54 protein-coding genes (2 of these 54 only partly in view) are annotated in these 57671 nt (G+C 39.2%); 40 read left to right on the top strand and 14 right to left on the bottom strand.

Features of this window, described 5'->3' with window-relative positions:
- A protein-coding gene (locus CLV32_RS00835) for an outer membrane beta-barrel protein (protein ID WP_166641850.1) crosses the window boundary here: on the top strand, positions 1-1656 show its 3' portion. 1101 nt of this gene lie to the left of the window's left edge; only the last 1656 of its 2757 coding nucleotides appear in the window; the start codon falls outside the window, past its left edge; it ends in the stop codon at positions 1654-1656.
- On the opposite strand, the gene CLV32_RS00830 is transcribed toward CLV32_RS00835, so the two are convergent.
- Positions 1639-2475, bottom strand: coding sequence for a glutaminyl-peptide cyclotransferase (locus CLV32_RS00830; RefSeq protein WP_166641849.1), 837 nt, complete (start codon positions 2473-2475; stop codon positions 1639-1641). The genes CLV32_RS00835 and CLV32_RS00830 overlap by 18 nt on opposite strands.
- A 302-nt stretch (positions 2476-2777) precedes the next feature.
- On the opposite strand from CLV32_RS00830, the gene CLV32_RS00825 reads away from it, so the two are divergent.
- From CLV32_RS00825 to CLV32_RS00785, 9 genes are all read left to right on the top strand, one after another.
- Complete coding sequence (locus CLV32_RS00825; protein ID WP_133551438.1) at positions 2778-4136, top strand: sugar MFS transporter; 1359 nt, start codon at positions 2778-2780, stop codon at positions 4134-4136.
- 226 nt (positions 4137-4362) lie between these two features.
- Positions 4363-7503: a SusC/RagA family TonB-linked outer membrane protein gene (locus CLV32_RS00820; RefSeq protein ID WP_208110930.1), complete on the top strand. Its 3141-nt coding sequence runs from the start codon at positions 4363-4365 to the stop codon at positions 7501-7503.
- A gap of 18 nt (positions 7504-7521) precedes the next feature.
- Positions 7522-9096 (top strand): RagB/SusD family nutrient uptake outer membrane protein, encoded by a 1575-nt coding sequence (locus CLV32_RS00815; RefSeq protein WP_133551436.1) that lies wholly within the window; start codon positions 7522-7524, stop codon positions 9094-9096.
- Between the two features lie 54 nt (positions 9097-9150).
- Complete coding sequence (locus CLV32_RS00810) at positions 9151-9837, top strand: carbohydrate-binding family 9-like protein (RefSeq protein ID WP_133551434.1); 687 nt, start codon at positions 9151-9153, stop codon at positions 9835-9837.
- 29 nt (positions 9838-9866) lie between these two features.
- Positions 9867-11063, top strand: a complete 1197-nt coding sequence (gene nagA / locus CLV32_RS00805) for an N-acetylglucosamine-6-phosphate deacetylase (protein ID WP_133551432.1) — start codon at positions 9867-9869, stop codon at positions 11061-11063.
- Positions 11064-11074: 11 nt separating this feature from the next.
- Complete coding sequence (locus CLV32_RS00800) at positions 11075-11836, top strand: 6-phosphogluconolactonase (protein WP_133551431.1); 762 nt, start codon at positions 11075-11077, stop codon at positions 11834-11836.
- A 31-nt stretch (positions 11837-11867) separates the two neighbouring features.
- Complete coding sequence (locus tag CLV32_RS00795; RefSeq protein WP_133551429.1) at positions 11868-14738, top strand: glycosyl hydrolase; 2871 nt, start codon at positions 11868-11870, stop codon at positions 14736-14738.
- A gap of 36 nt (positions 14739-14774) precedes the next feature.
- Entirely contained in the window at positions 14775-16220 is a 1446-nt protein-coding gene (locus tag CLV32_RS00790) for a glycoside hydrolase family 28 protein (RefSeq protein WP_243732202.1), read from the top strand.
- A 1-nt stretch (position 16221) separates the two neighbouring features.
- A complete protein-coding gene (locus tag CLV32_RS00785) occupies positions 16222-18351 on the top strand; it encodes a polysaccharide lyase family 8 super-sandwich domain-containing protein (RefSeq protein ID WP_133551427.1) in 2130 nt (709 codons plus the stop codon).
- A 52-nt stretch (positions 18352-18403) separates the two neighbouring features.
- Here CLV32_RS00785 and CLV32_RS00780 read toward each other — a convergent pair whose 3' ends face one another.
- On the bottom strand, positions 18404-19465 hold the full coding sequence (locus tag CLV32_RS00780) for a LacI family DNA-binding transcriptional regulator (RefSeq protein ID WP_133551426.1): 1062 nt from the start codon (positions 19463-19465) through the stop codon (positions 18404-18406).
- 118 nt (positions 19466-19583) lie between these two features.
- Positions 19584-21779: a glycoside hydrolase family 52 protein gene (locus tag CLV32_RS00775; RefSeq protein WP_133551425.1), complete on the bottom strand. Its 2196-nt coding sequence runs from the start codon at positions 21777-21779 to the stop codon at positions 19584-19586.
- A gap of 218 nt (positions 21780-21997) precedes the next feature.
- Between CLV32_RS00775 and CLV32_RS00770 the strand changes: the two genes are divergently transcribed.
- The 6 genes from CLV32_RS00770 (at position 21998) to CLV32_RS00745 (ending at position 26639) form a co-directional block, all read left to right on the top strand.
- Positions 21998-22987 (top strand): hypothetical protein, encoded by a 990-nt coding sequence (locus CLV32_RS00770; protein ID WP_133551424.1) that lies wholly within the window; start codon positions 21998-22000, stop codon positions 22985-22987.
- A 56-nt stretch (positions 22988-23043) separates the two neighbouring features.
- Positions 23044-23544, top strand: coding sequence for a hypothetical protein (locus CLV32_RS00765; RefSeq protein ID WP_166641848.1), 501 nt, complete (start codon positions 23044-23046; stop codon positions 23542-23544).
- A gap of 447 nt (positions 23545-23991) precedes the next feature.
- Positions 23992-24588 (top strand): hypothetical protein, encoded by a 597-nt coding sequence (locus CLV32_RS00760; protein WP_133551422.1) that lies wholly within the window; start codon positions 23992-23994, stop codon positions 24586-24588.
- A 2-nt stretch (positions 24589-24590) separates the two neighbouring features.
- Positions 24591-25229: a hypothetical protein gene (locus CLV32_RS00755; RefSeq protein WP_133551421.1), complete on the top strand. Its 639-nt coding sequence runs from the start codon at positions 24591-24593 to the stop codon at positions 25227-25229.
- A complete protein-coding gene (locus CLV32_RS00750; RefSeq protein ID WP_133551420.1) occupies positions 25211-25999 on the top strand; it encodes a sensor histidine kinase in 789 nt (262 codons plus the stop codon). The genes CLV32_RS00755 and CLV32_RS00750 overlap by 19 nt, the downstream gene beginning before the upstream one ends.
- Positions 25986-26639, top strand: a complete 654-nt coding sequence (locus tag CLV32_RS00745; RefSeq protein WP_133551419.1) for a response regulator transcription factor — start codon at positions 25986-25988, stop codon at positions 26637-26639. Before CLV32_RS00750 ends, CLV32_RS00745 begins: the two co-directional genes overlap by 14 nt.
- Before the next feature lie 24 nt (positions 26640-26663).
- Here CLV32_RS00745 and CLV32_RS00740 read toward each other — a convergent pair whose 3' ends face one another.
- Together CLV32_RS00740 and CLV32_RS00735 are read right to left on the bottom strand one after the other, a co-directional pair.
- Positions 26664-27056, bottom strand: a complete 393-nt coding sequence (locus CLV32_RS00740; protein WP_133551418.1) for a VOC family protein — start codon at positions 27054-27056, stop codon at positions 26664-26666.
- 72 nt (positions 27057-27128) lie between these two features.
- On the bottom strand, positions 27129-27860 hold the full coding sequence (locus CLV32_RS00735; RefSeq protein WP_133551417.1) for a helix-turn-helix domain-containing protein: 732 nt from the start codon (positions 27858-27860) through the stop codon (positions 27129-27131).
- A gap of 4 nt (positions 27861-27864) precedes the next feature.
- Here CLV32_RS00735 and CLV32_RS00730 point away from each other — a divergent pair, with 4 nt between their 5' ends.
- The 3 genes from CLV32_RS00730 (at position 27865) to CLV32_RS00720 (ending at position 29582) form a co-directional block, all read left to right on the top strand.
- Complete coding sequence (locus CLV32_RS00730; RefSeq protein ID WP_243732201.1) at positions 27865-28284, top strand: nuclear transport factor 2 family protein; 420 nt, start codon at positions 27865-27867, stop codon at positions 28282-28284.
- A gap of 69 nt (positions 28285-28353) precedes the next feature.
- Positions 28354-28722, top strand: coding sequence for a VOC family protein (locus CLV32_RS00725; RefSeq protein WP_133551416.1), 369 nt, complete (start codon positions 28354-28356; stop codon positions 28720-28722).
- Between the two features lie 8 nt (positions 28723-28730).
- Positions 28731-29582: a L,D-transpeptidase family protein gene (locus CLV32_RS00720; protein ID WP_133551415.1), complete on the top strand. Its 852-nt coding sequence runs from the start codon at positions 28731-28733 to the stop codon at positions 29580-29582.
- A 1-nt stretch (position 29583) separates the two neighbouring features.
- On the opposite strand, the gene CLV32_RS00715 is transcribed toward CLV32_RS00720, so the two are convergent.
- From CLV32_RS00715 to CLV32_RS00705, 3 genes are all read right to left on the bottom strand, one after another.
- A complete protein-coding gene (locus tag CLV32_RS00715) occupies positions 29584-30300 on the bottom strand; it encodes a DUF3667 domain-containing protein (protein ID WP_133551414.1) in 717 nt (238 codons plus the stop codon).
- 224 nt (positions 30301-30524) lie between these two features.
- Positions 30525-31829, bottom strand: coding sequence for a M20 metallopeptidase family protein (locus CLV32_RS00710; RefSeq protein WP_133551413.1), 1305 nt, complete (start codon positions 31827-31829; stop codon positions 30525-30527).
- 82 nt (positions 31830-31911) lie between these two features.
- On the bottom strand, positions 31912-32277 hold the full coding sequence (locus tag CLV32_RS00705; RefSeq protein ID WP_133551412.1) for a DUF2200 domain-containing protein: 366 nt from the start codon (positions 32275-32277) through the stop codon (positions 31912-31914).
- Between the two features lie 186 nt (positions 32278-32463).
- On the opposite strand from CLV32_RS00705, the gene CLV32_RS00700 reads away from it, so the two are divergent.
- Positions 32464-33069, top strand: coding sequence for a class I SAM-dependent methyltransferase (locus tag CLV32_RS00700; protein ID WP_133551411.1), 606 nt, complete (start codon positions 32464-32466; stop codon positions 33067-33069).
- A gap of 19 nt (positions 33070-33088) precedes the next feature.
- Here the strand turns inward: CLV32_RS00700 and CLV32_RS00695 are convergent, their stop codons facing one another.
- Positions 33089-33754 (bottom strand): DinB family protein, encoded by a 666-nt coding sequence (locus CLV32_RS00695; protein ID WP_133551410.1) that lies wholly within the window; start codon positions 33752-33754, stop codon positions 33089-33091.
- 285 nt (positions 33755-34039) lie between these two features.
- Between CLV32_RS00695 and CLV32_RS00690 the strand changes: the two genes are divergently transcribed.
- The 7 genes from CLV32_RS00690 (at position 34040) to CLV32_RS00660 (ending at position 43089) form a co-directional block, all read left to right on the top strand.
- Positions 34040-34288 (top strand): hypothetical protein, encoded by a 249-nt coding sequence (locus CLV32_RS00690; protein ID WP_133551409.1) that lies wholly within the window; start codon positions 34040-34042, stop codon positions 34286-34288.
- An 11-nt stretch (positions 34289-34299) separates the two neighbouring features.
- Positions 34300-35046 (top strand): DUF3667 domain-containing protein, encoded by a 747-nt coding sequence (locus CLV32_RS00685; protein ID WP_133551408.1) that lies wholly within the window; start codon positions 34300-34302, stop codon positions 35044-35046.
- Positions 35047-35069: 23 nt separating this feature from the next.
- Complete coding sequence (locus tag CLV32_RS00680; protein WP_133551407.1) at positions 35070-35561, top strand: DUF416 family protein; 492 nt, start codon at positions 35070-35072, stop codon at positions 35559-35561.
- A 443-nt stretch (positions 35562-36004) separates the two neighbouring features.
- Positions 36005-38377, top strand: a complete 2373-nt coding sequence (locus CLV32_RS00675) for an ABC transporter permease (protein WP_133551406.1) — start codon at positions 36005-36007, stop codon at positions 38375-38377.
- A gap of 189 nt (positions 38378-38566) precedes the next feature.
- Complete coding sequence (locus CLV32_RS00670) at positions 38567-40936, top strand: ABC transporter permease (protein WP_133551405.1); 2370 nt, start codon at positions 38567-38569, stop codon at positions 40934-40936.
- Between the two features lie 211 nt (positions 40937-41147).
- Complete coding sequence (locus CLV32_RS00665) at positions 41148-42362, top strand: redoxin domain-containing protein (RefSeq protein ID WP_133551404.1); 1215 nt, start codon at positions 41148-41150, stop codon at positions 42360-42362.
- A gap of 136 nt (positions 42363-42498) precedes the next feature.
- The gene (locus CLV32_RS00660; RefSeq protein ID WP_133551403.1) at positions 42499-43089 is read left to right on the top strand and encodes an HD domain-containing protein; all 591 of its coding nucleotides are present in this window, start codon (positions 42499-42501) and stop codon (positions 43087-43089) included.
- A 1-nt stretch (position 43090) separates the two neighbouring features.
- On the opposite strand, the gene CLV32_RS00655 is transcribed toward CLV32_RS00660, so the two are convergent.
- Positions 43091-44125 carry a basic secretory protein-like protein gene (locus CLV32_RS00655; protein ID WP_133551402.1) on the bottom strand — a complete coding sequence of 345 codons (1035 nt, stop codon included), beginning with the start codon at positions 44123-44125 and terminating at the stop codon, positions 43091-43093.
- Between the two features lie 123 nt (positions 44126-44248).
- On the opposite strand from CLV32_RS00655, the gene CLV32_RS00650 reads away from it, so the two are divergent.
- Positions 44249-45163, top strand: coding sequence for a pirin family protein (locus CLV32_RS00650; protein WP_133551401.1), 915 nt, complete (start codon positions 44249-44251; stop codon positions 45161-45163).
- Positions 45164-45269: 106 nt separating this feature from the next.
- Here the strand turns inward: CLV32_RS00650 and CLV32_RS00645 are convergent, their stop codons facing one another.
- From CLV32_RS00645 to CLV32_RS00630, 4 genes are all read right to left on the bottom strand, one after another.
- Complete coding sequence (locus tag CLV32_RS00645) at positions 45270-46007, bottom strand: SDR family oxidoreductase (protein ID WP_133551400.1); 738 nt, start codon at positions 46005-46007, stop codon at positions 45270-45272.
- A 94-nt stretch (positions 46008-46101) separates the two neighbouring features.
- Entirely contained in the window at positions 46102-46839 is a 738-nt protein-coding gene (locus tag CLV32_RS00640; RefSeq protein WP_133551399.1) for an SDR family NAD(P)-dependent oxidoreductase, read from the bottom strand.
- Between the two features lie 85 nt (positions 46840-46924).
- Positions 46925-47425 carry a hypothetical protein gene (locus CLV32_RS00635; protein WP_133551398.1) on the bottom strand — a complete coding sequence of 167 codons (501 nt, stop codon included), beginning with the start codon at positions 47423-47425 and terminating at the stop codon, positions 46925-46927.
- Between the two features lie 90 nt (positions 47426-47515).
- Positions 47516-48403 (bottom strand): helix-turn-helix domain-containing protein, encoded by an 888-nt coding sequence (locus CLV32_RS00630; RefSeq protein ID WP_133551397.1) that lies wholly within the window; start codon positions 48401-48403, stop codon positions 47516-47518.
- Between the two features lie 148 nt (positions 48404-48551).
- Between CLV32_RS00630 and CLV32_RS23450 the strand changes: the two genes are divergently transcribed.
- The 12 genes from CLV32_RS23450 to CLV32_RS00570 form a co-directional block, all read left to right on the top strand.
- Positions 48552-48779 carry a TerC family protein gene (locus CLV32_RS23450; RefSeq protein WP_394346169.1) on the top strand — a complete coding sequence of 76 codons (228 nt, stop codon included), beginning with the start codon at positions 48552-48554 and terminating at the stop codon, positions 48777-48779.
- A 37-nt stretch (positions 48780-48816) separates the two neighbouring features.
- Complete coding sequence (locus CLV32_RS00620; RefSeq protein WP_133551396.1) at positions 48817-50343, top strand: hypothetical protein; 1527 nt, start codon at positions 48817-48819, stop codon at positions 50341-50343.
- Between the two features lie 30 nt (positions 50344-50373).
- The gene (locus CLV32_RS00615; RefSeq protein ID WP_133551395.1) at positions 50374-50712 is read left to right on the top strand and encodes a hypothetical protein; all 339 of its coding nucleotides are present in this window, start codon (positions 50374-50376) and stop codon (positions 50710-50712) included.
- Positions 50713-50730: 18 nt separating this feature from the next.
- The gene (locus CLV32_RS00610) at positions 50731-51282 is read left to right on the top strand and encodes a TerD family protein (RefSeq protein WP_133551394.1); all 552 of its coding nucleotides are present in this window, start codon (positions 50731-50733) and stop codon (positions 51280-51282) included.
- An 11-nt stretch (positions 51283-51293) separates the two neighbouring features.
- A complete protein-coding gene (locus CLV32_RS00605) occupies positions 51294-51989 on the top strand; it encodes an OmpA family protein (RefSeq protein ID WP_133551393.1) in 696 nt (231 codons plus the stop codon).
- Positions 51990-52220: 231 nt separating this feature from the next.
- Complete coding sequence (locus tag CLV32_RS00600) at positions 52221-52532, top strand: nucleotidyltransferase family protein (RefSeq protein ID WP_133551392.1); 312 nt, start codon at positions 52221-52223, stop codon at positions 52530-52532.
- The gene (locus CLV32_RS00595) at positions 52519-52857 is read left to right on the top strand and encodes a HepT-like ribonuclease domain-containing protein (protein WP_133551391.1); all 339 of its coding nucleotides are present in this window, start codon (positions 52519-52521) and stop codon (positions 52855-52857) included. Before CLV32_RS00600 ends, CLV32_RS00595 begins: the two co-directional genes overlap by 14 nt.
- Positions 52858-52933: 76 nt before the next feature.
- Positions 52934-53869, top strand: a complete 936-nt coding sequence (locus CLV32_RS00590) for an alpha/beta hydrolase (RefSeq protein ID WP_133551390.1) — start codon at positions 52934-52936, stop codon at positions 53867-53869.
- Between the two features lie 19 nt (positions 53870-53888).
- Positions 53889-54938 carry a serine hydrolase domain-containing protein gene (locus CLV32_RS00585; RefSeq protein WP_133551389.1) on the top strand — a complete coding sequence of 350 codons (1050 nt, stop codon included), beginning with the start codon at positions 53889-53891 and terminating at the stop codon, positions 54936-54938.
- A gap of 5 nt (positions 54939-54943) precedes the next feature.
- Positions 54944-55420, top strand: coding sequence for a hypothetical protein (locus CLV32_RS00580; protein ID WP_133551388.1), 477 nt, complete (start codon positions 54944-54946; stop codon positions 55418-55420).
- A gap of 150 nt (positions 55421-55570) precedes the next feature.
- Complete coding sequence (locus CLV32_RS00575; protein WP_133551387.1) at positions 55571-57079, top strand: sensor histidine kinase; 1509 nt, start codon at positions 55571-55573, stop codon at positions 57077-57079.
- An 84-nt stretch (positions 57080-57163) separates the two neighbouring features.
- On the top strand, positions 57164-57671 hold the 5' portion of the coding sequence (locus CLV32_RS00570; RefSeq protein WP_133551386.1) for a LytR/AlgR family response regulator transcription factor. Its footprint extends 173 nt past the window's final position; only the first 508 of its 681 coding nucleotides appear in the window; it begins with the start codon at positions 57164-57166; its stop codon lies off the right edge, out of view.

The raw sequence follows: 57671 nt of genomic DNA, 5'->3' as shown, positions 1-57671 counted from the left end.
ACAAGCAGCAACACAAACAACAACAGTCGGAAGATCACCCACAACATAGGCGGTAAAATGGTCTGGAAGATAGATTCATTAACTACAGTAACTGTACAACCCAATGTTGTATTAAGTCCGAGCCGTTTTACTGGGCTGCAGAATAAGGCAAGTACTGATCATACCAATACGTTGCTGAATGAATCGATGGTTAGCAATAGCAAAAGCGGGGATGCGAATGAATATACGCTCAACGTGTACCTATTCAAAAATTTCAGAAAACGGGGCAGGGTACTGAACTTGAGTATGTATGAGACAAGAACAACCAATCTCGAAGATAATTTCAATTATTCAGTCAACATGTTCTATAACCCTGCTTCGGTAAATAGTATCGACCAGCTTAGAAACAATGCCATACGCAACAATGACTTGTTTGGCTCAGGAAACTACACAGAACCATTGAGTAAAAAACTAAACCTGACACTTACATTTAATTCTAATTTCATTAATAAAGAAAGTGCCCTTTCAACGTTTTTTAGAAATCCAGATGATTTGGAGTATGATATTGTGGTGCCCACGCTATCACAAACTGTAACCCAAAGTGGAACCAAAAGTAATGCGCGGGCACAACTACGTTGGGCACCGACAACAGACCTTAGCATACAGCCGGGAATATCATACGGAAATGTTAATTTCAAAAATTCATTTAGTTCTTATCCATCATTTAAACAAAGTTTCAATTTTGTGTATCCTGCTTTGACAATCCGGTATCATGCCCTGAACTTTTCTTATAGTGCAAATAAAACGGAAACAGATGTACAGTATATTCAGCCGGTAGCCAACAACACGGATCCATTATTTGTGCAAAATGGCAATATCTACCTACAACCAACCAGCACTCAATTTTATAATTTATCTGCTAATAAGTTCCTGGTTAAATCGGCTATCAATTACAACATCAACTTAAGTAGCAACATCAAGAACAATGCGGTAATCATGTCGAGGGTGATCAGCACTAATGGCGTACAAACTAATACACCTATTAACGTGGATGGCGTATGGGCAATCAACAGCTCCGGAACGCTGAGTAAAACGATCAAAGGTATGGGTAAGCAGTTCACTATTAATGGCGGTTATAATACAGGATATAATGATAATGTTCTGCAAGTAAATGGGTTGACAAGTCATTCTAAGACTTTTGGAATCGGTCCGCGTGTTGGTGTCAGGATTAACCTGAATGATAAGCTGGAGCTCAATCAAAACTATAACATGCAATTCTCGAATACCAGTTACGAAGATGATTACTTCGCCGATCGACGTTACACCACACAATTTAGCTCTTCGGAGATTGTGCTCAGATCAATTAAAAAGCTCGTTTTCGAAACTACCTACAACCTTAGCATGAACAGTCAGAAAATTGCCGGTTACAACAATTCTATAAAGATGTGGAATGCAGGTATTACTTATCTTTTTCTAAAGAATGACAGAGCCCAACTTAAATTCTCTGTCAATGATATTTTAAACAGTAACATCGCAAGATATGTATCTGTATCGGGTAACTCTATCAGAGATACGCAAAGCAATAATATCGGACGTTATGGCATGTTGACTATGACCTACAACATTCAGAATTTCGGCGGTAAAGTTGGTGGCAAAGAATCAATCTTTGGCTTTTAAGCCAGGGAAGTCTAATTCGTAGACTTTAGACCACATTTTGCCAGTAATATAAAATTTGTGCTTATCTGTATCAAAGGCAATCCCGTTAAGTTCCTGAGCATCGGGGTTGTCTTTCAATTGTTCCGCAACAACGCTGCTCAAATCCATTTTACCAAGTACCTGACCGTTTTTAGGATCAATTTGTACAATATAATTTGTCTGCCATACATTAGCGTAAATGAGATCATGAGCATATTCAAGTTCATTGATTTGGCTTAGCGCTACACCACGTTCTGTAACTTGTAAAGTCTTTAACGGTTTTAATGTGTTTGGGTCGATCCAGGTCAAATTTGCCGTGCCATCGCTCATAATCAAGGATTTTCCGTCGGTAGTCAGACCCCAACCTTCGGCGTTGGCATATTTAAAATCACGGAGCCTCTGATAACTCTTCGCATCATAGATAAAACCCTGCTGGTTCTTATAAGTGAGCTGATATAGCTTATTATTTAACATCGCGATGCCTTCACCAAAATATATTTTTCTGTCGATTTCGATTTTCGGACTAAACTTTCCAGTTTTTAGATCTATCAGGCCAATTTCGGATCTGGTGTCTGGAAATTCAACGGGAGCCCCTGTACTCTCATACATCAATCCGTCTTTAATGAATAAACCCTCTGTGAAAAGGGAAGAATCATGAGGAAAACTATTTTGAACAAAAAACGAGAGGATAGGAGTGTTGTTGGTTATAGAATCGTCAACCGCTATTGAACCATCAGGCTCCCTTTTTTGAGTACATCCTATATTTAATACTATAAATACAACGATCGCTATCTTTTTCATCTGTCCAAAATAGTTATTCATTAATCACCAATCAATCTAATAGTAAATTATTTACTGGCTGCCACATGGAACATTTCATCAAATTTTTAACTCAAATAAAACATAAAGAATACTTGTTTTAAATAAAAGTTTATATATTCGTGTACGTTAACGTTTTCGGCGTATCCAGTCAAAAAGAGAAAATAATAGGGGAGTAGTTGGAATTGGTGTAATTTAGGAAAAAATCAAGTTGATTTTTTTTGACTTATTTACGGGTACGTTAACGTTAATTTCAAAGCACTGTTTATAAATGATTTAATAAGATGTCGACTAAACAAGAAAACGTTCCCGCGGGATCAGTACAAGTAAACTCCCTTACATCAAGACAGACATTAATATCGATGTTTATCCTGGGTGGACTGTTTTTTGTGTTTGGCTTCATCACCTGGATAAATGCGATCCTGATCCCTTACTTTAAGATCGCTTGCGAGCTGAGTAATTTTCAGTCTTATCTGGTTGCTTTTGCTTTTTATATCTCTTATTTCGTGATGTCGTTACCTGCATCTTACTTCTTAAAATGGGTAGGGTTTAAAAAAGGGATCATGTACGGATTATGGGTGATGGCCTTAGGGGTTTTTATCTTTATTCCAGCCGCTTTAACCAGAACATATGAAATTTTTCTCTTGGGATTATTTACGATAGGATCCGGCCTGGCCATTCTTCAAACCGCAGCTAATCCTTATATCACGATTCTGGGGCCAAATGAAAAAGCAGCCAAGCGGATCAGTTTTATGGGGATCTGTAATAAAGCTGCAGGAATTTTGGCGCCGCTGATTTTTGCGTCAGTGATTTTTAAAGTTGCTGATAACGAAATGTTGAAGCAACTGCCTTTAATGGATGCTTTTCAAAGAAGCGAGGCCTTGGATGAATTAGTTAGACGCGTCATCCTTCCTTATGGAATTCTGGGTTGCGTACTTACGATCCTAGGTATATTAATTCGTTTTTCGCCACTGCCAGATATTAATACGGAGCAAGAGGATGAAACATTGTTATCGCTTAATGCAGATAAAAAGAATCTTTTTGATTTCCCACATTTGATTTTGGGTGTTGTAGCGATATTTTGTCATGTTGGTACTCAAGTACTTTCTATAGATACCATCATCGGCTACGCCAATTCGCTGGGTATGCCGATTATGGAAGCCAAGGTCTTTCCATCCTATACACTATTCGCTACTATTTTAGGGTATGGATCGGGAATTATACTAATTCCCAGATTTATTTCCCAGGTTAATGTGTTGCGAATCTGTACGTTAATGGGTGCAATCTTAACGCTTCTTATTATTTATACAAATGGTGTTTACACTATATTTGGTCACACTATACATATTTCTATCTGGTTTATTGTGATGCTGGGACTGGCCAATTCACTGGTTTGGGCCGGTATCTGGCCACTTGCACTTAAAAATCTCGGTCGTTTCACGAAAATCGGTTCATCAGTCCTCATAATGGCCCTTTGTGGAAGTGCTATTTTTCCGCTTATCTATGGGTATGTAGCAGATTTGTACTCTGTAAGAAGTGCCTACTGGATCCTGTTTCCGCTCTATCTCTACCTTGTGTTTTACGCATTTTACGGACATCTGATCAAATACTGGTGGTCCAGGGGAAAAACAACACAACACTAAGTTATTCAGTCAGTTGAGTAATATTCATTGAGTACTTCATATCTCGTTTCTAACTAACCAAAGCCCAAATAGTGTCTAAACCAAACCAAAGCATGACAAGAAATTCTACAAAAAATTAACTTTTTCGCAAAATAAAGCTAGCCCAGGGCTGAGCTTATTCTTCGCTAAATGTTCCATCGGGAAGAATTAGAATCCCGAAAATTATTTAAAAAATAACCGCTAAAGAATGAAAAAAAAACGATTACTCAACGATTCTTCTTTTCTTGATTTTTACAGGGTCTTTAGGTCAAAACAAACACTGCTATGTGCTTCTGTCTTGATGCTATCTGTAAACGCAAATGCAGCAACGCGCATTTTCAGTAAGAACATAGAAGTCAAAAACATTGAAATAAATTCAATTTCAAAAGGCGGTGCTGAAATGCCAGCTCAAGCTAAAGATATCCAAATTAAAGGAACGGTAAAGAACGATACCGGAGAACCTTTAATTGGCGCTACAGTTTCGGTAAAAGGAACTAACATCCGTACTTCAACCAATGCAGATGGCGAATTTCAAATTAGTACTCCGGAAGGAGCAACGCTGGTATTTACCTATATGGGATACCTTGCAAAAGAGCTCAATGTTGAAAACAGAAAAACGCTGACTGTTACCATGCTGGTAGATGCTGCCAAATACCAGATGAATGAAGTGGTCATTGTAGGTTATGGAACGCAAAAACGTTCTGATATTACAGGATCAGTGTCATCAGTACCTAAAGAACGTCTATCTTCCCTGCCTGTCACGAATGTTCTCCAGGCAATTGCGGGTACTACTGCCGGACTGAACATTTCACAAAGCTCTTCTGTTCCGGGAAGCTCACCATCAGTTTTAATCAGGGGTGTTAATTCGATTAATGCGGGTACATCGCCTTTATTGGTTATCGACGGTGTACCGTTCAGCAACCTTGGAGGTTCGTTAAATGATATTAACCCAAATGATATTGCTTCTATCGAAATCCTGAAGGACGCTTCGGCTGTCGCTATCTACGGTACGCGTGGATCCAGTGGAGTTATCCTGATTACTACAAAACGCGGTAAAACAGGCGAGCCTACAATCAGGTATAGCGCTTACGGCGGACCCGAGTTTCAGAATAAAAACTTGAACCCGCTGAGTGGCCCTGAATATGTTCAGAAGTATCTGGATTATTCCAAGCAAAGAGGGCAGGCAGCAAACAACCCGCCGGTACCAAATCAATATGAAATTCCCAATTATAATTCCGGCACCACAGTAGACTGGCTAAAAGAAATCTCTCAAACGGGATTTATTCAGGATCATAACCTAAGCATCTCTGGAGGTGCAGAAAAGATTAAATATTTTATTTCAGGTGCCTATCAAAAACAAAAGGGTGTACTCAAGGGATACCAGTACAACAGGGCTTCCCTACGTTCCAACCTGGATGCAACGGTGACCAAGTGGTTAACCGTCGGTACTTCATTGTTCTTTGCAAATAATAACCAGGACGGCGGTACAGTGAATTACAGTAGTGCCCTGCAGATGAGTCCCTATGGACGAATGCGTGAAGAAAATGGTGACTATACTATCTTTCCGATGTTTGGTGAAACTCTATTCAAAAACCCATTGCTGGGTTTAAATATGGATATTAATGATCGTAACAAAAACTTGAATGGTACAGCTTATGCAGAAATTAAACCGCTTTTTGTTAAGGGGCTTACTTATCGTGTAAATGCTAATTATACTTTCCTGCCTACGCGTTACGATTCATATGCTGGCGTAAATACGGGTAATACACTAGGTGGAACAGCTATCGTGAACAAAACAGAAACTGAGAGTTGGCTTGTTGAAAATATCCTGACTTACAACAAGGACTGGAAAGATCATCATATTGATCTAACAGCCTTATATAGTGCTCAGGAAAAGAAGTTTACATCGACCGGTATTAAAGGAAGTACGTTTGTAAACGACGATCTCTCATTCAATAACATCAGTGCTGCAGGTGTGGTGGAGGCAACTTCATTTTATAGTAGGGAGGCCCTGATTTCGCAGATGGGCCGCTTAAACTACGCTTATAAAAGTAAATATCTGATCACAGGTACAGTTAGGAGAGATGGTTATTCTGCTTTCGGGTCAGGAACAAGCAAATATGGTGTATTTCCTTCAGTTGCAATCGGATGGAATCTATCAAGCGAAGATTTCCTGAAAGACGTAAAACAGATTGATAATATTAAACTGAGAGCGTCTTATGGAACTTCTGGTAACCAGGCTGTTGGTGTCTACCAAACTCTAACAACACAAGGGGTAACGAAATATATCTATAGCGGGGTAACGGCGGTAGGCTTAGTATCCAGTTCGTTAAATGCTAATGGTGTATTGGGTAATATCAATCTCAATTGGGAGAGTACCACAGGTACCAATCTTGCTGTAGATTATGCTTTATTCAACAGCAGGATTACAGGTACCGTAGAGGTATATAAAACTAAAACGAGCGACGTTTTATTAAGACGTAAGTTGCCTGCTTTAACAGGTTATTCAAGTGTGTTCGATAACCTGGGAAGCGTTTCTAACAAGGGTATTGAGGTTACTTTAAATACCGTTAACATCAAGAAAGCCGATTTTACTTGGTCTACAAACTTCAACTTTGCCGCCAGTAGAAACAAGATCGTTTCGTTATATGGTGATAACCTGGATGATATAGGTAATAAGTGGTTCATTGGGAAATCATTGTATGCCGTATTCGACTATAAGCTGGAAGGTATCTGGCAAACGGGAGAAGATCCTTCGTTAGTAGATCCGGGTGCTAAGCCGGGCGATCTGAAGTTTGCGGATATCAACGGTGATAAAAAGATTACTGAAGCAGATAAAGTTTATCTGGGAAGTAGTTTGCCAAAATGGACTGGTGGTATGATCAATAATTTCAGGTACAAAAATTTCGGCCTTAGTGTATTTGTGCAAACTGCTCAGGGATCTTTGATCAACAATCCGTTATTAAATCTGCAGAATTATGGTGGCCGTGTAAATACCCCTAAAGAGGTAGGTTATTGGACAGAAGAAAATAAAAGCAATACACAACCTTCACTGGCCTTCACAAATCCACGATTGTACGCTTATCCAACAAAACAAAGCTATTTAAGATTAAAGGATGTTACTTTCAGTTATAACCTGTCTTCTAAAAATGCAGAGAAATTGAAGATCGGGAGCTTAACAGCGTTTATCAGTGCACGTAACCTATTCACCGTTACCGATTGGATTGGAACTGATCCTGAATTGAGCGTAAATGGTACCCAATCGGGAGCCGCCAATGCCAACTTAAGTTACGGTATCTATCCTTTAGTTTCCACTGTTGTAGCAGGCTTAAATATCACATTACGTTAATTCTTAAAATTTAAAATTATGAAAAAGCTCATTTTTCTATCATTCATAGCAGTTACAGCCCTCAGTCTGTACTCTTGTAAAAAGAGTTTTCTAGACGAGAAATCTGACTCCAATTATTCGCCAGCCAGCACATTCAAAAATGTTGCTGGTCTGGAAGCTGGAATTGCAGGTCTTCAGGCTTCTGTCAGAGAACAATATACTATGCAGGTGACGCAATCCTTGCTTTGCATATTTCAAGTAGGAACCGATGTCGCTATTGGCGGTCAGGAGAACGGCGAATCCATTCCTTACCACAACTATTCGATTCTCGGTTCACAGGACGCTGCAGCGGTATCTTATTGGACCTGGGCATACAAAGTAATCACAAACTCAAACGAAATCCTGAGGGGATCATCAGACCCTACAGCGGTACTTACTGAAGCACAACGCAAGCTTTACACTGCCGAGGCTAGATTTTACAGGGCTTATGCTTATAATTTCCTCGTTACGCTTTGGGGAGAGGTTCCGTTAATCGATAAACCTTTGGATGCACCTAAAACGGATTTTACCCGCACACCTTTAGCAGACCTGAATAAGTTTATCAACGACGACCTTATTTATGCCACCGCAAATCTGCCTGCTATAGATGCAGTATCTAAACCAGGTCGTATCAGTAAAGAAGCTGCCCAACAGCTGTTTTCGGAGGTTTACTTACGCCAAGGTAAAAATGACCTAGCAGAACAACAAAGTCAGGCTATTATCTCTAGCAATAAGTTTTCATTGGTTGAGGCGCGGTATGGTGTTAAAAAAGCTGAAGCCGGGGATGCCTTTGCGGACATGTTCATCTATGGTAATCAACGTCGCCGTCAGGGTAATACCGAAGCTATCTGGGTACAGGAACTGGAATACAACATCGCCGGCGGTGCGTCTAGTCTTGATCAGCACCGCAGGGTATGGGTACCTTTTTATTCTAATGTGGCAGGTATGGTTATTTGTGACTCCCTTGGAGGACGCGGGATCGGCCGTTTACGCCTGAGCCCGTGGGTAATCAAAAACCTGTACAAAACAGCCGATATGCGCAACTCCAAATATAACCTGCACAGGGAATTCTATTACAATGATCCTAAATCAGCAAACTTTGGTAAAAAAGTAGTGCCAGCAGCAGCAGATACATTATATAAAATTGTCCCTTTTACAACAAAATGGAACCATTTTATTGACACTGATGTAACTGGAAACGGATCTTTCAAAGACTTGATCATGATGCGGCTTGGCGAAACTTATCTACTGCTCGCTGAAGCCCAATTTAAGCAAGGTAACCTCAACGGTGCTGCTGCCAGCATTAATAAGTTGAGAACCAGGGCAAATGCAGCACAGGTTACAGCTGCCGATATTACCCTGGACTTTATCCTTGATGAACGGGTACGGGAATTGATTGGTGAGGAAAACAGAAGGATGACCTTAGTACGGACAGGTACGCTGTTGAGCAGGGTTCAGAAATTGAACTTCCTGGAAAACTCAACAATAAAGCCATTCAATATGCTACTGCCAATTCCACAAACTGAGATCAACTTGAATAAGGATGCTGTGTTGACGCAAAATCCTGGTTATTAATAAACGAAACCCTGAGGCTTGCAACTGCTGTTTCAGGGTTTCCTATTATCCCTAATGAAAAAATTATTAGTACCATACCTAGACATCAGAAAGGCGGCTGGCGACATTGAACAAGTCTCCATACTGCTGGATAAGTTGCCGGAAAATACCATAGACAATCAGCCCTGGCCGGAATTTACCAATAAGCTCCAGGCAAGTTTTAGTATTGCTCACACTGGTGAGGCCATATTGCTGAAATATAATGTTACTGAAGAAGCACTCAAAGTCGCAACTTTCGAAACAAACGGAGCTGTGCACAAAGACAATTGTGTGGAGTTTTTTGTGTCTTTTGGTAATGAAGAAAGCTATTATAATATTGAAATGAATTGTATTGGTGTTGGTTTGATCGCCTACGGATCAGCAAGACTCAACAGGACTTTCATCCCGAAAAAACTTGTGGAAAAAATTCAAACCTATATCAAAATTAAGACTGTGCCGGACAAGAACGAGACTCCTTATACCTGGGAAATTACATTGATTATTCCGATCGCCGTGTTTTTGCACAGTGATTTAAAGACGTTTAGCAATCAGACAGCTCAGGGAAATTTTTTTAAATGTGGGGACGATTTGCCCCAACCGCACTTTTACAGCTGGAATATGATCCATGCTGCAACACCAGATTTTCACCTGCCTAAGTTTTTTGGAGCCCTGACATTTGAACGAATTTTTAAATCAGATAAATTAGAACAAGCTAAGTGCTAAACTTAATTGGAGATTGCAAAAAGATACCTATGAGAAAAATTAAAATTATTAATGGGAATATTATAACCCCTTATCGGATCATTACAAATGGTACGGTATTGATCAGCGGAGATCATATAGAACTAATTAGCGAGAAAGATATCGCAGCCCCTGGATATGAGGTGATAGACGCCAAAGGCTATTACGTTTCGCCAGGATTTATAGATATCCATATCCATGGCGGAGGTGGCCACGACTTCATGGATGGAACGGAAGAAGCCTATTTGAAAATTGCTGAGGTTCATGCCATGTATGGAACAACTGCTATGGCGCCAACAACTTTAACGTGTGCCCGCGAGGATTTGCTCAAGGCAGTAGACCTCTATAGAAGTGCAAATAGTAAAAATATCAAGGGCGCCCAATTTATAGGGATGCACTTGGAGGGACCATATTTCGCACTGAGCCAGAGTGGCGCCCAGGACCCCAGGTATATCAGAAATCCGGATGTAGAAGAATATCGGGAGATTATAGCGTATGGAGCCGATGTAATTAAACGTTGGAGTGTTGCACCAGAGCTGCCTGGCGCTATAGAAATGGGGAAATACCTCAGGGCAAATGGAATTATTGCTGCTATCGCACACACCGATGCCATCTATGAAGAAGTATTGGAAGCTGTGGAAAATGGGTACAGCCTTGCCACACATCTCTATTCAGCAATGTCGGGAGTAACCCGCCGAAATACCTATCGCTATGCTGGTGTGATAGAAAGTGCTTTTCTCATTGACGCAATGGATGTTGAGATCATTGCCGATGGAATTCACTTGCCGCCACCTTTGTTGAAGCTAGTTTACAAAATCAAAGGGCCAGACCGTATTGCACTCATTACGGATGCTATGCGTGGCGCCGGAATGCCCGAAGGGGAAAGCGTATTAGGAAATAAAGACACTGGTCTTAAGGTGATTATAGAAAATGGCGTAGCAATTATGGCTGATAGGTCTTCCTTTGCGGGAAGCGTAGCCACTGCCGACCGCCTGATACGTACCATGGTGCGGATGGCTGATATCCCCTTAGTGGAAGCGGTCAGGATGTTAAGCAAATCCCCCGCAACTATGATGGGTGTAGAATCCGAAAAGGGATCCCTTGCTGCCGGAAAAGATGCAGATATATTGATTTTCGACGATAACATTAACATTAAAATCACCATGATCAAAGGAACTGTAGTTTATACGTCCACTGATTTTGCCTAATTAAAATAAAGATGAAGACATTTATAAAAGACAAATTAACAGTAAAGATTTTTGAAACCAGAAAGCTGATGGGAGATGCAGTAGCTACTGCAGTAAGCAATTGTATCAATGATCTGCTAGCCAAGCAGCCATTTGTTAATATTATATTTGGCGCCGCACCATCCCAGAATGAATTTTTTGAGTCTCTTTTACAAAAAGAAGTAGATTGGACCAAAGTTAATGCTTTCCACATGGACGAGTATTTAGGTTTGCCTGCTGATGCCCCACAAGGCTTCGGTAATTTTATTAAAACACGCTTGTTCGATCTGGCCCCTTTCAATTCTATAAATTACATCAATGGAGAAGGAGTGGACTATATCGCAGAATGTGAAAGGTATTCTGTGCTCTTGCGCCAGTTTCCAACAGATATCGTATGTCTTGGTATTGGCGAAAATACACATCTTGCATTTAACGATCCTCATGTTGCCGATGCAAATGATCCGTATCTCGTTAAACGGGTGGACCTGGACCAGGCATGCCGCATACAACAAATTAACGATGGCTGCTTTGCCAAGATTGATGAAGTACCCACATATGCACTTACTTTAACGCTCCCGGCCTTGTTGAAAGCGCCGTATGCTTTTTGTACCGTTCCCTCGGAGAAAAAGGCCGATGCCATATTCCATACCCTGAATGAAGAAATTAGTGATAATTTTCCATCCACTTTATTGAGGGCTCATGATCGCGCAGTACTTTTTCTGGACGAGCAGAGTAGTGCTAAAATTAATATCTAGGTTTTGGGTAAAGCTATAGCTGATTAATAATATGAAAAGGAAAACATTTTTACGACAGAGCGCCATTTTTTCTGCTGCCAGTTTTTTTACGTTCAGCAGCAATGCATTTACCAAATCTGTAGCGAATACCCTGATCGAGATTTCTGAAGACGATCTGTACAAACTGTTTAAAGATCCGGCAATGGGCTACCGTCCCTTTGTACGTTGGTGGTGGAATGGTAATAAAATAGAAAAAACTGAATTGCTCAGGGAGCTGAAACTGCTGAAGGCCGCGGGAATAGGTGGGGTAGAAATTAATCCCATTTCTTTTCCATCGGATACCGATGATATGGATATCCCGGCGGTAGAATGGCTGACTGACGAATGGGTAGACCTGTTAAAGTTTACGCTTGTAGAAGCCAAAAAGTTGGGTATGACCTGTGATTTACTTGCTGGTACTGGATTCCCATTTGGGGCGCCCTTTTTGACTGGCGATGAACGTGCACAAGTTGTAGTTGTAGGAGTTAAAAAACTACAAGGGCCAATGACGACCGAAATCTCCCTCTTCGACCTGTTTAAAGAAGCAGATCCTGCAACACTAAGTCCGTATACCGGTCGTAAAATGGAGTTACTCGAACTCAAAATCGTTCCCGATTCCTTAGTAAATATGAATCAGGTGAATACAATCACACAAGAGGTGTCGGAAGGAACAGCAAAAATTACTTTACCTAAAGGGAAGTTTGCCATATATGCGCTTGTGAAAATAGATGGCTTTATGCGTGTCATACAGGGGGCACCAGGTGGTATAGGCCCGGTGCTTAACCACTATAACGAAAATGCAGTTAAGAAATATCTAAATACAATTACCGATACCATACAGAAAAGAATAGGGCCGCTATCGCCAGATATCCGCTCGTTTTTTGTCGACAGTCTCGAAATGGAAGGTGCAAACTGGACTGTCGACATGATGACAGAGTTTCAAAAACGCAGAGGCTATGATATTTATCCTTATCTCCCTTTCATCCTGTTTAAGACCGGCAGGATGGGAAATACGACCGACTTGAACTACGGTGTTAAAGTAAGTCCTGATATCGAGCAGATGCTTAACCGCATGCGGTACGACTTTGAATATACAAAGGCAGAGCTGTTTAGGGAACGTTTTTCGAACACCTTTATCAAATGGTGTACAGATAATAAGATTAAATCCAGGGCTCAGGCCTATGGAAGAGGGCATTTTCCGCTTGAAGGGACTTTTGGTATGGATATTCCAGAGGGTGAAACCTGGATGAAATATGGCATAGGAGAGGAGATCCCAGAATCCGAATTTATGAAATATCCGTGGCACCTTGGTCGAGGTAACACCATGATTAACAAGTATGTTTCCTCCGCTGCCCACTTAAAAGGTAAAAAACTTATCAGCTCTGAGGAGCTTACCAATACCGATATGGTATTTAATGAATCGCTGGAGCTCTTTAAAATTGCCGGTGATCAGAGTACGATATCGGGTGTTACACATCCTATTTTTCATGGATTTAATTACTCCCCAAAAGCAGCGGCTTTTCCTGGATGGATTACCTATGGTGGGTATTTTAATGAACAGAATACCGTCTGGCCTTATTTTAAACACTATACAGATTATCGGGCCAGGCAATCAGCCTTATTGCAGCAGGCAACTTTCTTTGCAGATATTGCAATCATGGCGCCTACTGGTGATATGTGGGCTGAATATGGTGCACAGATGGAGCCTTTTCCTTCGCGTGTTACACCTGCTTACCAGGCACTGGTATGGGAATCAATCCATCAGAATGGAAATGCCTGCGATTATGTGTCAGAGCAGGTTATCGCTGATGCTACCTTTAAAGAAGGCTGGATGAGCTATGGATCCAGAAAATATCATACATTGTTCTTAATTGAAGTGAAAAGCGTGTTGCCACAAACGGCAAAAAAACTATATGATTTTGTTAAGGCTGGCGGCCGTATTTTCTGCATAGAAAAGTATCCTACGCATTCATTAGGCTGGTTTAACCACGAGAAAAAAGACGCTGAAGTACAAGATTGGTTAAATAAACTCAAGCAGTATCCAAAACAGTTTGTACTCTTGCCAAAACCTACCTCGGATTTTAAAGGCTGGTACCAAAGTATCCAGGAAAAATATGGGATCACACCTTATGTTAAGATTGCGCAACCAAATACTTTTGTAACACAGATCAGATATCAGAAACCCGATGCGGAAATATTTTTGTTTAACAACGCAAGTGCACATCTTAGCATTGATTTAGATGCCACATTCCTGGCTGCCGTAACAGCAAAAAAACAAGCCTGGATTTGGGATGCAGCAAGCGGAGACCGGTTTAAACTCAACCTCAAAGACGGGGTTTTAAAGCTGAAACTATCTCCCGCTGATTCACGCATTATTGTGTTTGACCAGGAGCGCAAAGGTGAAACGTGGAAGCCTGTGCCTGAAGTTGCAGCCGATTCAAATCCACTCAAAACAAATTGGAAGCTTGCTTTCAACCACATGAATGGATCGGTCAAAACTGCCGAAATTTCCACGTTGAGCGATGTAAAGGATATGCCCGGATTTGCCAGCTTCTCAGGCACTGTTTCTTACAAATCAACTATTCAAATAACAGACCCATCGATAATCAATTATATCGATTTAGGAAAGGTCTTTGGTATTGCAGAAGTTATTATTAATGGCCAAAACCTGGGAACAAGATGGTATGGACGGTCCGCATTCTCCTTGGGAAATGTGCTTAGGAAAGGCCCAAATATGCTGGAAGTTAAAGTGACCAGCGTTATGCTGAACTACATGAAATCCCTGACAAAAAATACAACTGCGCAATACTGGGCAAATAATAGTAAGAGAAAAGAACAACCACTCCAATCGATCGGGCTAATTGGTCCGGTTAATTTATTTTAATTAATATAAACGAGCATGAAATTTAAAAAAAGTATAATGATACTATCGTTGATCCTGCTGCAATGTGCGGTAGTTTCGGCAAAAGACTACAAAGCCTCTTTTTTTCACATCAAGTCGGACGGCACAACATTAAATACCCGTTCTATTCAATTTGCCATTGACTACATCAGTAAAAATGGGGGCGGGCGACTGGTTTTCTATGTAGGCAGATATCTAACCGGATCTATTCACCTCAAGTCTAATGTTACCCTGCAGCTGGAAGAAGGGGCTGTATTATTAGGTTCTACCAACCCATTCGATTATGACAGAATTGGAAATACTGCTTTAATACACGCACGTGATCTGGAAAATGTGGGAATCACTGGGAAGGGAATGATTGATGGGCAGGGCAGAGCCTTGGCAAACAACTCTATCGCTTATGCTAACGACGGACTGATTGAAGATATACTGAAATATGACCGCACCCGGGAGTCTATCCGGCCCATGGTGATCTACTTTTATAACTGCGTTAATGTCAACATTAAAGAAGTCATCTTACAGAATTCTGCCTGCTGGTTACAGACCTATGAACGGTGTAAAAACCTGGTTGTAGACCATATCACCGTAAATAATGTTGCCTTTTGGAATAGTGATGGTGTTGATGTGGTAGATTGTGACAATGTGACGATCACAAACAACAATATCGATGCAGCAGATGATGGGATCTGTCTTAAGTCCCATAACGAGAAATTTTATTGCAATAACATCCTGATCGAAAACAATACGGTGCGTACCAGTGCAAATGGAATTAAACTCGGTACAGCAGGTAAAGGTGGTTTTAGAAACATTAAAATCTTGAATAATACCGTTTACAACACCTATCGCTCAGCAATCGCGCTTCAAAGTGTAGATGGTGGTTTTCTGGAAGACGTACTGGTAGATGGTCTTAAGAGCGCCAATACCGGTAACGTTATTTTCTTAAGACTTGGAGAACGTGTTGTTGGAAAAAAATCTACCATGAACCGTATCTCCATAAAAAATGTTGTAGCGGATGTTCCATTAGGAAAGGCAGATGCAGGATATGATTACGAAGGTCCCATTGAAGATATGCCAAGAAATATCTCTCCAATTATTATCGCAGGTTTGCCAGGTCAATACATTAATGATGTTACCTTCAGTAACTTCCAAATCTCCTATCCTGGAGCAGGTAGTAAATTTATGGCTTATATAGCATTGGATAAACTTGACAGTATTCCCGAAGTTCCTGCGGGATATCCGGAATTTTCTATGTTTAAGGAAGTACCGGCATGGGGTATCTATGTCAGACATGCGAAGAATATTAATTTCTCAAACATCAAAATGACAGCAGAGAAAAAAGACTATCGCTTGCCTATTGTTATGGATGATGTGCACGATGCACAATTGAAAAAAATCACATTTGAGCAGATCAATCAGAAAAAATTGTTGTATGCTTATAAATCGACAAATGTAACTGTTAACTAATATGGGTAAATTACTGTGTAAATTCTCTTTCACGTTAGTAATGCTCTGTATGCTTAAAAGCAATGCGTACAGTCAGGACGAGTTTCAAAAGATTGAGCACGCAGTTACTACCTATTTAAAGGCAGATGCTGATCCACTCAAACTAAAAAGTGAATTGATAAATAATACAGCTACATTTCTGGCCAACGGAAGTTGGCCAGAAATTGATTATACATCAAAAGCAGAAACGAATTGGATGCCGCTAACGCATCTAAATCGACTCAAGCAGTTTGCCTTGGCTATAGCCATCAAGGAACCCTCAACGATAGGTAACGCCAGGTTGACTAGCCAAATTACCACCGCCCTGCGCTACTGGCTGCAACTAAATCCGAGAAGCAACAACTGGTTTCAAAATGACATTGCCTCACCAACTGCCATCGGTGAAATTTTACTGCTGTTAAAAGTCGGCGGTACCATATTACCCGGGTCGCTTAAAGACTCGCTGGTATTGCGTATGCGCCAGGGAAATGTAGTTAAAAATGTAGGGTCAAATAAAATGGATATCGCCGTCCATATGCTTTACAGGGCTTGCCTAACCCGCAATAAACAATTAATGGATTCAGCGGTAACACAGGCGTTCCTGCCTATCACATTAAACAATAAAGAAGGTTTACAGCCCGATTATGCCTATCGCCAACATGGGCCTCAAATGCATATTGCAAGCTACGGACAGGTGTTCTTGACGGCCGAGTACAAGTTTGCATCCTGGGTAACGGGGACACCTTATGCCTTACCGCCAGAAAAACTAAAAATATTGGATCATTACCTCATCAATACCTTTTTGAAGACAATCAGAGGCCGCTACATTGACTTTAATACTGAAGGCAGAGGAATTTCAAGAAATGATCTCCTGGATAAACAAAATATCACAGCTAAAAAAGGTGCAAATACATTGTTGGCTTTAGCTAAAGCAGCAAACCCAGCTAATGCTCAGCTATTCGCCGCAGCTGAGGAACGCTTGCTGCAAACAAAACCGGCCTCTTTCCAGATTAGTCCTTCGCACACCTATTTTTACACAAGTGATTACACGCTACATACCAGGCCCGCTTATTCTTTCAATGTAAGAACAGTATCTAAGCGCACCATACGTACCGAAACGGGTAACAAGGAAAATCTGATCGGCAAATTTTTACCTGATGGTGCTACCAACATCCAGCGAACCGGTGATGAATACCAAAATATTATGCCCTTGTGGGAGTGGGATAAAATCCCTGGAATTACTGCCAGAGATTATCCCGTCGATCAAAAAACGACACTTGAATGGGGAGAGCGTGGTATTGGCGAGTTTACCGGCGGCGTAACGGATGGGCTATATGGAGCAACGGTTTACCAGTTCGACTACAATGAAGTGACGGCAAAAAAAGCATGGTTCTTTTTTGATGATGAGGTGGTATGTCTGGGTGCAGCAATCAATAGTTTTGCAAGAGAACCAATTGCGACTACAGTTAATCAGGCCTGGCAAAAAGAAAAAGTTAAAGTTTCTGCCAATCATAAGTTACTGGATGTAAATAAAGTGTTTACAGGTCAAGACGTTGACTGGGTATGGCACGACAGTATCGGCTATTATTTTCCAAACCGCGGAAAAATCTGTATAACAGCAGATCAACAAATTGGTAGCTGGGTTAAAATCAACGCAAACCGCTCAAAAGAACAGCTTCAGGGAAAAGTATTTAAACTATGGCTTGACCATGGAATTGACCCGATAAATGCCTCTTATGCTTACATCGTAAAACCCGGCGTTGGCCAAGCTGAAATGGATAAAAGATTAGCTGTAGAAATCTTAGAAAATAACGAGTCAATACAAGCTGTTCTACATAAAGATCTCCAAGTCACGCAGGTGGCTTTCCATCGTGCGGGTACATTGACATACCACGATCAAGTGATTACTGTAGATCAACCTTGTTTGGTGATGATCAAAGCAATAAACACAGCAAAACCAACCGCTTATGTTTCAGATCCGAGCCAGAAATTAACAGATGTCCATCTTAGTTTTAGCTCGCCCATGTTCAAACTAGTCGATCCTATATCTATTAGTTTGAACATGGGCGATCATAAAGGAGCAACTGTAGGCATTGAGCTGAATTCATTTTAATCCGAAACCGATTGCAGCTTAACAAGTCTGGGAAACCTTGTAGTTCTATTATTTAGTTCCTGTAAGACTTATAGTTTTCCTTGGTAATGATGTCAATAGGCATGTAATATGTAGGTTCGATTTCAGTATTTAAAACCAGGTGCTGGTACAAGGCCATAATACCCTTGTAGCCCTGTTCCTGCGGTTTCTGACAGATTAGGAAATCAATAACGCCAGCTTCCAAATGCTCTATACTCTCGGTCAGGAAGTCATACCCAACAAGAAAAATATGCTCCTGACTGGTTTTTGCCAGAAACTGGGCTACAGAAAATACTCTTGAATTGGTTACGAAAATTGCCTTTACATCACTGTGCTCAGCTAATTTTTCCGTCAATTTTGCTGCTACAGTAAGGTAATCTGTGTTTGGAGTGATGTCAGTTTTAATGATCTGCACATGTTTTTTATTGTTCTTGAAATAGGAAATAAATCCCTCTTCCTTTCTTAATAAATGATGGTAGCTTTCTATTTCCTTCGAAATATTAATGATCAGCACCTTATCATCTGCCTTAACCAGATAATTCATGATATGTGCACTCAGATAACCACTTTGAAATAAATCTGGTCCGATGTAACTTAGTCGCGATTCATGTGGAATATCAGAATTGATAAATACTTGAGGGATGTTACTCTGATTGCAAAGTTTGGAGAAGGCCAGAGACTCTTCAATAAATATCGGTGCCACTAATACACCATCGATATCGTCTTTAAGGATTTGTTTGGTCTGTTTAACAAAAGACTCCTTATCATTTTGGTCGTAGAAGTATTTATCCACCACAATTCCAAACTGCCTGATCTCTACCTCAGCCATTTCTATTCCCTTTATCGGGGCATCCCAAAATGCAGTTTCGGTAGATACTGCGGGGATAAGGCTGGCAAAACGGAGTACTTTTTTTGAGGCCAAACGTCTGGCCAGAATATTCGGCTGGTAGTCCAGATCCTTCATTATTGCCAGGATCTTATTTTTTGTCACTTTCGAAACGCCGGTTCTGTTATGGAGCACCCTGTCAACCGTGCCTATAGAAACGTTCGCTATCCTCGCTATTTCCTTTACACCATTTTGCAAATTTGTTTTCATTTGAGCATATCGAATTCTTAGGTAAAAGTATCACTACTATCCCATAAAAAAAAATCTAAATTTGGCATGTATCACCCTTGAAAATCAGATGTTATCTCTGCGTATTTTAAGTATACATTTAGTTTTTGACCGGGTTGTGCAGCAACCAGGCGGCTAGCATAGAGATGCCGCGAGGGTACCAGTATCCAATCCACACATCATCTTTTTTAAGCAGTCCGTCGTTATACGCATAGGGGCTGTTTTTGTTCCATTCGTAAATATATGGTGCCGAAGAGTGCTTGATATTATACCATTGTGTAGCCACAACATCAGCCACAATAGTTTTGCTAAACCAGGTTGGGCCTTCCTCACTTGTCAATTTAATGCCGTAGTCGGTAGTGCTTTGCGCATAAGTTGCTGCATAATCTTTTTTCAAGATCTCGGCAAGAAGCTGCAGTCGGTTCGCTTTGCAGCCTGCCAGTCCTGGTAAAAACAAACCTTCGCCAATCATCACCGACCGTTGTTTCCATTTTGGGAAACTCTCATCCAGACTCACCGGGATAAAGCCATACTTCTTTTGCACTTTTTTAAAGGTTCTTAAGATCAGATCCGCTTCCTGCTCAAGTCGCAAAGCCTGCTTGTTCCTCAGACGCTCATTGTTGATGGTAACTCCTAAGTTTTTGTATCCTGCACCTTCACCATCTACTACACCATGTTGCGTGACATCCAGCGTTTTAATTTGTTCTTTATTAGATAACGCTCTGTACATCTCTGCCGCTACCACGTAAGCACTCAGTTGTTTGGCGCCTAAAAAGGTATTGTCTGGCGACAATTTTAACGCTTCATTAGTGTCATATGTTGTCCAGCCATACGCTTTGTCTGCTATTCCGTTTCCGTTGGTATCCCGGTTAATTATAGATTGCAACAATTCATCCACTGTTCCCAACATAGATTTAACAAAAGCATCGTCATGACTGATTTTCCAATAATAATATAATAGCAACACAAATGAGGTGTTCTCTTCTACAGCCATATGTGGGCCATAATTGTAATTGGCAGTTTCGCTAACAAACGGTAGATCACCCACATCGTGGTACAAATATGGACCGTACTCAGCAGCTGTCATTCCCTGCTGATACGCAGGTTTATTCTGAACAGCGTTAGCAGGCACTGTAACTTCTGCTCGCGCGATATAATGTGTCCACTGACTTAGTTGCAATTTTAGTCGCCAAGGGCAGAAGACAGAAGTTACCTCAGTTTCGTGAGCAACATCAACTGTACTGAGGTGTTTAAAACGCCCCTCAGAAACATAGAATCGCGGTAACTGATTTTTGTCGATTAAGAAAAATGTATTTGCCAGATCCGTATGGAATGATAAGGCAAGTACCCATTTCTCCTCTGCAGTCAAGTTTGCACTCATCAGGCTATCTTCAAACTTCTGCGTTAAATTGATGTGTTGGTCCACATGGCTCCTGGCGTATGCTACAACTTCTGCAATGTTCTTCCAATACTTGGTATAATAGAACCTGAGCGTCTCATTTACTCGTTTGTCGGTAATCACCTTTTTTTTATGGTAGCTGGCGTATACCTGACTGAACTCTTTTGTTGCCTGCTTGTTAAGTTCAAATTCATAATTTAACCCACCAAATCCTTCATTGTCAAACGTGCCGTTTGCCTGGCCTTTTACTGCTGCCAAAGCAAGTTTATCATCCACATCAGCATTATCCCTAAAGAGCACTTGTTGCTCTGTATTACCCGGCTTCATTGGTTCAAGACTCATGAAGTTGAATCCTTTAACCGGCGTTTTTGCCAGCCCAACTTTGAGTTTACAACTGAGGTCTTTCTGACTTTGGTTTGTTATGGTAACCTGAAAATAAAATCCAGGGAAAATCTGCGTTTTGATAGCGTCGATATCCTCAAGATCTTTAGATGGCGTGAAAGCAGAAATGAGCGTGAACTTAAGCTTAATACCTTCAGCAGTCTCGCCACTAATCTCCATGGATGCAGGTCCAAACCTAAGTTGCTGGTTGCTTAAATAGTTTGCATTTCTAGGGAGCTTTGTTGTTCTAACGCAATAGAGCTTATTATTTACTGTTATGCCAATTAACAAACCAGTTTGCTCATCCATGTCAAACCCGAGACTACCTGTTTGCAGACTTTGTTTTTCGTTTAATAAAGAGGATGTAAATCGACTACCTAAACGGGAATTTAATAATGAAAAGTTAGTGTTGTCTGTAAGTGGAGTTGCAATAAGTTTTTGGTCTACTTTAAAACTTTGTGCCTGAATACTTAGGGATAAAGCAAGAATGAAGACGACAGGCCATAATAATTTCATACTACAAAAATTTAGTTTTTATTTGGTTTTTTAGGATCAATATGGTGGCCTTGTCCCATTACAATAATAAGATATTTCGTTTGATAAAACCTAACAAAATGAAATAAAAATATATAAGTTATCGTACACGAAATGCGATAAGACAGTTTCGAAATTGTTCAAAAGTTAACGATAAGCCAGGCTAAAACAATTCACGCAGATATCGTATTAGTAGTAGTATGAGATCAAATTTACAACGCTACTTTCTCTTAGGCCTCGTTATATTCGTAATTGCCTGTAAACCTACTAAGGAAACTGAAAAATTGTCTGTACTATCAAATCAGCTTAACGATAGTGTGTATGTCTGGGAGAAGTCAAAATTAAGATACGCCGATCAATATCATTCCTATTTGCTGGCGACTTCTAAAGATACCAGCATCCATACCACAAAAGCGTTGGAAAATACATATTATCCATGGAAGGTGAATTTGGATAAGGAAAGTGCAGCGTCATTTTTGCTATATCTGGAGAAAAATCTCGCGGCAGAGAAAGACTACAAAAGTGCTTTCGGCGAACTTCCATCTATTGGTGCAGAATATATTCCTTCAGAAAGAAATTTTATAATGGCTGATTTATTAACCTGTAAACTATCCAAATATAATTTAACCAATAGCAAGGGACAAAAAATCACGATCGATGAAGAAGATGTTAGTATTAATAAAAACGTTGGCGCCATTAATTTTACTTTAGCCAAATGGGATCTTCAGGGCCAGAAAATCAAAGGTGAGGTAACGCTAGATATTACTTTACCTTATCATATTTATAATATTAATCTTAAGCCGGTAGATGGGGCAAAGACCTTTGATTTTGGTACTACAAAAATCAATGTACTGAGATTTGAAAATAACGTTTTACATTATGCCGTTGAGGATGATCTTGGGTATAGTACCGACATCCTGGTAGATAGCTGCATGAGTAGTAAAAATCGCATTTCTTTCCCAAGATATTTCTATAACAAATTAATAGCCAGGCCAAATCTCTCCTATAAGCAATTCATAAACGACTCAACCTATTTTGAACTTGGAAAAAAATGGAAAAAAGACTCCAAAAGAGTAAGGGTTGTCTATTTCGAATCTTGCGATCCTGGAATAATTTATTTATATGGTTATCAACGCACGGAGGTTCTTAAGAAGTCTATTACCATACCAATTGATGCCATAGTTAATTAACTTTTTTCTAAATAGTTATGCGAATTTTTAGTAATCTTTCATTAGTATTTCTCACGATGTGTTTTTACTATGTTACGGCACAGGACAATAAAACTACCATTGCAGAAATCAAAAAAGAATTCAGGATTATTAACAACGACAATAGGCTGAAAACAATAGTGTTAAACAATGAAGAATTCCTCGATCACATGCCGGATGGGGGTGGACGGCTTACCGGATTGTATAAAAAAGGGGAGCTTAAAAAAATAGTACTTTGGGTCGGGTTGTCGTTTGGTACAGAAACAAAGGAGTATTATTTTAAGGATGATAAGTTAATTTTTATTTACCAACAGCTTAATAGCTTTTTGTATGATGAAAAAAATCAGCGTTTACTGTATGACAAAACCAAACGCTCATTTGAGGGGCGGTATTATTTTGACAATGGTAAATTAATCAACATAATTATTAAAGGACATAATAAGTTTGAGGATGATCGTGTTGACCCTGAACAGAGCCTGTTAAAAGAAGCCGCTTACTACGGGGAAGTGATTAGTAAACGTAAAACAAGTAAGCGCTAATCAGTAATCCGTTAATTGTATAATATTTTTCGTGACCTGTTATTGAATAAAGACCATCACTAAAAGAGCTACAAAAGCTCTGCATATCTGCTGATATGCTTATGCAGGAAAGCTGAACTACGCTTACTCTCCAAGTTCCCGGCGCTTCTTCACCCTCAAAATAGAAGATTAAATGCCTTTTTTCAAATACCGTGAAATCACCCCTGCATCCCCCAATGCGCTGTGCTACATTTGAAATGTCATGCCACATAAGCCGGAAAAATATCATAGTAGTTACAAACTTGAAAAGATATTTTACAAGCCCTACTGTGATTGTGACGATTCAACTGGATTGCTAAATCGACTAGAACGCACCGAGTTTAATCACATTCTTTGCAGGTGTTTTTTTATTTGCTAATGTGTTGACAATTAATGATTTTTATAAACCAAACTTAAAGACTCTAAATTATGAACAAATCTCTTTTACTCGCAGTATTTACTTTCCTCGCCGGCCTTGGCGTGGGTTATTTATCATTTCATAAACCAGATTATGGTGCTAAGGAAAGAGAGATTGGAGAGATGGATATTTCCAATTTTGCGATATGGAAGTGTAAAGGTGATATTGTTGATTCCACTGCACAGATTTGTGTTGATTCTGCATACCAAATGGTGCAAGGCTTCAGCGGGATTGACTTAAATAATCAGCCGAATACGAGAACTATCTGGTTTTCGTTCGAACGAATTGAAAATCTATATAAGAGGTTAAAATATGATCGTGATACTATGAAATATGGAACAGATGGAATAAGGATATACTTTGCGAAATATCCGAAGGAGTATGCTCCTGGCCATGCACATCCTCATGCAGGACAGAATACAATCTTGTTTGTATCCACAAAAGATTCATTACAAAAAAAATACCACAGAGATTATTATACGCAATCGCCACGCCCAATTCCATTAACCCCAGAAAACAAAGGAGAGCTTTGCCCTCCAGGAGACTGTCCAGGAAATGGCGCACTGTTATTAGCACCAGTAACACCTGCTTCGCTGACAAAACGTTAGTAATGACTGTTATTACTTTAAATATCGTTGTAGAGCTCATATGTTTTATGGTCGCCCTGATCTGTTTGTTAAGGATTAAGGTATGGAGATCTCAAATCGTCTATCTATTCCTGATATGTGCCACAGAGATTTTTGGCAGAGTCCTTTTAAAGGTTATGGGACAGGTAACTAACTCATGGCTCTACAACATATTTTTAGTCATTGAAGCTTTTTTTGTAGTATACATGTTTTATAGCCTCATGGCTGGCAAAGTAAAACATGTAAATATCTATACCGGGGTGTATGTAGTGGTTTTCCTCGCAAGTTATAGTTATGGGATCTTCGCCAAAGGATTTATGGAGTTCAACGACTTTTGCAATACTGTGGTATCTATATGTTACTGTATTATGGGCATGTATTACTTTTACTGGCTAATGAATAGGGATGAGTACGTCGCTATCCTTCGATTTGCGCCATTCTGGTGGGTTGCAGGAACGTTATTGTATTATTTTGGAAGTACAGTTCTGAATATATTTCATGACACCTTAATTAATATGAAAGATCATAGCATAAGAAGATATATGATGCAATTTATAAATATAGTACTTTATGGTGCCTGGGCTAACTCCTTTATTATTAAGCGATGGGGTATCAAGAATTAAAGGCACTAATCATAGCGTCTACACTGGTCTTTCTAACGGGACCAGTGTTTATTTTTTTATATGTGGCAACGTATTTCAAGAAAAGGAAAGGTCATATGAATGAAAAGTTGGAGATGAGGAAATCTTTTGATGCTGAGCTTTTAAGGGCGCAAATGGAAGTAAGGGAGCAGACAATGGAAACTATTGGTGCTGATTTGCATGATAATGTTGGTCAACTGCTTAGCCTCAGCGCAGTAACATTAAATGCGATTAATCCCGAAAATATACCTAACGATGCAAGGGATAAAATAGAATCTGCCGTATCACTAACAAAAAGCGCAATCGCAGAAATGAGGCTGTTGGGAAAACTGCTTCAAGGGGAGCAATTGATTTCTTTCGGGTTAAAAGAAGCAATAGGTTATGAAGTGGACTATCTCTCAAAATTGGGTGTCTTTGATGTTGTTTTGGAAGTTGATGCTCAATTCGAGAAACTTCCAGATCCAGGTATAGAGTTGATTCTATTCAGGATCATGCAGGAAGGGATTAACAATATCATTAAACATGCATCGGCCAAAAAAATCACCATAACATTGAAGAATTCAGATGATCTTCTTATCTTAACTATCTCGGATGACGGAAGAGGATTTGAAAAAGATGCAGCAGTCATATCTGGAATGGGTCTGCTAAATATTAATAAAAGAGCAGCTGTTATAGGAGGAGAGGCACTAATCAATTCTGTGGTAGGCCAAGGAACAACACTCGAACTTAAGGTGCCATATGGAAAAGCGTGACGAAAAAATAAAAGTTGCCATCGTAGATGATCATGCACTTTTTAGAAAAGGGCTTGTCTACCTCATTCAGGAACTGCAGCAAATCGAAGTTGTTTTTGAGGCCGAAAATGGGGAGGTGATGAAGAAATATATTGAAAATGGTCTCTATCCTGAAGTTGTTTTAATGGATATCAAAATGCCAGTTCTAGATGGTTATCAATCCAGTAGATGGCTGAGGGATAATCATCCAGCTATTAAGGTTTTGGCACTGAGCATGTATGAAGACGACCGTGCAGTGATTAATATGATCAAAAGTGGGGCAGGCGGTTATGTACTTAAATCTTCAGGCCCCAGAGAACTACTTTTGGCAATAAACATTATTCACGATAAGGGTGTATTCCTAAATGAAAATATGTCCGGCAAACTTTTCAGAAATGCCGTTCGCGAGCCCGAGCCAATATTCACTAAAAATGAATTGCAGTTTTTGAAACTATGTTGCTCAGAGCTAACCTATAAAGAAATTGCAGATCAACTGTGCCTCAGTCCGAGAACAATTGACAATTACAGAGATTCACTATTTGAAAAACTACAGATAAAGTCAAGAACTGGTCTGGTTCTTTATGCGATTAAGAACGAAATCGTTGATTTTGGCGTGATTTAGATGGCCTCAAACAACATGCTATCCTTATGCCATAGGCGTGCAAATTTCGATTAGAAAGCCGTCTAAATCCTTTAAATAGGCCACAACCTGTCCCCAGGGCTTGGTTTTCGGTTCGGCAGCTAAGCTGGCACCTGCCTCAAGTGCAGTTTTTATTACGCCTTCGACGTCGCTAGTAGCAAAACCAATCTCAAATCCAAATGGCTTTATATCGATATTACTCTCCTGATATCCATCTTTCAGATTGCTTTTTGCCAGGTGATGTGAAGCAAATGATAATGTTGTAGCTCCCGTAATCAATTCGCCGTAAGTGCCGTCAGGACTGACAAATTTTCTTTTAAATCCGAATGCCTGTTCATAAAATGTAATGCTGTTCTCTACATTATTAACGTAAAGGATGGTATAGCTGAAAGTAATCATGTTTATCGATCTATTAGTGAAACACAAATATCTCGAAAACAGAATCAGCTAGCTTGGAAAAATGCGACAATCTCAAAAAAAGGAAGGTACATCACCGCTATATTTCTTAATCTCATTACTCAGGTGTGCATGATCGTAATAGCCACACTCAAAAGCAATCTGCATCAGGCTTCGTGTTGATTGGTTCTGGCGGATCTTTTCCATAGCAAATTGAAATCTCGAAATATTGATGAGCTCTTTGGGGCTTACACCGATGTGTTGCTTAAACACTCGCTCTAATTGCCTGGTTGTTATACAATATCGCTTTGCAAGCTCCGTAACTTGAATTTGTCCATGATAAGCTGAAATTGTTTCTGTAATCAATGTTAAGGAGGTGTTTGTTGGATTCAGTCTCGACAAAAAGAAAATATCCAAATTGTTGATAAAATTGGAGTTTAACGCAAAGACTTCAGGTATTAATTTCTGATCAAACGGAATCGTTTGATCAGTCAAATTATGTAAAGAATCAAATTTAAAAAATGCAGCGAAACCACCTGGTTTAAACCTAATTCCAAGAATTACAGATCCTGGTAACATCCGAGAATATTTAAATCTCGTCATTGTTCCAACAAGGTATGCCTGCTCATTCTTAAACGTAAAATGATCATCGGTAAAAAAGTCTTCCCCAATGTTGACGAGAATATCTACACAGCCATCGGGCAAGATTTTCTGTACGCTACCTGCAGTACCGACACCATCGGCGGTCCAATACGCATCAATAAATGCAGACAATCTGGGATCTGGTTGAAATTGTTGATAGCTCATTTTTATGCCCGCTAATTTAACGATCCTAATTAATAACTTACCTGCATATAACCAAGAGAGAAAAATGATTGAAAATTCAGAAATAATTAAAAAAGCATACGCTGCATTTAATGCAAGAGATATTGATGCGATTCTTCGGGTGATGCACCCTGAAATAAAATGGTCGAAGGCATGGGAGGGCGATTATGCAACAGGCCACGCCGATGTAAGCGCTTATTGGGAGCGTCAATGGGCAGAAATCAACCCGACGGTTACGCCAGTTGGATTTAAAAAAAGGGATAATGGAACGTTAGAGGTTGAGGTTGATCAATTGGTGAAGGATTTGGAAGGCAATATCTTGTTTGATGGAAAGGTAAGGCATATATATGTAATTAATGGTGGTTTGTTGGAACAGATGAATATTGAGCTAGGTGATGATTTATAATTTAAATCTGTAGCACAAGATTTAAAAATCACGAACTAAAGAAGCAACAAAATTTTATTACATTAGCATATGAACCATAAAGCATTGTCGATCCGTCCTTTTATCGGGTCTAAAGATTTCGAAATCTCCAGAAGTTTTTACAGGGATTTAGGATTTGAAGAAGTAATCATCGTACACAATATGAGTCTTTTCAGAAGTGGTAATCAAGGATTTTATCTTCAAGATGCCTATGTAAAAGACTGGTTGGATAATACCATGATTTTTTTGGAGGTTGAAGATGTGGAAACGTTTTATGCGGATTTGAAGGACCTAAATCTGACCGAAAAATATGAGGGTGTGAGATTAACACCGATCAGGGTTGAACAGTGGGGCAGGGAGTGTTTTTTGCATGATCCTGCCGGAAACCTTTGGCACTTTGGGCAGTTCTCTAATCCCTAAAAATTTTAATGGATAAGGTCTTGCGTATAATTCTCTCAAATTTGATTTTGCCTGCGCTATTCTCCATTCTTTGTACTTTTTGTTTTTCATGCGGAGGTAACGATACCTCTGATAAAATTAAAACCGAAGAAAATCCGATTTATGGCGTGCAATGGCATGATAGTCTTATGCATCATTTACCAAAAGAATTAGATACGTCTTTAATAGTCAAAGATGCCAATTATACATCATTGAGGTTCTATCAATATATCAAACCGGTGTTTAACAGCAAGGCTTCTCTTTATCTGGAGAAGGGACAATGGAGATTACAGTGGTTTAACTCATTATCAGTAGATTCGTTGGAAAAAGACGATTATGCAATTGCCAGGGTGTATAGATGGGACGCAATTCGCCACCCAAATTCTTCAACCTCATTTCAGGAAAAATTTAAAAGAATCGCTGCCACGTTGAATCTGGCGGATTACATTTTGGTTTTGAAAAGTAAACGTAAAATGTATGTGAAAAGAAAAGGAGTAACCTTGCTGACGTTTACTATTGATCTGGGAGGAAATCCCCTCGGTACTAAAGAATCAGATGGAGACAAAAAAACACCAGAAGGAGTGTATCACTTGGATGTTAAATATACCCGTAACGACAAATATCATAAAAGCTTTATGATTTCATATCCTGATTCAAATGATAGGGCTAGGGCACTGGCAAAAGGGTTAAAGCCTGGAAATGGCATCATGATTCACGGTACTTATCCAGAACGTAAAAACGCTAAAGATTGGACAAATGGCTGTATTGCGCTGCAAAATGAGGATATGGATACACTGTTTGATTACGTAATTGATGGCACGAAAATAGAAATAAGGAAATAACTCATTTCACGATTAGGTCGATTATCGTACCTATTACAATTGTAATAATAGCAAAGCTGCCCATCCCTAAGATATACGCCACTAGCGCCTTAAAATAATTGGCCACCTTTTTTTTGTCGAAGAATTGACCTATTGCCCATGTGCAATAAAGTATACCTATCGCACCACCAACCTGCATTAGGTCCAATTTTGTTAATCCTTGTATTGTGACCATAAACGCTAAAATTAACATTCCCATGCCCATAGCAAAACATAGAAGTATTAAAATCTCGAAGTAGTTATAACCGTATTTCTTGAAAAACAACTTTATCCAAAATGCAATGAATAGTGCCATAATAATATTTCCGTAGCCATAGTGCTCCTGCACCCATTTAAAAATCAGTCCTGTTGTCGAATGGCTAGTGTCTTTATATTCTACATATTCCTGCTCAATATGGAAAAAGTGAGACGCAATGGAATAAATCAAGGACGTTATGATAATGAAAATGATAGGCTTTACAAGTCGGCTTCTGTTTTCCGATATATAATGTCTGACGTTTTCTCCGGGTTTTAACAAAAGTTCTCGGATGGTATATAAAATCCCCCGCTCAAAATGTAAAACATGCTCTATTTCATGGGCTACATAATGTCCATCAATCCTTTTAATCCTGGAAGGCACTCCGCAATTCGGGCAATAATTTAGGGCAACTTCTGCGTTGCAGTTTTTACAATTCGTCATCTGTTTATCGGTATGCCTCTCAATCGATACTCCGCAAACGACAACATACATCTGTTAGCTAAATGACAATGATCTTTTCGAGAGATTTATGCCTTAAAAATAGTTCAATTAAGAGATAAAAGGATAACATTTCTCGCAAATATTAAGGTAGTCATGAATTGCGCCAATGAAGATGTGAAACTGATGTGGTTCTGCATGCTATCTGTTAAAATATTTAGATTGTGTTAGTTTTTGCTTAATCGCTCAACAACGAGTGAAGAAAAACATTTGACACCTATTCTTATACACTCCTCATCAACTTGAAAATTAGGGGCATGATTCATAGCGATAACTCCTTTTGCAAAGTTGGATCCTCCCAGAATGAAGTATACGCCAGGGATCTTTTGTTGGAAGTAACAAAAATCGTCGTTGAAATAGGGTACCTGACCATAGTCAGTTTTCACGACATCATTTCCATATATTCTTTCGAGAGTTTTTATCGCGCTGTTGGTTAGTTTTTCGTCGTTAATTACTGTTGGGTTATCCTGGATATATGAAATCGATAATAGTTGTTCTTTATAACCACTATCTTCAATTACCTGTCGAACTTTGGGAATGATATTTTTAACATTAGATAAATTGGTTTCATAGATATAAGCTTCCAAAAAGCGCGTGTCATTTTTCGCATAGTTTGTAAAACTTTGATCCATGATCAGGTAATCTTTATAGATTGTGTTAGGGCTTCCAATCCCAATTTTAGTATCGACCACGTTTTGCAAGTCCCATGGCTTACTGCCTTCAGTCGCACGAGCTAAAGTACTGTAGATTTTGTTCGACAAGGCTTTTGCTGCGTCTGCCGACACTTCTTTTTTGAGTTGAATCCTAATTCTTTTTTGGTAAGCGAACATTTCGTTAGGCTTAACAGTGATTTGCCCAACAGCTGTTGCACTTACATGCAATCCATAAATTTCATCGGGATGTATTTTAGAAAACAAACCATCATTGATCATTCCTTTTGCGCCTATAAATGTTTCTTCTTCTGGTTGGAACACAAAATACACCGTACCAGATAAAGATTTTTTATGCTTCGAAAGAACTTCTGCTATACCCAATCCGATAGCCATATGGACATCATGGCCACAACCATGCTGAACACCTTTGGTCTTTGATTTGAAAGCTACAGGGTCTGCAAAATCATTAGGCAGTGCATCCATGTCAGATCTCCAGACTATTTTCTTGCCAGACTTTCCACCTTTTAAAATTCCTACAACTGCATGTCCGTAAACATTTGTATCGACATCTAGTCCTAAGTTAACGAGATACTGTGCTATAATTTTCTGGGTACGCATTTCCTTCCCTGCCAACTCAGGGTTTTCGTGAAGATCTCTTCTGATGTCAATGAGTTTGTTAAAGATTTGATCTGTTTCTATTTTGATGCTTTGGTCAATTACACCAGGTTTCGCGTTTTTCGATTCTGGGTTAGTTCCCTGCGAAAAACAGATAGTCGTTGAAATGATAAGGCAAGTTAAAATTGAGATAAGTTTTTTCATAATTCATGGCCAATCGATTTCATATCAGCCCCTGTTAGAGCGCATGACTAACTTGTTAGTTACAATTAATAATAATTTCTTTTTAAGGGATCCGTAATATCTTTTTCATTTTCCTCCCCTTGGCAAGTTCGTCGACCAATTTATCCAGATAGCGTACTTGTCTGGTTAACTCATTTTCTATTTCCTCAATCCTGTAGCCGCAAATCATTCCTGTGATCAGATGCACATTTGGATTTAACGAAGCACGCTTAAAAAACTCATCGAAGGTTATTTTTTCATTGATAAGTTCTGTTTGTTTGTCACTGTCAAAGCCGGTGAGCCATGTGATAACTTCACGCAGCTCTGCTTCTGTTCTGTTTTTACTTGCTACCTTAGCAACGTACATTGGATAAACGGAGGCAAAGGTCAATTTTGCCATCCGATCGTTGTGTTTTTCGCTAGTATTCATAATGTTATATAGGCATACTGAAAGTATAATCAACATTAAGATAAAATTTATTTCCCTGTCGACAAAATATACCATCGTTTCCTGCTGGAAAAACATTGATTTGAGTTAAATTTATGGATGATTATTTCTGAATATTGAAGGTTCAAAATCAGCGTTGATGTATTCATCCGGTCTTATCAGGTTATTATGGAAAAAGGAGAAAGGAATAATGTTTATCGGGTTTATGATAAGATTGCTGCCTGGTTTGCAGAAAACAGGATTAACGGGCTACTAGAACAAAAATACTTAGAGCGCTTAATTAGTCTGTTGCCTAAAAATGCCTTAGTTTTAGATTTAGGCTGCGGTACAGGAAAACCAATTCTGGAGTATCTATCGCGTAATAATATGGCTATAATTGGTGTGGATGCGAGTGAAGAAATACTAAAAATCGCGCAGGCAAATTTCCCAACTACAACATTTATTTTGCAAGATATGCGATTGCTCAATTTAAAAAGGCAATTTGATGCAATCATCGCCTGGCATAGCTTTTTTCATTTATCAGCAGCAGAACAACCTGCAATGTTCGCACGTTTCGCATCGCATCTTAAGCCCGGGGGAATTTTACTATTCACATCAGGTACTGAACGTGGTGAAGCATGGGGAATGAATGGTGGCGAAAATCTGTTCCACGCTTCTTTGGATCCAAAAGAATATCTGGACCTCTTACAATCAAACAATTTCACAGTAATAGAACACGTGGAAAAAGATCCGGAATGTAATTATGATACGGTATGGTTAGCGAAATTTGGCTAATTCCGGAGTCTGTAAGGTTCTATCGCTTTGGAAAGGCAACACTAGCTTTAACTTCATCAATTTGCTGCGTGTGCCTGTTCGTGTGTGCGGAGATGAGCAATATAAACTGGTAAGCATCATAAGTGCCAATAGGTAAGACAGAAACATGATTCCTCAGATTTATTTGAGTCTTTCTTACAAAATTGATCAATTTATCTCGGTTTAGCTGAAATGCCGCTAAAGCCTCAGCTTCCGATTTATAAGGCGAATTGGAAGGCTCTAAAGCTGCAAATGTCTTGGATTTGTGAGATCGATCTTCTACCGCATTGACAAGTTCCTGATCCGTAAATTTGATATCTGACCTTTTATCTGGATTCTCGTTTTGTTTCAGTGATGCGTCAACCATTGCCCAAAGACTTTCTTCAGCTGCCGCGATGTGCTTTACACACTCTTCAACGCTCCATTTATCTTGCGCAGGTTTAAATTTTAATTGTGTTTCACTCAGTCCCTTTATCGCGTTGTAAACACCCTTTTCAGTTTCCATTAACAACTTAATTGCATAATCACGCTCCTGTGCAGTAAGAGCTATTTGTTTGGTCACGGAGTTAGATGCCGTTGCCTGTTGGTCATCTTTCTTTTCTTGTGCATAACTGTTGCTGCTCAAAGCGAACGTTGCAAATAGGAGCGAGGTGATTGTTGTTTTCATTTGTCAAGATCTAGATAACAAATATATTGTCTAAATATTGCTGTGATAGGGTGTCTTTCGGACAATATAAAGGGTAGATTTGGACACCTTTTTGCTATCAGTATATAAAAATGTAACCTGCTTTATAATAGGTTGCCCCCGCACTGGTTGAATTTAAACACCAGTATTTGTAACACGATCACTTGCGGAAGCGTTCTGGCTTTCACCTTAGGAAAAGCGCATTTGAATTTCATAGTCTGGGTGTGTTTATTATATTTGGGGAATCATCCTATAAACGTAACTCATTTGAAAACGACTATACTCTCTGAATTATCTCTGGAAGAGCTAAGCATTGAAAAGAAAAAACGCGGAGCAATGGTAGGCGCCTACATCGCAATCATCATTATGATGGTTGGAGCAGGTGTTGTGGTAACTATCAGAAAGGGAACCAGCATATTCACATTTTTCCCCCTGGTATTTGTCCCTATTTTCCTTGTCATTTATAAGGGATATGGTGATGTGAACAAAGAAATCAAATCTAGGAACGAAGCCTAATTGTAAGAACTATGGACGGTTTATGTTTAAATTGCCACCAAAAGTTGGCAACGCCATTTTGTGGTCATTGCGGTCAGAAGGCTTCAACGCACAGATATTCATTAAAACATTTTGTGGAGCACGATGTGGTTCATGGTGTATGGCATGTTGACAAGGGAATCCTAAAGACCTTAAAGGATCTGTTCACAAGGCCCGGACATAGTGTTAGGGAATATTTGCTAGGCAAAAGAGCAAATTTCTTCAATTTTATTACTTTGCTACTTACGCTCGTTGCTGTCTCGACGCTGATTTCCGGCTACAGCCACTTCAGTATGCTGGATGTTCTTCCAAAAGAAAGTGTCGAAGAAATGAATGCTCTCCAAAAATTTTTCACCAACTACCCAAAGATTGTTTTAATTATTACAATCCCACTTTATTCATTGTTAAGTTATCTTTGGTTTCGGAAAGCAAAGTTCAATTATTCAGAACACCTCGTGCTGAACTCTTATAAAACGGCTGCAGAGTTGGTAATCAATTTAGTGTTTGTTTTTGTAACGGTTTTTTACACAAATAAATCGGGCGTGGCTTTGATTTATTATACCATCTTATATCCATGCAGTTTAATTTATCCCATGTGGTTTTATCATCAGTTTTTCTCCCGCTCAGGCTATTCTAAAAAGGGACTGTTGCTACGAAGCATTATGGTACCTATTTCTTATCTACTCTTATCAGTTCTTGCCGGAGTGGTTTGGGGTATTATTGCCATGATGGGCCATTAATAAAATCTTCATACACGATATATATGACACAAGCAGAATTTAAAAATATAATAAAAGAAAAGATCAACCAATCCAGTCATGGACAACTCGTTGATTTCAGTGTGTCTATTTGTGAACAGCTTCTTCCTGATTATATATCTTTTTCCAAGGCCGAAGACTATGGTAATATTACGTTGATGAAAGAGGCGATCACTTTCTGCAAGGAAAATAGAGATCAGAATGCTGAGACACTTGAAATGACCTTAGACTTAGAGGATCTTGAAGAAAATATTCCTGATGTAGACGAGTCTGAAGATTTAGATTCTACTACGGCAATGAATGCATCATGCGCTATTTTTGAGTTACTTGAATATCTAACAGATAGGGAGTCTGACCATATTGTAAATATTGCCATATATAGGATTGACACTGTAGCTTTTAAATCAGGCGAAGCGGATTCCATCGTAAGCGTAGACGACCTGGACAGCAACGCAGCGATAATGGAAGAATGTAAACGCTTATTAGCGATTTTTTAATCTGATAAACGCTTTAAAAGTATAGGAATGGCTTGACTACTGAAAAATAGTCAATATCAGATTTTTGATTTACAAGACATGTGGAGCCACAATGTCCCTCAAGATTACAAAACATTTAAAGTAAATAAATCTCAAAATCAAAGTCAGCGCGCTAAAAGGCTGATCGCATTCCTTCACCAGTATTTGGACGTCCATTATAATTTGGAAGAAAAAACAATGGATTTTACCAATAATGAAATCCGGCAGATAGTTCCTGTAGACTAACTGTTCATACACGGTCACCAACTGCCCGATAGTGAACGTATTTTAGATAGAATATTGTTTAACTATCTATTTGTCAATAGTTTATTATTGAGTTTTGATTTGGCACGTCCTTAGTAAATAGGCACACAGTAACCAACATCATGTAGGTTGTTCGGATTTCATATATTTATTGTAAGATTATGTTCAGATTAAACTTAAAAATCGCATTACGCAACCTTTGGAAGGATAAAACTGCATCATTCATCAATATCATAGGGCTGGGGGTTGGTTTATCAGCCTGCTTGCTGCTTTTATTGTATGTTAAGTATGAAGTTAGTTTCGACAGGTATTTCAAGGATTCGGATCAGGTTTATCAGGTCATGACCAACTTTCAGGATGCAACTGGCAAAATTACCAGCACTGGCGGATCTCCTGGTGATGGGATTGCTGGGGTGATACGGGAACAGATTCCAGAAGTAAGTAAAATTGCAAGAATTGGTGGTGGTGACAGGTCGGTAATCGCCAACGGGGAGAAAATTTTTAAGAGGAAAGATCTTTTTGCAGATCAAGAAATATTGGATATTTTCTACTACGAATTCATTGTTGGAAATCCTAAAACAGCCCTGCGTTCGCCCGATGGCATCATCTTGACTGCAGAAACTGCGAAGTTATTATTTGGCAGCACTGATGTAATGGGAAGACTAGTGCGATACCAAAATGCACAAAACCTGAAAGTAACCGGCGTGATTAAAAATTTGCCTTCCAATAGTTCCCTCAAGTTTGATTATTTAATGTCCTGGGAATTCTTCAAAAGTATTAATGACTATGTCAAAAATCCAGGTTGGGGAAACTTTAACTTTTTAGCAATGGCGAAAGTAGATGATCCAGCCAAAATTGATAGAATCAATGCCAAAGTAAAAAAGTTATTTAACGAAAATTATAAAGAACAACGCGCAGAGAATTTCCTTTTCCCTTATGTGGAGACACATTTGCACGGGCAGTTCCTTAATGGGAAAAGTATTGGTGGTGAAATCGAACGGGTATATCTGTTCATCGGCTTGGCCTGTGGGATATTATTAATTGCCTGCATTAACTTTATCAATATGGCTACCGCTAAATCGGCCAGAAGAGTTAAAGAGGTCGGTATTAAAAAAACGATTGGCGCTACACGTGCCTCTCTGGTAACTCAATTTCTTACGGAAGCATTATTGCTTACCGTTGTCTCGGTATTGTTAGCTATCATCATTGTCGAAGCCAGTTTGCCTCTGTTTAACAGCTTTCTCAAAATACATTTAGAAATTGACTACGGCAACACGGCGTATTGGTTTGGCATTGCAGCTATTGCAATGATTACTGGTGGACTGGCAGGAGTGTACCCGGCATTTTACCTGTCGTCATTTGATCCAAAACAGGCGCTGAGCAAAAGAAACAGTAGGTCAAGCTTATTGTCAATTAATATCAGGCAAATTTTGGTTGTCGTACAGTTTAGCTTTGCCATTATTCTAATTGTAGCAACGCTTGTAATTTATAAGCAATTACAATTTATTAAAAATAAGCCCATAGGTTATCAATCTGCAATGTTAGCTGAGATGTCACAGAATGGTGAGCTGTATTCTAAATTCGACTTCCTTAAAACACAATTGTTGAAATCGGGAGCCGTCGTGGCGGTAAATCAATCATCGCAAAGTATGACTAGCGTTAGCAATTGGTTTTTCGGACTCAAATGGCCAGGCATGGATGATAGGGGTAAGGAAATAGTCTTTAACCGCCTTCAAACACAATATGATTTCGTAAAAACAACAGGTGTTGAATTGATCGAAGGACGTGATTTTTCTAAAGAACTGGCGTCTGATAGTGCTTCAATTATAATTAGTGCTAAGGCTGTCCGTATGATGAAATTAAAAAATCCGCTCGGAACAACTATAGAACTCTTCGGCCAACATCTTAAAGTAATCGGTGTCTTCAAGGATTTTATATGGGATTCTCCATTTTATTCCGGAAAACCTATGGTGATTAACTTTAGTAAAACCGAAGCCGGAAATATCAACATGCGACTTAATCCTGAAAATAGTTTAACACATAATATGGATGTGATCAATATAATAACGAAATCGATAGAAAAACAGAATCCTATAGAAATAAGTTTTGTTGACGACTTATTAACTCAAAAACTTCAAGCAGAAAGGATTTTGGGTATGTTAGCCAATTTCTTCGGTGGCATCGCTATCTTGATATCCTGCATGGGGCTTTATGGTTTGGTTGCTTATAGTGCAGAGCAGCGTACAAAGGAATTTGCCGTGCGCCGGGTACTGGGTGCACCTGTAGGAAATATTATGCAGCTTTTAGCACTTTCGTTTCTTAAAATGGTGGCGATTGCTGCAGCTATTGGAACTCCATTATCATTTATTTTAATGGAAAAATGGCTCAGTGCCTTCGAATTTAGGATTGCAATTTCTTTATCAATTATGGCAACAGCAATTTTCGCAGCGATTTTTATTGCATTCCTTACCGTGTGTTTTCAATCTTACAAATCAGCAACCGCCAACCCTGTTAATGCGTTGAGTTACGAATAACAAATTAGTGTTCGTTGGCGCGCATTAACTGAACGATAGTGAACATCATGTGATTTTTTGTTTTTTTATGTGTTTGTATAACAGTGTTTTGTGTTTATGTGTAACCTTGGCACGTCCTTGGTAAACCACAAGTCAATCCTCTCCAACAAAGATACGAGTGGAGTCGATTTCATATATTTATCAGTAGTTATGTTCAGATTAAATTTAAAAATTGCATTACGGAATCTTTGGAAGAACAAAGGATTTACATTTATTAATGTAGGCGGTTTAGGGATCGGGCTTGCAAGTTGTATGATTCTTTTACTTTATGTAAATTATGAATGGAGTTTTGACAAGCATTTTGAAAATCATAAGAACACCTACGTAGTTTATCAGAATGTCCCGTCCAGTGGCAAGATTTTCAGTTGGGCCTGGACGCCTAATGTGATGGCTGAGGAAGTGAGGGAAAAAATTCCCGGTGTGCAGCGCTCATCGCGATCAACTTATCCTCGTCCAAATTTGGTTACCTATGGAGACAAGAAAATAAAGGATAAAGGTGTCTTTACCGACGCTTCTTTTATCAAAATACTTAATTATAAATTCATAAAAGGCAATCCGGATGCTGCACTGAAAAATGTGGATGGCATTATTCTGACCAAAACTTTCGCTGAGAAATTATTCGGAACGGAAGACCCGATCAACAAAACTGTAAAGCTGGATAATACAAATGTATTAAAAGTCGAAGCTATCATTGAAGATGTACCAGCCAACAGCAGTATTCAGTTTCAGTACCTGATGAATTGGGCACTATTCGAAAAGCGCGAACCTTGGGTGAGGGATAGGAATTGGGGTAACAACATGTGTTTGACCCTCGTGCAGCTTAAAAATAATGCGCCTTATGATCAAGCTAATGCACAGATTAAGGACATTTATAAGCGTAATCAAAATGGAAATACTGCTAAGGCACTTTTGTTTCCATTGGATAAATGGCACCTTTACGACCAATTTGAGAACGGTAATTCTGTGGGTGGTAAAATCGATCAACTCCGCATATTTATGTTATTGGCTGTCTGTATCTTGATGATTGCCTGCGTCAATTTCATGAACCTGTCCACAGCAAGCTCTGAAAAAAGGGCGAAGGAAGTTGGTGTAAGAAAAGCAATTGGGTCTACACGCAAGTCATTAATTAGCCAATTCCTGCTCGAATCTTTGATTCTGGCCGCAATGAGCACCATGTTGGCACTTCTGTTGACGGAGGTGGCTCTACCTTACTTTAACCAACTCCTGGATCTGCATCTAATTATTCCTTTCGATAACTGGATGTTCTGGCCATTCCTCATCGTCTTAATGCTTTTCACCGGGTTGATTGCAGGAAGTTACCCTGCACTTTACCTGTCTTCATTCGAACCAGTAAAAGTACTGAAGGGACTTAATCTAAAAGTTGGAAGTGCTGTGTCTATCAGAAAAGTATTAGTTGTTTTTCAGTTTGTATTTGCAGTGTGCACGATAATCTGCACCGCTGTGATTTACCAGCAACTCTCATTTATACAACAGAAACCAATTGGTTACGATAGTCATAACCTGTTACAGGTAGCTGTACAAGGAAATCTTCGGGATCAAAATAAACTCAACCTCCTTAAACAGAATTTACTAAAATCTGGTGCTGCCAGTTCAGTTTCATTTTTTAGTTATGATATTAATGAGGGCGGCAATAATACGATGGATGTTGAATGGCCAGGAAAAGAGTTGAAACAGGATGTTTTATTTAACCACAGAGGAGTAGGCTACGATTTTGTGGAAACCATTGGTACCCAATTGATTTCCGGCAAGGAGTTTTCCGCCCAGTTTCCCAATGATATGACGCATATGCTGATCAATGAATCAGCAGTGGCTATGATGGGCTTGAAAGATCCTGTAGGAAAAGTGCTTAAATGGAATGACAAGAGCTGGACAATTATGGGTATTGTTAAAGATTTCATCGTAGAGTCCGCCTATCAAAGGGCCGCACCAATGATGTTCTACCCAGTTCAATATAGCGGCGCAGAAACTATTCTGATCCGATTAAATCCATCCGCAAACATCGAAATCTCACTAACGAAAATTGACGAGGCCGTTCAGCAGATCGAACCTAACTACCCTGTGGACCGGAAATTTGTTGATGAATCTTTTGCTTTGAAATTCAAAAATGAACAACTACTGGGAACGTTATCTAATTGGTTCGGTGGCTTCGCGATCTTTATTTCTTGTTTGGGGCTATTGGGGCTTGCCTTATTTATGGCCGAGCAGCGTAAAAGAGAAATTAGTATCCGAAAAGTTTTAGGGGCCAGCACCGTAAACATCCTGACGCTGCTAAACAGAGATTTCATAAAACTTGTGGTTATGGCAAATCTTATTGCTTTTCCATTGGCGTATATTATCGTAGATAAATGGCTCTCGGCATTTGAATATAGGGTCTCAATTTCTGTATTGCCATTTGCCATGGCCGTCACTTTATCTGTTTTAATAGCTATGTTAACAGTAAGTCTGCAATCTGTTAAAGTGACGAAAGCAAATCCAATTGACGCTTTAAAGTATCAGTAAGGGTTCTTATTAGCAGTTGTGCAAGCAAAGGTTTAATGCGTATCAATGAAGTTGTGACGATATACCACGTTCCCGCTCAGGATTAAAAGAATTTAACCTAATATTGGTTTTTCTAGCTTCATCCCAAGTGTTGCGCTCTATTATCAATGGAGTAGCTGAAAAATTAAGTATAGTAAATACGTAGTATGGAGATATATGTGTATCTTACTATATGAAAACGCTTCTCATATATCTTTTATTCTTTTTATTATCTTTCAGCAGTATTGCACAAGGCTTTCAGATCAAACCAGGCGATCAATTTCCCAATATTCCAATCACTGGACTATTGAATTCACCGGTCGCGACATTACGATTTACCAAACAGCTAAACAAAAAGATTTACATCCTGAATTTTTGGGGAACATGGTGCAGTCCCTGTATTCCAGAAATGGATGCATTGGCTAAACTACAGTCGCATAATAATACAACCATTCAGGTTGTCGCAATTTCAAACGATGCACCAAGCAGGCTGCTAAAATATATGAAGATCAAACCTTCCAGGATATGGCTTGCCAGCGACACATCAGCGTTGCTCTATCAGCTGTTTTCACTAAGCTATGTAGGTCAAAGTGCTATTGTTAATGCAAAAGGAAAAGTAGTAGCAATAGTTAAAACAGAATCAATTAATCAGCAAATGATTAACGACCTTGTCAGCGGTAAATCAGTCAAATCAAGTGCTGAAATCAAGGAAAAACCTGTAAATAATAACGCTGATATCTTCGCGGTAGATAGTACACTTAGTCAAAACTTTACCCTTAGAGGTTACATGAAAGGGCAACAGAGTATGGAAATTGGTTATGGTGACCGACCTGTTTTTAAAAATAGGAGGCTAACATTTATCAATTCATCTATCGAAGGACTGTTCCGAAACGCCTACGGTATTGTTTCACCTAAGCAGGTTGCTTATGAGATTCCAGAAAAACTTGTATACGATTTTGAGGATAAGCAGACATTATACTGTCTTGATCTACTAGTTAAATCTACTGAAAAAGATAGCCTCTATCAGATTTTTAAGGAAAGGCTGCAGCAATTCATGCCTGTTCAGGCCAGGATAGAAATGAGGCAAATTCCAGTGTATGCACTGATTGATAAAGGTTTTCATCAAAATAAATCGGCTGATAATGCGCTGAGCTACAGTTTTAGTGGAGCGGGCTTTGATGGTACGGGAGTGAAATTGGAAGATTTTGCAAACGAGTATCTTAGCAATGAATTTGATCTGCCTGTCGTTGATGAGACAGGTCTGGCAGGGAGATATGATTTTAAAACTAATGTGGCGATGCGGACAAGGACCGGGGTAATGAAATCTGTAAACGACATTGGTCTGGATCTGGTTAAGAAAACGAAAATGATGCCCATACTAGTGTTTTACAAGGACCGGGTAAAATAAGTTATACAAAAACAGAAGTAAATTACATCAACCACTGGATCCTAAATTTATCCCGAGTTACATCCCCAAATACCAGCTATTTGCCAAAGCACGTCAACGCTGTTTCGTATATTTGAGCATCAAATAACAAAACGGGATGGAAACGGACGATCTGTTGAAGCAAATAGCATTTATAAAAGAGATTGATAAACTAAAATATATTCAACGAAAAACTAGATTATTCAATAGCGAAAGAAATGAAAACGATGCCGAACATAGCTGGCATCTCGCGATGATGACTATTGTTCTCGCACAACATTCTGACCAGCGGATAGATGTGTTAAAGGTTTTGAAAATGGTGTTAATTCACGACATTGTGGAAATTGATGCCGGTGATACTTTTATCTATGACACTGCTAAAAACCATACCAATACTGACGAAGAGCGTTTAGCAGCTGAACGCATCTTTGGGCTTCTGCCCAAAGAACAAGCAGACGAGTTTATAGATATCTGGGAAGAATTTGAAGGTGGCATCACAGATGAGGCCAGGTTTGCCAGGACAATGGATCGACTTGAACCATTATTGCAGAACACCTCAAATAATGGAGGTACATGGGCGGAATTTGATGTGCCTTATCAACAGGTCTACAACAAGAAGATCGCAATCAAAGATGGCTCCAAAACAATCTGGAACTTCGCTGAAGGATTGTTAAATGAAAGCGTCGAAAAAGGTATTCTGAAAAAATAAACTATATTCTTTCTTTGCCACTATATTTCAAGGTCAGATCTGGATTCTTTGCGTAATCATCCCAAAGCTCGTCAAGTGTCTTACCCGACAGCTTAATCCATGTGTCGATGGTATAGGTGTGGTTTCTTAATTCTTTGTCTATTTGGACAATCATTCCTGGCTTAACTTTTTGATCTATCCATTCAAAAAAGCGTGCGGTTATACGGTAGCTATTTTCGTATTTTTTTTCATTGTGTTTAGATGTAAGAGCCGGTAACATCCATTTTGACCCAATGTTGTCTACGCCATAACGATAACGGATAAAATCTGCAATCCCTTCTGTTAACCAAACAGGGCCAGCTCCATACCCGTAGCCCTGTACCAGATGCATACCTTCATGAGTAACAATATCGATATCAGTTGGATGGGCATTCATGTAAGTAGTACTAAATAAAATGCGGTTTCCACTAGCTTCAGCGACACCCTTATAGGCAGTATCGGTTACAAAAACCACATCGTGCGTTGTCTTATCGTTAAAAGTGCCTACTAGCAGAGGGAAAACTTTGAAATACGTGTCGATCAATTCTTTCTGAATCACAGGATTAAAAGCAGAATTTTTATTGATGAAAACTAGTTGGTATTCATCTTTTTTGACGGTATCAACAGAAGTCCAGTTTTGGTGGAGTGCTTGCTCAAGCTTAGTCTGAAAGGCACTGAAATTTTCCCTCTTTTTAATCCACTGACTATTTACTATTATCTCGCCTGGCATGGCCTTCACCGTAAAATTTTTAGCGGTGTCAATCACACGCATGCTTACTTCTCTTTTTGTACGATAACCGTCTGCCGCAGCAAAGCCAGGGTAGGTAGCTATAAAGGCGGCATTTATCTGTGTCGTATCCAGCTTAACTTTTGTAAGATTTTCAATTTTCAGGGTGTAGGGACGTGGCTCGTTACGACGACGTGGTTGGGCTGGTGTGCCAGTAGTTGCCGTAGTCTGTGCAACGGCGGCAATAGAAAAGGTTATTAAGAAAGTCAGGCCTGATAGTCTTTTTAACATTGTTTGATTATTTGCTGTAAAAATAGGTGAATTGTGATTGGTCTGCTGTAAAAATGAAGCTACAACTTTATTTTATCTATTTTTATAGATAAAGAATACCTCGTACAACTTATATTTATTGTTATGCTAGATATAGTAATAGAATCCCGTCAGGCCGAAATTACCTCGGGTTTTGCCGTTAGGCGCATTCTGCCGTATCAACTTAGAAGAATGGTGGGGCCTTTTATATTCATGGATCACGGTGGACCAATAAGCATCCCGAAGGTGGCAGCTACCAACCTGGATGTATTACCGCACCCACATATCGGTCTCTCTACAGTAAGTTATTTATTTTCCGGTAACGTGACACATCGGGACAGTCTTGGTGTAGAGCAAATTATTAGGCCGGGAGAGGTGAACTGGATGACTGCGGGAAAAGGTATCTCACATAGCGAACGCTTTGAAGATCCTGCGATGCTTGCGGGTGGTGAACTAGAGATGATACAAACATGGGTAGCGCTACCTGAAAAAGACGAAGAGGGAGACCCTTCCTTTAAAAACTACACAGCAGAGCAACTGCCGGTATTTACCGACAAAGGTATCTGGATGCGTCTCATTGCCGGGGATGCGTATGGATTAACCAGTAATGTGAATACAACATCACCACTTTTTTATGTACATGTAATTCTGGATCAGGGTGCCCGCTTTGGTTTGCCAACGGGTCATAGTGAGCGGGGAGCTTATATTGCAAAGGGTAGTGTTGAGGTTAGCGGCATTACTTATAACTCAGGTAAACTGCTGGTATTTACAAAAGGGGTAGATCCACTAATTATAGCCAAGGAGCCCACTACATTGATGTTACTCGGCGGTGAACATCTTGGCGAACGTTACATCTGGTGGAACTTTGTGTCGAGTCGTAAAGAACGTATTGAACAGGCTAAGGAAGATTGGAAACAAGGCCGTATTATTTTGCCTCCCAACGATAATCATGAATTTATACCATTACCACTTGATAAGTCAAAACCAGCAGGTGGACCACCTCCCGGAGCGCTTTCGTAATCACAGAACGATCTGTAGATAGTTATTAGACTTTATTTTAAAGACTGCCTGTATGCCCCTGTAGACAGCTGTTCGCTGTTGCGTTTCATCACCCCAATATAATTTATTAATCTTGTATTGTAGGACGGATCACAATGTCGCCAACATCTACATGACCAGGCTGAGAAACAGCATACACAACTGCACTAGCTATATCTTCGGGACTGATTGCGATTTTCGTCGATCGGTCTCTAATGGCCGCCTGTATGGCAGAATCCTTCATATGATTTGCCAATTCGGTTTTCACAAATCCCGGAGAGATCCCCGTTACGCGGTATTGCCCAGCAGATTCCTGACGCATGGCCTCAGTAATGGTACGTACTGCATTCTTTGTCCCCGCATAAACTGCCATCAGCGGAACAATCTGAATCCCTGCAGTTGAAATAATATTAATGATGTGCCCTGATCCCTGCGCCTTAAAAACAGGCATTACGGCCGCGATCCCAAATAGTACTCCTTTGAGATTTATGTCAATCATTTCTTCCCAATCTTCTACTTCAAGCGCATCAAGTCGAGATAAGTGGGCGATGCCGGCATTATTAACGAGCACATCAACGCGTCCGAATTTACTTTTGCCAAAAGAAATTAATTCGACCAAATCGCTTCTCTTTGTAACATCGGTTTTCAGATATACAGCTTCACCACCCGCGACGATGATGCAGTTTGCAAGTTCCTGAATGCGTTCGGTACGTCTTGCCGCTAACACAACCTTTGCGCCTTGTCTGGCAAGTGCGATTGCCGTAGATTCTCCAATTCCACTGCTAGCCCCGGTAACGATAACTACTTTTCCTTTGATATTTTTCATGTCTATTTTTTACAATACAAAGGTTAGACAGTTGATCGGGAATTATGTAGCCAAAAGTGCAAAGGTTGTAGTCAAAAACGTGTTCATTTGCTATTTACCAGGGACTGATACCTGTTTCAGGGGCGTTATCGTCGCTAAAAAACTGTCCTGTCAATCCATCAGCTCTTAATACGGCAGCTTTCACTAATCTTGCTGCAGCATCTTCAATAGTTCCAGGGCCAGAATGGTGATTGAAGTCTGTAGCTGTGTAACCCGGATCAACGGAATTCACTTTGAAATTCGTATCACGAAGATCGTAAGCCAACGAGATCGTATAGGCGTTAAGCGCGGCTTTGGAAGCCATGTAGGCAGCTGCTTTAAATGGATAGTATTTCCAGGTTGGATCTTTATGTAGCGTAAGCGAGCCTAATCCAGAAGTAACGTTCACAATCCTTGGTGCATCTGATGCTTTGAGCAGATCAATAAATACTTGCGTTACCGAGATCACGCCAAAATAATTGGTTTCAAATACCTGCTTAAACACTGCTGGATCTGTGTCTAGTGGACCTTGGGGCAGAGCTCCTGACACTCCAGCATTGTTGATCAACACATCCAATACCCCAGTCTTACCGCCAAGCGTAATTCTGGCAGTTTTAATAGATTCGATATCATCTACATCAATGACTATGGGCTCTACGGAGGTTAAATCTTCTGCATGTAGTTGCTGAACTGCTGCTTCTCCCTTTTTAAGATCCCGGGCACCCAGATATACATAATATCCCTGTCGTAATAACTGTCTTGCGGTTTCAAAGCCTATACTTTTGTTTGCACCTGTAATAAGTACTGTTTTCATGGTCCTAAATTTTATAATGCAAATCTACCGTAAGCGTTTATTGGATTATAACACATTGAACGGTATTGATGGTACATTTTACGGGTTATGATTTTTTAAATGCTTCCAGAGTGTCATCTATCAGCGGGATAATTTCCGAAAATTTACTGGTTAAATTTAAAACGGCTCTTTTTAAATCCCCCTGGTACAGTGGGATCGATCCCTCCATTAAGGTTAATGGGCCAAGGTTTATATTTGCGTTTTCCCAGGTATGTTGCTGACTCTGGAATCTTAGACGAAATTGCTCCGCGAATTTTCTACTTTGTATTGCATAACCTTTAAGCTCCCTTAGTTTTAACGCATGAATGTTATAGCTTATTTTCTGGTCAATAATCGTCTGGTCATTTATCCAAACTGAACAGAAAATGCGCGTTTTCGCAGTAAGGGGATCTTCTATTTGGTTAGTCCACTGTTTTTTATAGAGTTTGAGGCATACAGAATCCAGAAAAATACCCGCATTAATGGAAAGATCTTCCGGAAGTAGTTCTTGTTGCACCAGTTCCTCAGCTACCTCTCGGAAAATACTTAAATAAATTTCATGGTCCATATTTCAATCGTCTTGTAATTAGCTAACTAACCAAAAGTACTTAAATAAAAAGATTTCAGTAGATCTGACTGATATTAGAATTAATTGAGACTAATAGTATATGTTGCGGGTATTTATTCTATACGCTAATGGGGTAGAGGCCGTTTCCCTTTTAAAAAAACGATTGAAGTAGGAGGCATCAGCGAATCCAAGCTCAAAAGCAATCTCTTTTAAAGAGCGCTCTGTGTGAAAGAGCAATCGTTTGGCTTCGAGTACCAACCGTTCATGGATATGTTTAATTGCCGGTTTTCCGCTTTGTGTTTTTACCGTTTCACTCAAATGCCCCGCAGAAATATTCAGTAACTCGGCGTAGCTACTTACTTCATGAAGTTCGCAGAAATGCGTATTGATTCTGGATTGAAAATTCCTCAGGAGTTGTTTTTCGGGCGAGGGTATACGGTCTTTCAGCTGTTCCTGGTAAATACGACTTAGGTACGTCATCAACAGCGTCAAATATGCGGTTAACATTCGTTGCTGCCATTCACTTGGTTCATTGTACTCTGCAGTAATTTTGCTCAGCATATCTTCAACAAAATTCACGTCTACACTATTGAGCCGTAACTCATGTGGCTGCTGGGTATCCTGGATTAGCGGTAGCTGACTTAACGATGCGCTTTCCTGTAGCGACAAGAACTCCTTGGTAAAGGCAATCCCGGTACTCCATAATTCATCAGCTCCTTCTTTTACTATAATTTGTCCGGGGCCTAAGAGATAAGCAGTGTTATCTTGTAGATTATAAGGGATCATGTCTATCCACTGTCTTGTGCCGCCCTGCCTCATAAAAACGAACAGATAATGGTCTTTGCGATGGGGTATTAGCAAGTCTCCCTGGCTTGGCAACGTGCCTTCAAAATGATATAATCTAAAATTCCTATTGCCACTTTCATCTGCTTCCAATGAATAAATAGGCAATTGCTGATCTGTATTAAGGAGTTGCATTAATCAAACCTACGGAATTATCAAGAAATATAAGATAATGAATTCTTGCCAAATGTAAATAATAAGTCAAGTAGCTAGTTTGTTGTGTAAACCGTTGTATGACAATATTTTGTATTAAATTACGGTTTACGGTTTCCCGTAATTCGCTATCCTCGGATTAAGAGCACTTTTCTTCCTGCTAGACAACTTCATTCATTTGTTCAGCAAACTCAAATATGGATTAGCAATTATTCTATCCTTTATTGGGTTAAAAATGATCATCGCACCATTTTATCATATCGAGTCCAGTTATTCCCTGCTGGTGATCGGAGTAGTATTAATGCTATCTGTATTGCTTTCAATGATATTCCCGGAAAAGCCAATTGAGGAAGAATAGAATCAAACGAACTAATAACAATCTTAAACTAAATTAAATGAAAAAGAATTACCCGGCTTTTAAGCTAGCACTCACATTAATTGTAGTCATTGGGATCTATGGATGTAAAAGTTCCAGTTCAACTAAGGATCCGTTTTCTGAAATTGATCCATATGGACCAGGTCTGGGAGACCGGATTGAAATTTATCATAATGCGGTGCTCGCAAACATGGATAGCAACAAAAGTAGCAATTCGGCTCTGTATATCGATTTTTCCGCAGGAATGCATACGGCATTCTCCAACCCGGAAATCAAAACATTGCTAGGTGATTGTTTTAATGCAGTTCTGGCAGACAAATTTCAGGTCTATCAATTGGTTAGCGGAGCAGTGACACCATTGGCTGTAATCAATTCAACCGAACTTGGTCAAAAGGTTAATGATCCAAAAGAATACCTCAATACCCGAGCTCCAATTCAAATGGGCGTTGAAAAAATCGTTTCGTCGAACAGCGATGCGCTGCTAATCACAGATTTTGAGGAATTCCAAAATGATAAAGAAGTAACAAATACTGCGTATCTGAAAATACCATTTTCGAAATGGCTCACTAAAGGCAATTCTATACATTTCTACGTTGCAGATTATCAGGAAGGTAAAGTAACTAAGCATATATATTTTACCTTGTTCAGTCACGGAACACCGAATCCTCAAAGCCTGCTTACTAAGCTACAATCAAAACTCGGCTTGTTAAAAACAAAATTTGAGCTCTCTACAAAAGCCTATAAACTGAGTACAGACTATGCGACTGAAAAGTCAGGTGGTATTTTCAGCGATCCCAATGGCAAATCAGCTGTCAGTAAAAATATTCTGGACTTGAAAAACACTTACGTAAATGGAATAAAAAAAGGAAGTAACTTCGAATTCTATCCTTTGGGGGTGGACTGGAAGACAATCGACGAACTTCATAAAAGCTATAAAGAGCAAAGCCAATTTAATGATTTTTTCAGGAGGCTATTTATTGATTTAAGCAATGATGATAGCTATATATATGGGGAGTTCGATGTAAAAGTATACGACGCTTCAGCAGAGTTTTTACAGTTTGCCAAATCACAGGAAGTTAAAAAACATAAGCCTAAACTAACAAAGGGAAGTGACGGCGAATCAAAATTTGCTGATGATGAAACAGATCCAATAGCAATGGAATGTTATAACCCGGATGGCTCGATAAAAGCAGAATGGATATTCAAGCCTCAGAATCCTGTACAACAAACTGAAGTATTTACACTCAATCAAAATCTATTCAAAAACACCAGAAGCACCGATAAAAAGAAAACTGAGTTCGGTGTATCATTCGACCCGCAATTTAAAATAAGTAATATCCAAAATCCTGAGGGTTTGCTACGTGTCGATATTGTAGTGAAAACCGCTCAGCCAAATCTTTCGAATCCGATTCTCGATCATTTTAAATGGATCAATATTGCTGGCGCGCCAAATACTGCTCTTCGCGAATCAATTGTGAACACACTTCAAGAGCTCAAGCCTGAGAACAAAATAGTTTACTCATACTACATCAAAACAAATCAATAGTTAATCGCAAACACTCTAATAAACAATATTATGCAATCCGTATCCGCTTACATCATTTCAATTTCTATCGCTTTTGTTTTTTTACTCACTGCTGCATTTATCTCAACAGCTATCAAATTTGAAGGGGGAAGCAGACCTAAAGATCCCCAGAAACGAAAAACCTGGTTCTGGATCCTGGCACTCCTTAATCCTGCAGTAATTTTTCTTTTGGGATATTTTGTTTTCATACCAGATGCTAATATCATGGTTGTAAACAAATACGTATCTGCCTTAGGAATAGGTACTGCAATAGGCTTTTTGATTTATATCGTCGCCGGTTTTGTATTGAGCAAGATATTCAAAAATGGCAAACTCGGTCACTGGTTTTAATCCCAAATAGAAAATATCATGGATAAATTATTTGTTATCGCCATCGGTGGTACGGGAATGCGCTGCCTGGAATCTTTTACACACTTATGCAGTATCGGCATGTTCGACAGTGAGGAAATCGAAGTCCTTACATTAGACACAGATCAAAATAATGGGAATAAAGCAAGGGTAGAGGAGTTGGACCGATATATCTTAGGGGCCATCGATGATCCTGATGGTACCAGAAGTGATGGTGAGGATGATGAAGATATGTTTATTGATCTAAGTAAAGTCAATGCTGGTATAGAACAAATCATAATCTGCTGCACCATCTGCAAGTATCCACACGATAACAAGAAAGACAGGAGAACGCTGGATCTTAATTTCGGTCAGGTAGACTATTGTTATATCCGGATCGTCAACGAATTAAATGGTGAGGAGATTATCCGGTATGACTTGAAAGATCAATACACTAATGAAGATGCTGTAGAATTTGGCCGACTGTTTAGAGTTGGCGACAGCTGGGAGTTTGAAGCAATGGGCAGAGCGCATACAGGCAGCCTGCAGACATTGGTAGATATGTACACTTAAAATAATAAGATATGGCATTCAATTTAAACAAGAATGATGCTCCTGAAGCATCCGCTACAACGAGCTCAAAATTTGAGCTGTCAAAAACTACCACAGCTCCCGACGCAACTACGCCGGATCAGCCTAAGAAATCTAATGTAATAGGCTACTTAATAATTGCGCTCTTACTTATTGGTGGAGCAACCTGGTATTTTCTATCGTCAAAGTCGTCTCTAGCGAAGAAAAACGACGCTGTCGTAACCGCCAATAAACCTGCTGTTGATACATCATATGCGGCTCAGCCTTCCATATCGACGAATACGGTTGTTGAGAATGATTCTCATGTATCTGCCGCGATTTCAACTGTTGCAAGCAACTCGGGTAAAAATGTGATACGCAAAATACCTGTTTTATTTGCATCTGGAGCAACAAATTTCAGTGATGTTGATCCATTAGTAGTAAACGAAATCCTGAAATCATTATCCAGTAATTCGGAATTATCCGTTGAGGTACTTGGTTATGCAAGTAGTGAAGGTTCGATGGCGATAAATCAATCTATTTCTCAGGCCAGAGCAAATGCATTTAAAGCATACTTGATTTCCAAATCAATTGCACCGAATCGCATAATAGTCGTGGGAAAAGGCACTGAAAACCCAATTGCTTCTAATATCACTGAGTCGGGAAGGAAAAAAAATAGAAGAGTGGAAGTTAAGTTCCACAGTATTTGATTTTACTGTAATGCGCGCATTGCGCTAGGCTAACCTAGTTTTAATAAGTTCCCGATAATTCACGAAAAATCATTGCTGCCCCTTGGAAACAAGGGGCTTTAAACCAATTGTCATTTACTATAAGAAATTATGGTAACAACACTTGGAATTATTAATGAGATAATTTTCATTAGCTGATCTATAAATCAGTTTACATTTTAGTTGTGTTAAATATTTTAGTTATCTTTGGTTATGCATGCGGCAGTTCAAAACAAGCAGTCCTTAATTTTTTTACTTAAAGAGAATGGCCAACGCCTAAGATCTTTTGGTGTCTTAACTTTGAGCTTATTTGGGTCTTTTATTACTGGCAAATTGCATGCTGACAGTGATGTTGATCTCTTAGTAGAATTTGATCCGGAAAAAAAAAGTTATGATAATTTTATGGACTTGTCATTCTTTCTTGAAGAATTGTTAGGCAGAAAAGTTGAAGTTGTTACGCCACAGTCTCTTAGTAAATATATCGGTCAACATATTATAAATCAGGCTGAAAATGTTTCCTTCTAACATTGAACTATTACGACATATTTTAGACGAAACATCCTTTATTATTGATTCCACGACGGGAAAAACTAAGGAAGACGTAATTAGCGATCCAATTCTTTCAAGGGCACTAATAAGAAGTCTTGAAATAATAGGTGAAGCAACTACTAAAGTTGATCCAGACTTCAAATATTTGTATCCTCATGTGGAATGGCGAAAAATGTCTGGCATGAGAAATCGATTGATTCATGATTATTTTGGTATCGACTACGATATTGTTTGGGATATTATTGTATCGAAGGTTCCTGATCTTAAAAATGATATAAACGATATAATTGCAGAAAACTAGAGTATTAAACTCAAAACCATCATTGTGGTAACAATTACAATTATCTAGTCTTTATTAATCAATTCTATACCAAATAATGTTCTCTAAAAAAAACTTACTGCTCCTTATACCGATCTGTTTCTTTTTTCAATCCATATGCGCACAAACTCTTTATTCAAGAGCGTATGGAAAGCGGATTAACCCTGCCATTATATATGTACATGGTGGTCCAAGGGGAAATTCCACATTATTCGAGGGAACGACTGCGCAAACACTGGCCGACCTTGGTTTCTATGTTATCGCCTATGATAGACGCGGTGAGGGCCGTTCCTCAGATCCGAGCGCCAGGGTTACGTATGCGGAAGCTATAAATGATCTTAACGGACTAATGGCTCAATATAAATTGAAAAAAGTTAGTCTTATCGGTCATAGCTTTGGCGGCCTTGTCTCTACTTTATTTACTCAGCAGTACCCACAAAAGGTAGAACGACTAATCCTCGTCGCAGCACTTTTTGCTCAGCAAGAGAGTTATGACCATATCCTCAACAGCGCTACAGTGGAGGCATTTCAAAAAGAAGATACCTTAGTGCTAAAGAAAATCGCGCTAATCAAAACTCTGGATACCGCGAGTGCCAAATATCGCCAATTGGTATATGAGCTCGGTTCAAGCTTTGGCTACTTCAAAATGCCGAACCCAACAAAGGAATCTATATCGGTCAACAGATGGTATGAAACAGGTGTTTTTTTTAAGCAAAATATACGTAATGATCAGGCACCGATCTTGTTCTATCAAAATGAACCGCGTCGTAATATCGATACAAAAAACATTTTAAGTGCACTTCCTGGCAGGGGCGTCAAATTATTCGGTATCTACGGCCAAAACGATGGGATTTTCTCTAAAAAACAATTATTGGATCTCAAAAAGATAATAGGAAGTAATAACTTGTTTTTAATAGACAATTGCTCACATTATCCATTCGTCGATCAACAAAGTGTCTTTCTAAAAGACGTGAAAAGTATCATGCTTAAATAAGTCAAATACAAGCTACATAATGAAATTAACATTTATCGCTCTACTATCACTCATTTCAAGTAGCTTATTCGCTCAGGAAATCAATAAACGAAACATAGATAACTACCTGAGTTATGTTGAAGATAATACCGGAGGAATCGGTAGCGTATCAATTTTTAAAAATGGAAAGGAAGTCTATAACAGAAGCTTCGGACAGGGCAAACTGAAAAGCGTAACCTATAATAGAGATACCAAATATCAAATTGCTTCGGTAACGAAAATGGTTACCGCGATTTTAATAATGAAATTAATTGAAGATGGGAAACTGACATTAACTACCAAATTAGCTGATTTTTATCCCGAAATATCCAATTCAAAGAAAATTACGATCAAAAATTTGTTGGGGCATACAAGCGGACTAGGTAATTTTGCTATCAGAGACGGCGCTATCTGGGTGATCGATAAAGTAACTGAGCAGCAAATTCTCGATGAAATCAAAAAGCAGGGTGTAAGCTTCGAGCCAAATGAAAAGGTCGCTTATTCAAACTCAGCATATATCTTACTAAGAACCATCATTGAGCGGAAATACCAACAGCCCTATAATAAAGTAGTAGAGCAAGAGATAACAAAGCCTCTTCACCTTAAAAACTTTGCTTCTGTAGAATCCCATCCCTCCAACATATTCAAATCTTATAAATTTTCGGGAAATTGGACCGAAATTAAAGATATCGAATACACAAATGTGATAGGCGTAGGAGATATTGCAAGTACTACCAAAGACTTAAATACGCTTATTACAAAATTATTTCAATATAGGATTCTGAAAAAAGAAACCCTGGAATTAATGCAACCTATTCCCGGTAAAGAAGACTGGGGAAGGGGATTGGCATTATTTCCATACGATGAAAACATTTTTTTTGGACATAGTGGCGACGTGCTCGGATCTCATGCCAGACTTATATATAACCCAAAAGACAACATTGCTATCTCCTATGCAACCAATGGAGAAAGAATTCCAACAAATCTTTTTGTAGAAAATATTGTCAATATTCTTTATAACAAAGCTTTTAGCTTACCTGAAATAAAATAAAATTTATGCGTTTACCTACGGTAAGTCCCACAAGAAAAGGATTTCTGATTGGAGGATTTGTCACACTGCTCATTAGCACTTGTGTTATTTTTCCGATCCAATACGGAAAAGCTAGTTTTATTGATGAGTTTGGCTATACCTATTTGACCTTATCGATTTCGCTGTTTCTGCTCTTGTTTGGCTTTCTGGGCAATAATTTCTTCAAAGGGATTTTGTTTTTAGTCATCAGTTCGCTTATTGCTACGGTGTTATTTTATGTAGCATTTCCACCCGCTCCGTTCGCGTTTTTTATTGCATTTTGGTTAGGTATTCCCTCCGGCATCGTTGCTGCCTTACTATTTATGATCATCAATTTCTGGGCCCTTCAGGATATTAAAAAATATAAGCTACCTAAACAGATCGCAGTTTATGCAATTATCCTGCTAGTCGTTTCTATCTTATTTGGATACGGGGGCGATTGGTTTTACGAACTCACGAAATAAATTCAATGAATCCATTGTAGATTTTTTTTCAAAGCTTTATCTGTTCGATTAAAGAATTGACTGCTCTTTATCACATTTTTCAGCATGTTTGTCACATTTTTAGAATGGACAGTATAATCATCATTAAAATTGCTTTATCAAAAATTAATTATGGAAATCAAAAACTTACAAAAAATTGAATTCTGGGTAGCAACGGCAATATATCTCTCTGCTATCTTTTTTATGGTGATCAACGTAGATCGTGACAGCCACTCGGGTATGTTCTACAACTACAGGATTTCTGCTTTTAGGGATGCAGGAGTCAATTTTTCTTATTTAGCCAACTATGTACTGCCGAAGCTATTCAATTCCACCTTATTATATCTCGTCTTCTTGTTTCTGAACTTCTATTTGCTCCCGGCCATGATTAAGGGAACATTCCTTACATTCCATACATTTTTACTGATCTCCATAATTTGTTTTTATGGCTTAACCACCAGTATCGGCTACACGTATTCGCAAGCTTTCCTGCTGGTAGAATACAACAATATCAACGAAGCTTATGTACATCTTTTCGTAAAAGGATATGCCTATGCCATTCAGATGGCCTTAATTATTACGCTATATGTGTTGACAAAAACTTACGGACCAAGAATAATCAGCTACATAGATCAGAAATATCAATATCCAAGGGTTCTTCAGGAATGTACAGTTGCATCTGTAGTCTGGCTTTTCGTATTATTCTTCCTCGCCACGCAAGCCGATAAAGATGATTACGCAATAGCATGGACTTTTCTTGTTCCACTCGGAATTTTGCAATATGGATATGCCTACTATCGCCTAATACCCCATCTGAAAAGTATGAATATTGGTTTTTGGGGATATGTGTGGCGAAATTTTTTAGCAATCGCATTAATAAGTGGATTTATTTCTATGGTTGCCACAATACTATATCATGATATCTGGCCAGTGATGTTCGCATTCAACATGGGAATTCATTGCTTGATCACAACTCCATTTACCTGGATTATCTATCACTATCGAACAAAAAACAGGTCAGAAATCAATCACCTAAAGACAGAATTAGTTAAATCTGACGCCTCATTGAGTTTCTTACAGTCGCAGATCAATCCGCATTTCTTGTTCAACGCGCTAAACACACTTTACGGAACTGCTTTACAGGAAAATGCAGAAAGAACTGGCGAGGGCATCCAGAAGTTGGGAGATATGATGCGATTTATGCTTCACGAAAATGTTCAGGATAAAATTTCACTTACACGGGATATTGATTATCTGGAAAATTATATCTCTCTTCAAAAGTTAAGAACCTCCCGATCTGCAGACATTGCGATTGATACACAGATTGATGAACAGCTTAGTCATTTTCAAATCGCTCCAATGCTGTTAATTCCATTCGTAGAAAACGCTTTTAAGCATGGCATCAGCATACAACGACCGTCATACATTAAGGTGAGTCTGCAGACAAAAGAAAATATCCTGTATTTTGATGTGCACAATAGCATTCATATCAAATCAGATAACGACCCCGAGAAATTAAAGAGCGGGATAGGTTTGATCAACGTGAAGCAGCGTTTAGCGTTGCTTTATCCCAATAAACATGAGCTGATTATCCGGGAAAGTGCAAAAGAATTCTTTATTCATCTGACTATCCAGCTTTAATGATGCTTAAAACAATATTATATAATAGCACAATACTTTATCTTTGATGAGTAACGTAAAAAGAGGATTTTAGAAATCAAATTAATGATTGCAATTGCCATAGATGACGAGCCGATCGCTTTGGATGTTGTGCAAACACTTTCAAAAAAAGTTCCTTTTTTAACATTAGAAGCAACTTTTACCAATGCATTTGAAGCAATTACCTATTTGCAACAACACAAGGTTGATTTAATTTTTCTTGATATTAAAATGCCTGATATTAGCGGCATAGATTTTATGAAAATATTAAGTAAGCCACCTATGGTGATTTTTACAACCGCTTACAGCGAGCACGCAGTGCAAAGTTTTGAGTTAGATGCGATAGATTATTTATTGAAGCCATTTTCTTTAGCCCGATTTTTAAAAGCTTGTAATAAGGCAAAAGAATTATTGAATTTACGCAGCCAGGGATCGGAAAATAAAGTCGATTTTATTTTTTTTAAGGATGGTTATGAGCAGGTTAAGGTGCTTTTGTCTGAGATCATGTACATCGAAGCATCAGGAAATTATACCCAGATTCATCTGGCTGGCGATAAATTACTGAGCTCACGAA

Origin of the sequence: Pedobacter duraquae (assembly GCF_004362245.1) — a bacterium.
GTDB lineage: Bacteria > Bacteroidota > Bacteroidia > Sphingobacteriales > Sphingobacteriaceae > Pedobacter > Pedobacter duraquae.
The sequence above is the reverse complement of the archived record's forward strand: the minus strand, read 5'-3'. Positions and strand labels throughout refer to the sequence as shown.

Coding starts and splice junctions, on each gene's coding strand:
- CLV32_RS00740 (WP_133551418.1), bottom strand. CDS start 27,056: ATGATTACTTTCAGCTATACCATCCTTTACGTTAATAATGTAGAGAAC.
- CLV32_RS00720 (WP_133551415.1), top strand. CDS start 28,731: ATGGATAAGGTCTTGCGTATAATTCTCTCAAATTTGATTTTGCCTGCG.
- CLV32_RS00620 (WP_133551396.1), top strand. CDS start 48,817: ATGAAAAAGAATTACCCGGCTTTTAAGCTAGCACTCACATTAATTGTA.
- CLV32_RS00790 (WP_243732202.1), top strand. CDS start 14,775: ATGATACTATCGTTGATCCTGCTGCAATGTGCGGTAGTTTCGGCAAAA.
- CLV32_RS00820 (WP_208110930.1), top strand. CDS start 4,363: ATGAAAAAAAAACGATTACTCAACGATTCTTCTTTTCTTGATTTTTAC.
- CLV32_RS00815 (WP_133551436.1), top strand. CDS start 7,522: ATGAAAAAGCTCATTTTTCTATCATTCATAGCAGTTACAGCCCTCAGT.
- CLV32_RS00575 (WP_133551387.1), top strand. CDS start 55,571: ATGGAAATCAAAAACTTACAAAAAATTGAATTCTGGGTAGCAACGGCA.
- CLV32_RS00760 (WP_133551422.1), top strand. CDS start 23,992: ATGAACAAATCTCTTTTACTCGCAGTATTTACTTTCCTCGCCGGCCTT.
- CLV32_RS00580 (WP_133551388.1), top strand. CDS start 54,944: ATGCGTTTACCTACGGTAAGTCCCACAAGAAAAGGATTTCTGATTGGA.
- CLV32_RS00700 (WP_133551411.1), top strand. CDS start 32,464: ATGGAAAAAGGAGAAAGGAATAATGTTTATCGGGTTTATGATAAGATT.
- CLV32_RS00590 (WP_133551390.1), top strand. CDS start 52,934: ATGTTCTCTAAAAAAAACTTACTGCTCCTTATACCGATCTGTTTCTTT.
- CLV32_RS00670 (WP_133551405.1), top strand. CDS start 38,567: ATGTTCAGATTAAATTTAAAAATTGCATTACGGAATCTTTGGAAGAAC.
- CLV32_RS00705 (WP_133551412.1), bottom strand. CDS start 32,277: ATGAATACTAGCGAAAAACACAACGATCGGATGGCAAAATTGACCTTT.
- CLV32_RS00665 (WP_133551404.1), top strand. CDS start 41,148: ATGAAAACGCTTCTCATATATCTTTTATTCTTTTTATTATCTTTCAGC.
- CLV32_RS00770 (WP_133551424.1), top strand. CDS start 21,998: ATGAGATCAAATTTACAACGCTACTTTCTCTTAGGCCTCGTTATATTC.
- CLV32_RS00710 (WP_133551413.1), bottom strand. CDS start 31,829: ATGAAAAAACTTATCTCAATTTTAACTTGCCTTATCATTTCAACGACT.
- CLV32_RS00635 (WP_133551398.1), bottom strand. CDS start 47,425: ATGGACCATGAAATTTATTTAAGTATTTTCCGAGAGGTAGCTGAGGAA.
- CLV32_RS00640 (WP_133551399.1), bottom strand. CDS start 46,839: ATGAAAACAGTACTTATTACAGGTGCAAACAAAAGTATAGGCTTTGAA.
- CLV32_RS00800 (WP_133551431.1), top strand. CDS start 11,075: ATGAAGACATTTATAAAAGACAAATTAACAGTAAAGATTTTTGAAACC.
- CLV32_RS00655 (WP_133551402.1), bottom strand. CDS start 44,125: ATGTTAAAAAGACTATCAGGCCTGACTTTCTTAATAACCTTTTCTATT.
- CLV32_RS00600 (WP_133551392.1), top strand. CDS start 52,221: ATGCATGCGGCAGTTCAAAACAAGCAGTCCTTAATTTTTTTACTTAAA.
- CLV32_RS00595 (WP_133551391.1), top strand. CDS start 52,519: ATGTTTCCTTCTAACATTGAACTATTACGACATATTTTAGACGAAACA.
- CLV32_RS00750 (WP_133551420.1), top strand. CDS start 25,211: ATGGGGTATCAAGAATTAAAGGCACTAATCATAGCGTCTACACTGGTC.
- CLV32_RS00645 (WP_133551400.1), bottom strand. CDS start 46,007: ATGAAAAATATCAAAGGAAAAGTAGTTATCGTTACCGGGGCTAGCAGT.
- CLV32_RS00685 (WP_133551408.1), top strand. CDS start 34,300: ATGGACGGTTTATGTTTAAATTGCCACCAAAAGTTGGCAACGCCATTT.
- CLV32_RS00610 (WP_133551394.1), top strand. CDS start 50,731: ATGGATAAATTATTTGTTATCGCCATCGGTGGTACGGGAATGCGCTGC.
- CLV32_RS00630 (WP_133551397.1), bottom strand. CDS start 48,403: ATGCAACTCCTTAATACAGATCAGCAATTGCCTATTTATTCATTGGAA.
- CLV32_RS00725 (WP_133551416.1), top strand. CDS start 28,354: ATGAACCATAAAGCATTGTCGATCCGTCCTTTTATCGGGTCTAAAGAT.
- CLV32_RS00825 (WP_133551438.1), top strand. CDS start 2,778: ATGTCGACTAAACAAGAAAACGTTCCCGCGGGATCAGTACAAGTAAAC.
- CLV32_RS00795 (WP_133551429.1), top strand. CDS start 11,868: ATGAAAAGGAAAACATTTTTACGACAGAGCGCCATTTTTTCTGCTGCC.
- CLV32_RS00650 (WP_133551401.1), top strand. CDS start 44,249: ATGCTAGATATAGTAATAGAATCCCGTCAGGCCGAAATTACCTCGGGT.
- CLV32_RS00730 (WP_243732201.1), top strand. CDS start 27,865: ATGCCCGCTAATTTAACGATCCTAATTAATAACTTACCTGCATATAAC.
- CLV32_RS00695 (WP_133551410.1), bottom strand. CDS start 33,754: ATGAAAACAACAATCACCTCGCTCCTATTTGCAACGTTCGCTTTGAGC.
- CLV32_RS00765 (WP_166641848.1), top strand. CDS start 23,044: ATGTGTTTTTACTATGTTACGGCACAGGACAATAAAACTACCATTGCA.
- CLV32_RS00830 (WP_166641849.1), bottom strand. CDS start 2,475: ATGAAAAAGATAGCGATCGTTGTATTTATAGTATTAAATATAGGATGT.
- CLV32_RS00680 (WP_133551407.1), top strand. CDS start 35,070: ATGACACAAGCAGAATTTAAAAATATAATAAAAGAAAAGATCAACCAA.
- CLV32_RS00785 (WP_133551427.1), top strand. CDS start 16,222: ATGGGTAAATTACTGTGTAAATTCTCTTTCACGTTAGTAATGCTCTGT.
- CLV32_RS00775 (WP_133551425.1), bottom strand. CDS start 21,779: ATGAAATTATTATGGCCTGTCGTCTTCATTCTTGCTTTATCCCTAAGT.
- CLV32_RS00660 (WP_133551403.1), top strand. CDS start 42,499: ATGGAAACGGACGATCTGTTGAAGCAAATAGCATTTATAAAAGAGATT.
- CLV32_RS00735 (WP_133551417.1), bottom strand. CDS start 27,860: ATGAGCTATCAACAATTTCAACCAGATCCCAGATTGTCTGCATTTATT.
- CLV32_RS00675 (WP_133551406.1), top strand. CDS start 36,005: ATGTTCAGATTAAACTTAAAAATCGCATTACGCAACCTTTGGAAGGAT.
- CLV32_RS00615 (WP_133551395.1), top strand. CDS start 50,374: ATGCAATCCGTATCCGCTTACATCATTTCAATTTCTATCGCTTTTGTT.
- CLV32_RS00745 (WP_133551419.1), top strand. CDS start 25,986: ATGGAAAAGCGTGACGAAAAAATAAAAGTTGCCATCGTAGATGATCAT.
- CLV32_RS00715 (WP_133551414.1), bottom strand. CDS start 30,300: ATGACGAATTGTAAAAACTGCAACGCAGAAGTTGCCCTAAATTATTGC.
- nagA (WP_133551432.1), top strand. CDS start 9,867: ATGAGAAAAATTAAAATTATTAATGGGAATATTATAACCCCTTATCGG.
- CLV32_RS00780 (WP_133551426.1), bottom strand. CDS start 19,465: ATGAAAACAAATTTGCAAAATGGTGTAAAGGAAATAGCGAGGATAGCG.
- CLV32_RS00755 (WP_133551421.1), top strand. CDS start 24,591: ATGACTGTTATTACTTTAAATATCGTTGTAGAGCTCATATGTTTTATG.
- CLV32_RS00605 (WP_133551393.1), top strand. CDS start 51,294: ATGGCATTCAATTTAAACAAGAATGATGCTCCTGAAGCATCCGCTACA.
- CLV32_RS00810 (WP_133551434.1), top strand. CDS start 9,151: ATGAAAAAATTATTAGTACCATACCTAGACATCAGAAAGGCGGCTGGC.
- CLV32_RS00585 (WP_133551389.1), top strand. CDS start 53,889: ATGAAATTAACATTTATCGCTCTACTATCACTCATTTCAAGTAGCTTA.